The organism is Bacillus sp. JKS001846, assembly GCF_900176455.1.
Taxonomy (GTDB): Bacteria; Bacillota; Bacilli; order Bacillales; family Bacillaceae_G; genus Bacillus_A; species Bacillus_A cereus.
On record NZ_FWYG01000001.1, the window covers coordinates 887,501 to 945,171 of the forward strand.

Genomic DNA, 57,671 nt, shown 5'->3' on the forward strand with positions numbered 1-57,671 from the left:
CTGAAACCGTGTGCCTACAAATAGTCAGAGCCCGTTAACGGGTGATGGCGTGCCTTTTGTAGAATGAACCGGCGAGTTACGATCCCGTGCGAGGTTAAGCTGAAGAGGCGGAGCCGCAGCGAAAGCGAGTCTGAATAGGGCGTTTAGTACGTGGTCGTAGACCCGAAACCAGGTGATCTACCCATGTCCAGGGTGAAGTTCAGGTAACACTGAATGGAGGCCCGAACCCACGCACGTTGAAAAGTGCGGGGATGAGGTGTGGGTAGCGGAGAAATTCCAATCGAACCTGGAGATAGCTGGTTCTCCCCGAAATAGCTTTAGGGCTAGCCTTAAGTGTAAGAGTCTTGGAGGTAGAGCACTGATTGGACTAGGGGTCCTCATCGGATTACCGAATTCAGTCAAACTCCGAATGCCAATGACTTATCCTTAGGAGTCAGACTGCGAGTGATAAGATCCGTAGTCAAAAGGGAAACAGCCCAGACCGCCAGCTAAGGTCCCAAAGTGTGTATTAAGTGGAAAAGGATGTGGAGTTGCTTAGACAACTAGGATGTTGGCTTAGAAGCAGCCACCATTTAAAGAGTGCGTAATAGCTCACTAGTCGAGTGACTCTGCGCCGAAAATGTACCGGGGCTAAATACACCACCGAAGCTGCGGATTGATACCAATGGTATCAGTGGTAGGGGAGCGTTCTAAGGACAGTGAAGTCAGACCGTAAGGACTGGTGGAGTGCTTAGAAGTGAGAATGCCGGTATGAGTAGCGAAAGACGGGTGAGAATCCCGTCCACCGAATGCCTAAGGTTTCCTGAGGAAGGCTCGTCCGCTCAGGGTTAGTCAGGACCTAAGCCGAGGCCGACAGGCGTAGGCGATGGACAACAGGTTGATATTCCTGTACCACCTCTTTATCGTTTGAGCAATGGAGGGACGCAGAAGGATAGAAGAAGCGTGCGATTGGTTGTGCACGTCCAAGCAGTTAGGCTGATAAGTAGGCAAATCCGCTTATCATAAAGGCTGAGCTGTGATGGGGAAGCTCCTTATGGAGCGAAGTCTTTGATTCCCCGCTGCCAAGAAAAGCTTCTAGCGAGATAAAAGGTGCCTGTACCGCAAACCGACACAGGTAGGCGAGGAGAGAATCCTAAGGTGTGCGAGAGAACTCTGGTTAAGGAACTCGGCAAAATGACCCCGTAACTTCGGGAGAAGGGGTGCTTTCTTAACGGAAAGCCGCAGTGAATAGGCCCAAGCGACTGTTTAGCAAAAACACAGCTCTCTGCGAAGCCGTAAGGCGAAGTATAGGGGGTGACACCTGCCCGGTGCTGGAAGGTTAAGGAGAGGGGTTAGCGTAAGCGAAGCTCTGAACTGAAGCCCCAGTAAACGGCGGCCGTAACTATAACGGTCCTAAGGTAGCGAAATTCCTTGTCGGGTAAGTTCCGACCCGCACGAAAGGTGTAACGATTTGGGCACTGTCTCAACCAGAGACTCGGTGAAATTATAGTACCTGTGAAGATGCAGGTTACCCGCGACAGGACGGAAAGACCCCGTGGAGCTTTACTGTAGCCTGATATTGAATTTTGGTACAGTTTGTACAGGATAGGCGGGAGCCATTGAAACCGGAGCGCTAGCTTCGGTGGAGGCGCTGGTGGGATACCGCCCTGACTGTATTGAAATTCTAACCTACGGGTCTTATCGACCCGGGAGACAGTGTCAGGTGGGCAGTTTGACTGGGGCGGTCGCCTCCTAAAGTGTAACGGAGGCGCCCAAAGGTTCCCTCAGAATGGTTGGAAATCATTCGTAGAGTGCAAAGGCATAAGGGAGCTTGACTGCGAGACCTACAAGTCGAGCAGGGACGAAAGTCGGGCTTAGTGATCCGGTGGTTCCGCATGGAAGGGCCATCGCTCAACGGATAAAAGCTACCCCGGGGATAACAGGCTTATCTCCCCCAAGAGTCCACATCGACGGGGAGGTTTGGCACCTCGATGTCGGCTCATCGCATCCTGGGGCTGTAGTCGGTCCCAAGGGTTGGGCTGTTCGCCCATTAAAGCGGTACGCGAGCTGGGTTCAGAACGTCGTGAGACAGTTCGGTCCCTATCCGTCGTGGGCGTAGGAAATTTGAGAGGAGCTGTCCTTAGTACGAGAGGACCGGGATGGACGCACCGCTGGTGTACCAGTTGTTCTGCCAAGGGCATAGCTGGGTAGCTATGTGCGGAAGGGATAAGTGCTGAAAGCATCTAAGCATGAAGCCCCCCTCAAGATGAGATTTCCCATAGCGTAAGCTAGTAAGATCCCTGAAAGATGATCAGGTTGATAGGTTCGAGGTGGAAGCATGGTGACATGTGGAGCTGACGAATACTAATAGATCGAGGACTTAACCATATAATATGAAGCAATGTTATCTAGTTTTGAAAGAATATAAAAAACTTGTTGACTTTCAAAAGTGAATGAGTTACAATAATTCTTGTCTTAAATGAATACAGTCTGGTAATGATGGCAGAGAGGTCACACCCGTTCCCATACCGAACACGGAAGTTAAGCTCTCTAGCGCCGATGGTAGTTGGGACCTTGTCCCTGTGAGAGTAGGACGTTGCCAGGCAAATGGAGGATTAGCTCAGCTGGGAGAGCACCTGCCTTACAAGCAGGGGGTCGGCGGTTCGATCCCGTCATCCTCCACCATTTAGCCGACTTAGCTCAATTGGTAGAGCAACTGACTTGTAATCAGTAGGTTGGGGGTTCAAGTCCTCTAGTCGGCACCAGAAATCATGGCGGTTGTGGCGAAGTGGTTAACGCACCGGATTGTGGCTCCGGCATTCGTGGGTTCGATTCCCATCAGTCGCCCCATTTTTCTTAAATAAATTAATATGCGGGTGTGGCGGAATTGGCAGACGCACCAGACTTAGGATCTGGCGCCTTTGGCGTGGGGGTTCGACTCCCTTCACCCGCACTTTTAATTAAATAACTCATACATGTCTTGCGGAAGTAGTTCAGTGGTAGAATACAACCTTGCCAAGGTTGGGGTCGCGGGTTCGAATCCCGTCTTCCGCTCCAATTTTCAATATGACATGCCGGGGTGGCGGAACAGGCAGACGCACAGGACTTAAAATCCTGCGGTGGGTGACCACCGTGCGGGTTCGACCCCCGCCCTCGGCACCATATGCGCCCGTAGCTCAATTGGATAGAGCGTTTGACTACGGATCAAGAGGTTAGGGGTTCGACTCCTCTCGGGCGCGCTTTTATTAACGGGAAGTGGCTCAGCTTGGTAGAGCACCTGGTTTGGGACCAGGGGGTCGCAGGTTCAAATCCTGTCTTCCCGATATTCCTAAAAACATGGGGCCTTAGCTCAGCTGGGAGAGCGCCTGCCTTGCACGCAGGAGGTCAGCGGTTCGATCCCGCTAGGCTCCACTTATATTAATATCATTTATGGCGGTGTAGCTCAGCTGGCTAGAGCGTACGGTTCATACCCGTGAGGTCGGGGGTTCGATCCCCTCCGCCGCTACCATAAAGGACCTTTAGCTCAGCTGGTTAGAGCAGACGGCTCATAACCGTCCGGTCGTAGGTTCGAGTCCTACAAGGTCCACCATTAGACGTATATATCTCGGAGGTATACCCAAGTTCGGCTGAAGGGATCGGTCTTGAAAACCGACAGGCGGCGAGAGTCGCGCGGGGGTTCGAATCCCTCTACCTCCTCCATTTTTTCTAAAGTGAATATTTTATCATCGCGGGGTGGAGCAGCACGGTAGCTCGTCGGGCTCATAACCCGAAGGTCGCAGGTTCAAATCCTGTCCCCGCAACCAAATGGTCCCGTGGTGTAGTGGTTAACATGCCTGCCTGTCACGCAGGAGATCGCCGGTTCGACCCCGGTCGGGACCGCCATTTTTTACATAAAGGCTCGGTAGCTCAGTCGGTAGAGCAGAGGACTGAAAATCCTCGTGTCGGCGGTTCGATTCCGTCCCGAGCCACCATTTTGAAATCACGAGCCGACTTAGCTCAATTGGTAGAGCAACTGACTTGTAATCAGTAGGTTGGGGGTTCAAGTCCTCTAGTCGGCACCACTTTCAAAATGAGCCATTAGCTCAGTTGGTAGAGCATCTGACTTTTAATCAGAGGGTCGAAGGTTCGAGTCCTTCATGGCTCACCATTTACAATTTAATGCGGGTGTAGTTTAGTGGTAAAACAAGAGCCTTCCAAGCTCTGGTCGAGAGTTCGATTCTCTTCACCCGCTTTTCAATTATGGGCCTATAGCTCAGCTGGTTAGAGCGCACGCCTGATAAGCGTGAGGTCGATGGTTCGAGTCCATTTAGGCCCACCATAATTGTTCCGCAGTAGCTCAGTGGTAGAGCTATCGGCTGTTAACCGATCGGTCGTAGGTTCGAGTCCTACCTGCGGAGCCATATTTATAGAGAAGTACCCAAGTGGCTCAAGGGGCTCCCCTGCTAAGGGAGTAGATCGCGAACGCGGTGCGAGGGTTCGAATCCCTTCTTCTCTGCCAGAACTGGCCCGTTGGTCAAGTGGTTAAGACACCGCCCTTTCACGGCGGTAACACGGGTTCGAATCCCGTACGGGTCATACTAAAAGAGATAGCATAATCTGCTATCTCTTTTTTGTTGTATAAAAGTGAACTTTGGATAGTCTGCTTTTTTATGCAATAGAAGAAATATGAAGTATGGGCTGTTGCAGTTGGGTATATAGAGCGGTAAATACAATCATGTTGTTTATTTGGGCCTGTATGAATATGAAGGAACTATCTATCTAAAATGATACCTCAAGTTGAACTTTTACCCCAGCTGTATGGCTGTAGCCTCCTACACTTGGAGAAACCGATGAAAATAAATAATATATAGAAGAAGCTGCTTTCTCTCAACAGGTGTGATCTACTGAAGACAGCTTTTTTATGTTGTCATTATTGTCGAGTTTTGTCGGTAAATCGATATATTGCAAAAATCGCTGATATAATTTGAGTTACGATCGATAAATTTTAATAATCGCTGATATAATTTCACTTACCGATGAAAACCACAAGAAAAACCCTTTCACAATCTAAAGAAAACGCCTCCATTGAAATGGATTCCACACCTATTCCAATAACTTTACACTCTATGTGAAAAAGTTCACAAATAGGTCATAATTTGTGAAGTAATTCACAATAATACGTGCTACAATATGAATGTAAAGAAGTTAAACAACATTAAATTAGTATTTTAATTAATTACTTAAACAATCATAAAAAAATATATGTGAACAATAGAGAGGGGAAATTACCATGAAAAAAGGTATCAATCGTGTAGTATTAGTAGGAACAGGAGCTGTAGGTTGTAGTTACGCTTACTCAATGATCAACCAAGGTGTAGCTGAAGAATTCGTATTAGTAGATGTTAATGAAGCAAAAGCAGAAGGGGAAGCAATGGACTTAAGCCATGCGGTACCATTCTCTCCATCACCAACAAAAGTTTGGAGCGGTAGCTATGCAGATTGTAAAGATGCAGATTTAGTTGTTATCACTGCTGGGTTACCACAAAAGCCAGGTGAAACTCGTTTAGACTTAGTTGAGAAAAATACAAAGATCTTTAAACAAATCGTTCGCGGCATTATGGATAGCGGATTCGATGGAATCTTCTTAATCGCAACTAATCCAGTTGATATTTTAACTTACGTAACTTGGAAAGAATCTGGTTTACCGAAAGAGCGCGTAATCGGTTCTGGTACTACTTTAGACTCTGCTCGTTTCCGTTACATGTTAGGTGACTACTTAGATGTAGATCCACGTAACGTTCATGCTTACATCGTTGGTGAACACGGTGACACTGAACTTCCAGTATGGAGCCACGCTACTATCGGTGTACAAAAATTAGAAACAATCTTAGCTAACAACGAACAGTACAAACAAGAAGACTTAGACAAAATCTTCGAAAACGTACGTGATGCAGCTTACCATATCATCGAGCGTAAAGGTGCAACTTACTACGGAATCGGTATGTCACTACTTCGTGTAACTAAAGCAATCTTAAACAACGAGAACAGCGTATTAACTGTATCTGCATACCTTGAAGGTCAATACGGCGAGAAAGATGCTTACGTAGGTGTTCCAGCTGTAATTAACCGCGAAGGTGTACGTGAAATCGTAGAACTTGAGCTAAATGAAGAGGAAAAAGTGAAGTTCGCTCATTCTGTAAAAGTATTAAAAGAAACAATGGCACCAGTACTATAATAATTGCTAAATAATTCAGAGGTGGGAAACTGCTTCTTACCTCTGAACTTATATAATTTAATATAAATTCCTTTTCCGGTTTCCCTTGTATATCCCCAATATACCCCTTTTGCTGGATAAGGGTCGTTTATAGAAAAGAGCACTCTATTTTACGTAGAGTGCTCTTTATTATTCCGCTATTTGCCGGGCAGTAAAAAACCACTGATTAAAGTTTCATTTTATTATTTTTTAGGTGTTAATCCTAATTTCTTTAAAATATCTGCCAGTGTACCGCTTTTGGATTTTTCTACAGGTGTTTGTGATTTAGATGCATCTGGACCTTTTTTCAAGAAGTTCCTTTCAACGAAGCGAATATCTTTTTCGTCGACAATACCATCTTTATTAAGGTCTCCGTCTTTTACAGTTAGTCCTTTTTTACCATAGTTGCTAGCGATAATTTCAGCATCTTTAATATCGATTACTTTATCAGCATTTACATCGCCGGTAAGGTTTTCATCAGGTCTTGCATAATAATATTGGCCAAGCAGCTTACCGTCTTTTTCAGTACCAAGTTTCATTGTTAGGCGGCTTGTTAAATGTCCTGGCACCTCTACATATAAGTTATAGTCGTGTTTATTAACTGGAAGTCCATTTAGTTTGAAGTATCCGTATTTATCTAGTGAGCCTTCAAACTTATGACGGTAAGAATCAGTCGCATATACTTTTAGGCCAAGCTTTGTATAATCGAACTTTTCATCTAAATATTCGCGTTCATTTAAGAACGCACCAGGTTTAATATGTCCTTCTACTAGTGAGTTTAAGGACATAACTGAGAATGTTTGATCTTGAAGTACACGCATTCTATTTGGTTCTGATTCACCTTGTTTCCAGTAAACAAAAATTGGTGACTCTAATTGAGCGTTTGCTTCATAAAATTCATCATTTTCTACTTTGAAAGTTACATCAATGAACGGGAAATCACCATCTAATCCAGCAAAGTTTTTGTCATCGATAGCGCCGCCAACTGTAACAGAACCTGCCTCTAATTTCGGTTCATTTACTTTTGCAGTTACTCCTTTTTCGGAAAGTAGCTTTTCAAAAGCAGGATTAAATTTCGCATTTCAATAACATTGTGACAAAAAATATTGAGAAACATTTTTTTATGACAGATTATTTTGTTTTGATTTTGAGTGGAAAATAGCATGAAAAATAGGATAAACATAATAAAATAAAGGTTGAGAAAAAATAATTGGTAAAAATATAGAAGAATAATAAAGCGTTTTCAATGAATATTCGTCAAAATTCGATATTTTACACGGAAATGTGAAGAAAAACTAACATTTTTAAGAAAAAAACGAATGTTTTTTATAAATTAACAAGGATATTGCAGTTTTTCGCAGAAATAGTTAAAGTATAAAAAATTCTGTCATCTAAGTGAGGTGAGCATATTGAGTGTAATAAATTGTGAAGAAGTGAAACGAGATGAGTTTCATACAGAAAAGTACTATGAAAGTTATAACATCTTTGGCGCACATGTTGTGACGGAAGATGAGATTCAAGGGGTACGATTTACAGTCTGGGCTCCTCATGCGAAAGCAATGAGTGTTGTTGGAGATTTTAATGAGTGGGATTATGAGCAACATAAGATGCTACAAGTGACAGAAGAAGGGATTTGGTCCTTATTTATACCGCATATTGAAGAAGGAGAAATATATAAATATGCGATTGAAACGTTGGCTGGTGACGTCATTTTAAAGGCAGATCCGTATGCTATATATGCAGAAGTAAGACCGAATACGGCATCTGTAGTTTTTGATATAAAAGGATATGAATGGAATGATAAAAACTGGAATCGTAAGAAAAAGAAAAAACCGATTTATAAAGAAGCGATGACAGTTTATGAATTACATTTTGGTTCTTGGAAAAAGAAAGAAGATGGAACACTATATTCTTACAGGGAAATGGCAGAAGAACTCATTCCGTATGTGGTGGAACATCAATTTACACATATTGAAATTATGCCGCTTGTTGAGCATCCATATGATCGTTCTTGGGGATATCAAGGAACGGGATATTATGCAGCGACGAGTAGATTTGGTACACCGCATGATTTAATGTATTTTGTCGACGAATGTCATAAATATGGAATCGGTGTCATTTTAGATTGGGTACCGGGGCATTTTTGTAAAGATGCTCACGGTTTATATTTGTTTGATGGCACACCGACCTATGAATATAAAGATAAAGATGTACAAGAAAATCTAGTATGGGGAACTGTCAATTTTGATTTAGGAAAGAGAGAGGTACGTAATTTCTTAATTTCAAATGCGTTATTTTGGATGAGATATTTCCATATTGATGGTTTCAGAGTAGATGCAGTTGCGAACATGTTGTACTGGAATAAAGAAGGACAAGAGCAAAGTAATGAGTACGCTGTGTCATTTTTACGGGAGTTAAATGAAGCAGTGTTTGCAGAGGATGAAGATTTTCTTATGACGGCAGAGGATTCAACAGCTTGGCCACTTGTAACAGCACCAACGTATGAAGGTGGGCTTGGATTCAATTACAAATGGAATATGGGCTGGATGAATGACGTGCTGAAATATATGGAGTGTGCGCCAGAGTACAGAAAATATATTCATGAGAAAATGACGTTCTCTTTACTATATGCTTACTCTGAAAACTTCATATTACCCCTTTCTCATGATGAAGTCGTTCATGGGAAAAAGTCGTTATTAAATAAAATGCCAGGTGATTACTGGGATAAGTTTGCTCAGCTTCGTTTATTATATGGATATTTCTTTACTCACCCAGGAAAGAAATTACTTTTCATGGGAGGAGAATTCGGGCAGTTTGATGAGTGGAAAGACCTTGAAGATTTAGATTGGAATTTACATGATTTTGAAATGCATCGTTATATGCATGATTACTTTAAAGAGCTCATAGCATTGTATAAGCGCTCAAAACCACTTTGGCAGCTTGATCATTCGCCTGAAGGTTTTCAGTGGATTGATGCTAATAATAACGAGCAAAGTATTTTCTCGTTTATCCGCCAAGGGGATAAACAAGAAGATGCGTTAGTTATCGTATGTAATTTTACGAAAGCTACATATGAAAACTATAAAGTAGGTGTACCAGATTTCGAGTATTATAACGAGATTTTAAACAGTGATGCACAGCAATATGGCGGTTCGGGACAAGTGAATAAGAAACGTCTTAAGACGATTCTAGAACCGTACCATAATCAAGCAGCACATGTAGAGATTACAATTCCACCATTTGGCGTATCCATATTACGACCAGTGAAGACGAGAAAGGGGAGCAAAAAACAAGATGGCTCAAAAACAAAAGTGCGTAGCAATGTTACTAGCAGGGGGAAAAGGTAGTCGTTTAAGTGCATTAACAAAGAATTTAGCCAAGCCAGCTGTTCCATTTGGTGGTAAATATCGCATTATTGATTTTACGCTAAGTAACTGTGCGAATTCTGGTATTGAAACGGTTGGGATTTTAACGCAATATCAACCACTCGAACTTCATAATTATATCGGAATCGGAAATGCGTGGGATTTAGACCGAGTAAACGGTGGGGTCACAGTCTTACCTCCTTATGCGGAGTCTTCAGGGGTTAAGTGGTATACAGGTACGGCAAGTGCCATTTATCAAAACTTAAACTATTTAAGTCAGTATGAACCGGAGTATGTTCTCATTTTATCAGGCGACCATATTTATAAAATGGATTACAGTAAGATGCTAGATTACCATATTCAGAAAGAATCGGACGTATCCATTTCTGTTATTGAAGTACCTTGGGATGAAGCGAGTCGCTTTGGCATTATGAATACAAATGAAGAAATGGAGATTGTTGAGTTTGAAGAGAAACCACAATTTCCAAGAAGTAATCTTGCATCAATGGGAATCTATATTTTTAATTGGTCAATTTTGAAAGAGTATTTAGAGATGGATGCAAGAAACCCTGAATCTAGTAACGATTTTGGAAAAGACGTACTTCCCCTTTTATTGGATGAAGGGAAGAAGCTAATGGCGTATCCGTTTGAAGGATATTGGAAAGATGTTGGAACGGTGAAGAGCTTATGGGAAGCGAATATGGATTTGCTTCGCGATGAAACATCACTGAATTTAAACGATCGTAATTGGCGTATTTACTCTGTCAATCCAAACGAACCGCCTCAATATATTGCTGAAAAGGCGAAAGTAGAAGAATCGCTTATTAACGAAGGGTGCGTCATTGAAGGGGACGTGAAGCATTCTGTGTTATTCCAAGGAGTGACGGTGGAAGAAGGAAGTATGGTGATTGATTCTGTCGTTATGCCAGGGGCTAAGATTGGTAAAAATGTTGTGATTGAAAGAGCGATTGTTGGATCAGAAATGGTTATCGAGGATGGAACAATCATTCGTCCAGAAAAGAATGTTGACGATGTAGTATTAATTGCTGAAGGGAAATAGAAAAGGGGGATGAAATGAATGGGAGAAAAAATGTTAGGAATTATTAATGCAACGGGAAGTTTTCCTTCCTTAAAGAAAGTAACAGGACATCGTTCACTAGCGGCGTTACCGTTTGGGGGCCGTTATCGACTCATTGATTTCATGCTTTCAAATATGGTGAATTCTAGTATTCATAGTGTGGCAGTTTTTACAAGCCATAAAAATCGTTCGTTAATGGACCATGTTGGTTCAGGAAAACAGTGGGATTTAGATAGAAAACGAGACGGACTATTTTTATTCCCGCCAAACTGCCAATGTGACCAAGATGAATTTGGGTCTTTTGCACACTTTAGAAGACATATTGATTATTTTCTAAGAAGCAGAGAAGAGTACGTTGTTATTACGAATAGCCATCTCGTAACAGCATTAAATTTTCAAGCGGTGTTAGAGCGACATATACATACGGCAGCTGATATTACGGAAGTTTGCCATGAAGGGGTTTCACTTCAAACATATGTGTTAAAGAAACAATTATTGTTAGACTTATTTGAGTCATATAAAGATCTGGAACAATACAGTTTATTTGATGTAGTGAGAGAAAAGCGCGGGAAATCATTACACATTGCTACATATGAACATACTGGATATGTAGCAATTATTGACTCGATTGAAAGTTACTATAAACATAGCTTAGAAATTTTGCAACCTGCTATTTGGAAGCAATTATTTAAGAAAGAAGCACCGATCTTTACGAAAGTAAAAGATGAGCCACCAACTCGTTATTTAAAGGGTGCAGTCGTGAAAAATACAATGATTGCAAACGGTAGTATTATTGAAGGGGAAGTCGAAAACAGTGTTGTTTCTCGTTCAGTTAAAATTGGAAAAGGTTCAATTATTCGTAACAGTATTATTATGCAAAAGAGCCAAATTGGAGATAACTGTATAATAGATGGTGTTATTATTGATAAAGATGTGAAAATTGGTGACGGTGTCGTATTAAAAGGAAACGCCGATGGGCCGTATGTTGTAGAAAAAGGAAGCGTACAAAACAGTACGATTAATAGTTATTCTTAAAAGAATCAGTGGGGGCTTTTTCCTCCACTGATTAAAGTTTTAATTCAAATGAAAACTCGAAGGGAGGAAGCTGCAAGAGGAGTAATAAAAACTTTTCGCGCAGTGGGACAACAAGTGAATATTTTATTTGCAGTATCAGAATGTGTACCGTTTGTGAAATCGGGAGGATTAGCTGATGTAGCGGGTGCGCTCCCAAAAGAGCTGAAAAAATTAGGAGTGGACGTTCGTATTATACTTCCGAATTATAGCCTCATTCCGCAAAAGTTAAGAGATGGATGTACGTTACATAAAGTAATTAACGTCCCGCTTGGGTGGAGAAATCAATATTGTGGAATTTTAAAAGGTGAGCAAGACGGAATTACGTATTACTTAATAGATAATGAATATTATTTTAAGAGAGATTCTCTGTATGGTCATTATGATGACGGAGAGCGTTTTTCTTATTTCTCAAAAGCGGTGTTAGAGTGTATTCCGCACCTTGATTTTGAAGTGGATGTTCTTCATAGCCACGATTGGCATACGGCTATGGTTAATTTCTTACTTCGTGAAAAGTATCAAGATAACCCGTTATATGAGCGTATTAAAACGGTATATACAATTCATAACTTACAGTTCCAAGGTGTATTTCCTCCTGAAGTAATGTACGACTTGTTAGAACTTGGTGATGAATATTTCCACAGTGAGCAGTTAGAGTTTTATGGGAATGTGAACTTTATGAAGGGCGGTATTATCGCTTCGGATCAAATTACAGCGGTGAGCCCGACATATAAAGAAGAAATTCAATATGAATTTTTCGGTGAGAAGTTAGATGGATTACTGCGAAAATATAATGATAAGCTTAGCGGCATTGTAAATGGTATTGATACGAGCGTATATAATCCAGAAACGGATTCGTATATTAAGGCTCAGTATGATGCAGAGTCATTATATGAAAAGAGTGAAAATAAACGCGCCTTGCAGCGTTATTTTGGTTTGCCAGAAAAAGAGGATACACCAATTATTTCAATGGTAACGAGATTAACGAAGCAAAAAGGTCTTGATTTAGTACGTACTGTATTCCGCGAAATAATGGAAGAAGATGTACAATGTATTATTTTAGGATCAGGTGATTCGGAATATGAGCAATTCTTTGAATGGATGGCATATGAGTATCCGGAGAAGGTAAAAGTTTATATCGGATTTAATGAAGAATTAGCTCATCAAGTGTATGCAGGAAGTGATTTATTCTTAATGCCATCGCTGTTTGAACCGTGTGGACTTGGACAACTTATCGCATTAGCATACGGTACGATTCCAATTGTAAGAGAAACAGGTGGATTAAACGATACGGTACATTCTTATGATGAAGAAACTGGAGAAGGAAATGGTTTTAGTTTCACGAATTTTAATGCACATGACATGCTGCATACGATTCATCGTGCAATTGAATTCTATCACGATAAACCGGTATGGGAGCAGCTTGTAAAACAAGCGATGACTGAAGATTACAGCTGGGAGCAATCGGCTCTTGCTTATAAGGAATTATATAAAAGTCTCATGGAATAACATGTAGGTGGTGAAAAAATGTTTACTCATGTTGAAAGTTTTAAATCAACTTTTCTAGAAAAGTTAGAGACGATGTATGGTAAAAGTTTTAAAGATTCTACAACTCGTGATCAATATAATACACTCGGCCATATGGTACGTGAGTATATGAATAGTCAATGGATTGCAACGAATGAGAGTTATCGATCCGGAGAGCAAAAGCAAATGTATTACTTGTCTATTGAGTTTTTGCTTGGACGTTTGCTTGGAAGTAACATCTTGAATTTAGGTATTAGAGATGTATGCGAGCAAGGGTTATCTGAACTAGGGATTTCGTTACAAGAGTTAGAAGAAGTGGAAGCAGATGCAGGCCTTGGTAATGGTGGGCTTGGACGCTTAGCAGCCTGTTTTCTCGATTCACTTGCATCTTTAAACTTGCCAGGACACGGCTGTGGAATTCGTTATAAACATGGTTTGTTTGATCAGAAAATTGTTGATGGTTATCAAGTCGAATTTCCAGAACAGTGGCTTCTTCATGAAAACGTATGGGAAGTAAGAAGGCATGATCAAGCTGTAGAAGTAAGTTATTTCGGCAATGTTGAACCGCTAGAAATTGACGGGCGTTTAGAGTTTAGGCATACAAATGCAGAAGTCATTATGGCCGTGCCATATGATGTGCCGGTAGTTGGCTATGAGACGAGTACTGTAAATACACTTAGACTTTGGAATGCTGAACCAGTTCCTTTCCCGCAAAACTGCAAAGATATTTTGAAATATAAGCGTGAAACAGAGGCTGTATCGGAGTTTTTATATCCAGATGATACGCATGATGAGGGAAAAATACTTCGTTTAAAACAACAGTATTTCCTCGTATCAGCAAGTTTGCAAAATATCGTTCGAATGCATAGAGAAAGATATGGTGACCTTCGTCAACTACATGAAAAAATTGCGATCCACATTAACGATACACATCCGGTTTTAGCAATTCCGGAACTGATGCGTATTTTACTAGACGAAGAAAAGTTAGCATGGGAAGAAGCTTGGCACATAACGACGCAGACGATTTCTTATACGAATCATACGACGTTATCAGAAGCGCTCGAAAAGTGGCCAATTCACATTTTTAAACCGTTATTACCGAGAATTTATATGATTATTGAAGAGATTAATGAACGTTTCTGTCATGAACTGTGGGAACAGTATCCGTATGAGTGGGATCGTATTGAAGCAATGGCGATTATTGCACATGACCTTGTGAAAATGGCTCATTTAGCGATTGTCGGTAGCCATAGCGTAAACGGTGTAGCGAAAATTCATACGGAAATATTAAAGCAGCGGGAAATGCGATTGTTTTATGAATTTTATCCAGATAAGTTTAATAATAAGACGAATGGAATTGCTCATAGGCGCTGGCTTATGAAAGCAAATCCACAGTTAACAAATCTCATTTCAGAGGCGATTGGAACAGAGTGGAAGAAAGAACCGATTAAGCTTCAAGAGCTACAATTAGTTCAATATGATGCGAGTTTCCAAGAGAAATTTGCAGAGGTAAAACAAGAGCGTAAAGAGATTTTAGCGGAGCGTATTCATAATACAATGGGGATTACCATTGATCCAAATTCTATTTTTGATGTGCAAGTGAAAAGATTACATGCTTACAAACGACAATTATTAAATGTTCTTCATATTTTATATTTGTATAACCGTTTGAAAGAGGATGCTAGTTTTACATTTTATCCGCGTACTTTTATTTTTGGAGCGAAAGCATCACCTGGCTATTATTACGCGAAAAAAATTATTAAATTAATAAATGAACTCGCAAGAAAAGTAAATAATGACCCGTATGTCAGTCAATATATGAAAGTTATCTTTCTAGAAAACTATCGAGTTTCTTTAGCAGAAGATATATTCCCGGCAGCGGATGTAAGTGAACAAATTTCAACGGCGAGTAAAGAAGCATCGGGAACAGGTAATATGAAATTTATGATGAATGGTGCGATTACACTCGGAACGCTAGACGGTGCTAACGTTGAAATAAAAGACCGGGTCGGTGATGATAACTGTTTCATTTTCGGTTTAACAGCCGAAGAGGTTCTTCATTACTATCAAAATGGTGGATATCGTGCAAGTGATTATTATCACCACAATGGGCACATTAAAAAGGTAGTAGATCAGTTAACGAATGGTTTCTTTGCACAGTCGGGAGCCGAATTTGAAGCAATTTACGATTCTCTCGTTATTCAAAATGATGAATATTTCGTTCTGCGAGATTTTGGTCCATATGCTGAAAGACAAGAAGCTGTCGGTAGAGCTTATGAGAACCGAACGAAGTGGCTAGAAATGTCGATTTTAAATATTGCACAGTCTGGTCATTTTGCGAGCGATCGAACGATTTTGCAGTACAGTAATGAAATTTGGGGTATTGGTAATGCAGTTAAACAGTTTTAAAGAGGTTGCTATATTGGGAGATATATTATCGATTTACCAACAGAAATGGATATTAATAAATAAAACGTGCTTAATAAAATTAAGCTCGTTTTATTTATTTTGCTTAAGAAAGAAATGGAACAGTGGTATATATGATACCTGCCCCATCATACTCTCCTGTCGCAAAGTATGAAAATGTAAAGAAACCTGTAACCGTAAAAATTACAATAAGGAAAAATGCGAAGATAAATTTTAACATGTAAGGTCCCCTCATCCAAAAATAACTTCATAGATTATTATAGTATACGAATATTTTATTTCCAATTGTTTACTGGTTAAAAATGAGAAGTCAGACATGTTTTGTATGTTGTAATGGAATGATTATTTGTAATGGATTTTGTGTTTTTTGTAAATGTCATGTTGTGATGGACGTGTGCATACTCCCAATCATGATCATTAAAATTTATGTTTCGGGGAGGGAGAAGTGGGACGACATCGAATAAGTTGACGAAACGAAAGCTACTAGCTACTTGTAGTTTATAATAATTTCGAAAAGCGATATCTCCTACTTTTGGAGAAGCGAATGTATAAAGTCCATACTGTGCGAAGGCAGTATTTATACGTGCATCTAATATGTGTAATGTGGCAAGCGCGCCACCTAGACTATGCCCAGTAGCTAGCAGTTTTTTATGTGCTGGCAATGATACGAGCATATCCATAATAGAATCACGACAAGACTCATAAATAGAGAGAAAACCGTTATGGACATTTCCGCCATTTAAAGCATAAGGATAAGGTTTTTGATTGACGAGAGAATCAATAATCCAATCTGGATCTGTTTGAGTGCCTCTGAAGGCAACGATAATTGTATCCTCAGATTCTAATATAAATCCGAACCATTCTGTTGTTTGAATGGCCTTTCCTTGAAAACCTTGTACATATTGAAAACCATCTGGTATTTCGAAAATACCATTTTGTTTATATTGTTCATACGTTAACTCACAACAAGAAGCTAACAGTATGGCAGTTTCTTTATCAAAGGATAAAGGAGTACGCATTAAGGTAGCCCTCCTTAAGAAAAGGTATAGTTTAATATATGCGGTGAGGAACTTGATTCATTCTTTTGGAGGTGGGGAATAGCTTGTATCGCTTACCTAAATCAGTGGAGGAAATTATAATGGCAAAATAAAACAGTGCCTGATAAGGGCACTGTTTACTCTTTTTCATCTCAAGGAATCGACTTTTTTAGTTATTCTTAATGAACTGACGCATGCGTTAGTTGCATAAGTAAGAGGTTTGAAAAAATAGCCTGTATATATTTGAATGATGAATAACTTACCTATTTTCTTGTGTTTGTTTGCGTTACATACAGAAAAAATTCGGAAAATAAAACATATTATTTATCTGTTTGTTTTTGCTTCTTTTTCAAATACTCCGTACGCAATTTTTCAAGTTGCTGCTTTTTATCAAATTTGGCAGGCTTCTGTTTTTCATGGAACTTTGCCACAGCTACCTGACTTTTGGAATCCAATTGATATTTTCCCACTTTGTTCACCTACTTTTCTTGTCTCTAAAGAGAATCTACTCAACAAATATAATATACCTTATTTTCCTGAAGTAAACCTTATTACTTTATTTTAACTGCTTTTTCTCGTTTGTAGACGTAAATTAAAACACCCTTTCACTTTATTACTGCAAGCAAGGGTGTTTTAATTTTATTATTTTATTAGTTGATGGCCATTCCCACATAAGGGCACAGTTTACTCTTTCCCATCTAATAAACGACCAAGGCCACCTAATACACTACCTTCGCCAGTACTTTGCGCTGCTGGGCTTGTAAGGCGTGCTGCTAATCGGCTAAGTGTTAAGGACTGAATCCAAACTGTTCCAGGTCCTTCTAACGTTGCGAAGAATAAACCTTCGCCGCCAAATAGAGCTGTTTTTACTTTTCCAACGAACTCGACATCATAGTTAATGTCTTTTGTCATAGCAACGAGACAACCTGTATCAATGCGAAGTTTCTCACCAGGTTTTAATTCACGTTTATATACAGTTCCACCTGCGTGCATGAAAGCAAGACCGTCACCTTCAAGTTTCTGCATGATAAAACCTTCACCACCGAAGAAACCAGTTCCTATTTTTTTCGTAAATTCAATTCCGATAGAAACACCTTTTGCGGCACAAAGAAAGGCATCTTTTTGACAAACTACTTTTCCTTGATATTCTGTTAAATCTACAGGAATAATTTTACCAGGATAAGGAGCAGCAAATGAGACGTGGCGTTTGCCGTGACCTGTATTTGTAAATACAGTCATAAACATACTTTCGCCTGTAACGAGACGCTTACCAGCGCCCATTAATTTTCCGAATAAACCTCCAGATGGGCCAGAACCATCACCGAAGATTGTTTCCATTTCTATGTAATCTTCCATCATCATCATTGCGCCAGCTTCTGCGATCACGCTTTCTTCTGGATCTAACTCAATTTCAACAAACTGCATATCATCGCCGTATAATTTATACTCGATTTCATGTGCTTGCATTTTTCTCACCTCATAAATATGTAGTAATTATATTGTACAGAAATTATTAGAATTAGCACACTATAGTTTTGTTAATTTTCCAATAAAATATGAATATGGAAATTCAACATTATATTAAAATTATAAAAAAATGGTGGAATGAAAGTGTTCTCATTTGACGTTTTTGATATAGCGTGATATAGTGAAGTCACTATTGAGCTACATAATGTGGTACGGAAATAAAGCACGTTGAATTAAAGGCTGTAAGCTTGTTATACATTCATGTCCTTTATATCCACCTTTTCATGTGGATTCATAGTTTCATTTTTATTTAGGAGGTACATGACATGCAAACAGGTAAAGTTAAATGGTTCAACAGCGAAAAAGGTTTCGGTTTCATCGAAGTTGAAGGTGGAGACGATGTATTCGTTCACTTCTCAGCTATCCAAGGTGACGGATTCAAAACTTTAGAAGAAGGTCAAGAAGTTTCTTTCGAAATCGTTGAAGGTAACCGTGGACCACAAGCTGCTAACGTTACAAAAAACTAATTAGCTAGCGATAAAAAGCATTCCGATTTTCGGAATGCTTTTTTTTATTCTTTGGAACTAGATTCATTTGAAGATAATTCACCTTTGAAGGTACGCTCTTCAAAGTCATCAAGCATTTGTTCATATTCTTCATGTTCTTCCGTAGCGAAAACTTGCGGATTTTTTCCATACATATCTGTACCAATAAAGTTTTCGAAATCTTCTACGTATCCTACATTTTCCTCACTGTTTACGTACATGCCATTATAGTTTTTCGAATCTTGTCTTTCTAAATCAGACGGCGTTTCAGATGTTCCGTAATTTGCGACATCTTGCCACGCATCTTCCGCATCGTACTCAACAGAATGGTCCTCATCATGCTTGTGAAAAGAAGGAGATAACACTTCCTCTTCAACTGGACGCGCATCCATGTTTAATTTATTTATTGCGTACTGAACGCATGTTGTAGCAGTCGGCATTGCTTCCAATCTTTCAAATGGAATTTCTTCACCAGACACTTCGCAAATGCCGTACGTACCCGCTTCTATTTTTTGCAAGGCATGTTTCGTGTCCTCAAGCTGTTTATGCCAAAGCTCAATAAGCCCGAAGTCTTTTTCCCGTTCATATAGCTCTGTAGCCATATCAGCTGGATGGTTATCATAGCTAGATAATTCTCCAACGGAATCACGTTCAGAAGCACGATCTGTATTTTCATGAGTTTGTATCGTTTGCTCTAGTTCTTGTTTTTGTTTTTCTAAAATGGATTTAAATTGACCTACTTGTTGTGGAGTTAACATAGTCGTCCACCTTCCTACAATTCAGTTTCTTTACATAGTATGAGCGTTGAGAGTAGGAATTATGAGATGAATTTCAGATATGAAAAAGGAGCCGCATAAGCAGCTCCTTTTATAGAAAGTATCCAAGTAATAATCCAATTCCCATTAGGAAACCGAAGATTGTATTTGTTTTTGCTGTTGCAATCATCGCAGGTACCATTTCCATTGGAATGCTTTTGCCGATAAAGCCTTTCGTCGCTTTAAATGCTTTCGGTGCACTTAAAAATACGATAAGCATCCATGGTGATACGATGCCCACGATAATTAAAGCAATTGTCCAAATGTAGGAAACGATGAACATAGAAGCAAGTACACCAACCGCTCTTTCACGTCCAACGAGAATTGCTAACGTTTTACGACCGTTTTCTTTATCGCCATCTAAGTCACGAATATTATTAGCTAGTAAAATGGCACCAATTAAAATGGAGCTTGGAATAGATAGTAAAATGACTTCTGATGTTACAGTTCCAGTTTGAATAAAGAATGAAATTCCAATAATGATAACACCCATAAATAATCCGGCTGTTAACTCTCCAAATGGTGTATAGGCAATGGGAAGTGGGCCACCCGTGTAAAGGTAAGCAACGGCCATACAAACAAGACCGATTGCAGCAAGCCACCAGCTAGAATTCATACAAATATAAACACCTAATAGTATTGCGATGCCGAAAAATCCAAATGCTAAGTTAAGCACTGTTTTTGGCTGAATGCCATCGCGAACGATAGCGCCGCCGATACCAACTGAACCTTCGTGATCGAGTCCTCTTTTATAATCAAAGTATTCATTAAACATGTTTGTTGCTGCCTGAATGAGAAGACAAGCAAGAAGCATTATAAGGAAAAGAGGGAGATGGATTTGATTTATACCTCCGACCTGCATTGCATAGGCTGTTCCGATGAAAACAGGAACGAAAGCTGCTGTTAATGTATGGGGACGTAGTAAACTCCACCAAATGCGCCAGCCTGTTTGCTTGCTTGGTTTTGGCGCCGTAGGAGAGGAATTCGTTTCGACGTTCATTTCCATGTTGAATCCTCCTTTGGTCACATATTGTACACAACTAAGTGTAGAAAAAGCATCATTTAGTGTCAACGTTTATTTTCTAGGAAGAGAAGGTGAATTTCTCAGAAATGCTAAACGTTGACAGGCCTTTCGTTTGAGGTGTATCTTAAAATCAAGCGTAATTATGACTATTTTTCGCCCATAGGGGGGAGACAATTGTGATTCAAACGAAACAAAAAGGCTTGCAAGAAGTTCTTAGTGCAGCCATTAAGCATGCAACTGATGAAAAAATATTGGTTAGTTTTGTAAAACAAATAGACTGGATGGATCCGCTTCTGTTTTATGCAGCAGGAAAAAGGATTGCATTGGAAAATAGATGTTATTTTGCAGATCCAGCTCAGCATGTAATATTTGCTGGAATTGGCTCTGTTTTCACTATAGCAAATTCTTCTCACAAACGCTTTCAAGCGGCTCGTGACGAGTGGGATAAAGTAAAAGAGAAAGCATTTGTACAAAGAGAAAAATATGAATTTGGAACAGGTCCTCTTTTATTTGGTGGATTTTCATTTGACCAAGAAAAAGAGAAAACGGACTTATGGAAAGAATTCGATGATACGACATTTTCACTACCAGCATTTTTATTAACTGTAAAAAATGAAAAAGCATGGTTAACGATGAATACATTCGTTTCAGCAACAGATTGTGCAGAAACTCTTTATAACGAAATTGTTTCTTTAGAAGAGAAAATTTTTGGGGAGAGTAAATGTGCATTAGAAGGATTGAAATTAACAGTTACTTCTAAAGTGGAAGTGGATCCGAAAGGCTGGATGAAAGCCATTAAGAAAGTGCAAGATGAGATGAAGCAGGGTAACGTGCAGAAGGTTGTATTAGCGAGGGAGCTAAAAGTAGAAATGGATCATCATATTGATTCTGCTCTTGTTTTAGAAGCACTTCGCATTGGGCAACCGGATTGTTACGTATTTTCTTTTGATTATAAAGGAGCATGCTTCTTAGGAGCGACGCCAGAGAGGTTAATTCGTAAAGAAGATGAGAAGTTTACTTCGATGTGTCTTGCTGGTTCAACTGGTCATGGTCAATCTATAGAAGAAAGTAAGCGAAATAGTAATGCGCTTCTTCATGATGAAAAGAATTTAGCTGAACACGGTTATGTTGTGAACATGATCAGGTCGGTATTAAATGAGCACTGCGAATACGTTAATATTCCGGAGAGTCCAGGTCTATTAACAACGAAAAACTTAATTCATTTATATACGCCTGTAGAGGCAAAAGGCACTGCGAGTCTTTTAACGATGGTAGAAGAATTACATCCAACACCAGCTCTTGGCGGGACACCTCGTTTGGAAGCGATGAAACTGATTCGTGATGTTGAATTGTTAGACAGAGGATTATATGGTGCACCGATTGGCTGGATAGATGATGAAGGAAATGGTGAATTTGCGGTTGCACTTCGCTGCGGATTATTAAATGGCGAGAAAGCATCCTTATTTGCCGGTTGCGGGATTGTAATTGATTCAGTACCGCAACTTGAATATGAAGAGACAAGTTTGAAGTTTAGACCGATGCTTGGTGCTTTGGAGGAATTAATGAAATGAACAATCATATAGAAGCATTATCATATTATTTAGGCGCGTTCGTGGATGAACTGACGCGTCTAAATGTATGTGATGTTGTCATTAGTCCAGGCTCACGGTCAACGCCGATTGCTCTACTAATGGAACAACACGAAGGAATGAACACATATTTACATGTAGATGAAAGATCTGCAGGATTTTTTGCGCTCGGTATCGCAAAAGCGAAAAAACGTCCGGTTGCATTATTATGTACGTCAGGAACGGCAGCAGCGAACTACTATCCAGCTGTATGTGAAGCTTTCCATTCACGAGTGCCGCTTATCGTCTTAACAGCAGATAGACCGCATGAATTAAGAGATGTCGGTGCACCACAAGCGATGAATCAATTTAATTTATACGGTACGTTTGTGAAGCAATTTACAGAGATGGCACTTCCAGAAGCGAGTGAAGCGATGTACCACTACGCTCGCATGACAACGCAGCGCATGATAGCAAGTGCTTGTTTAGCGCCGCAAGGACCTGTTCATCTTAATTTTCCAGTTCGTGAACCGCTTATCCCGGACTTTTCATTAGAAAGTTTATGGGATAAAGGACGCGGGGAATATACAGGAGTAGTTCAGCAAGGGAACGTGGTGATGCCGAGTGAATATGTAGATTCTCTTGTAGGGCGCCTTTCACATATGGAAAAGGGGCTTATTATTTGTGGAGATGATAGTCATTCAGAAATCGCAACGTTTGCAACGCAACTAGCTGAAAAAACGGGATACCCAATATTAGCAGACCCACTTTCTAATATTCGTAGCGGACACCACGATAAAACGATGGTAATCGACTGTTATGATACATTTTTACGAAATGAATTGTTAAAAGAGACGTGGAAGCCGGACGTTTTAATTCGTTTTGGTGGTATGCCTGTTTCGAAAGCATTAACGCAGTTCATTAAAAAACAAACGAAAGCTGTTCATATCGTTGTTGACGAATCTGGACAATGGAGAGATCCAGCTCTTGTTGCGACAGAAGTTGTACAGGCAAGTGATATTGCATTTTGCAGTACATTAATAGAAAAAATGCCAGTTATGAAAAAGAATGATTGGTCCCAAATGTGGCAACATATAAACGAAAAAACGAAGGAAACGCTTCGTGAAATGGAAACATATGAAACTGCATTTGAAGGAAAAGTCATTACAGATATTGTACGCGTATTACCAGAAGGAGCAACGTTATTTGCGAGTAATAGTATGCCAATTCGTGATACAGATTCATTCTTCTTCACATCAGATAAAAATATTCAAGTGATGGCAAACCGCGGTGTAAATGGGATTGATGGCATCATTTCGACAGCTTTAGGAGCGAGCATGATTTGCGATCCGCTCGTATTAGTCATCGGTGACTTATCATTCTATCACGATTTAAATGGACTATTAGCTGCAAAATTACATGAATTAAATATAACGATTGTCGTTGTAAATAATGATGGTGGGGGTATTTTCTCATTCTTACCACAATATGAGAAAAAGGAACACTTCGAATCGTTATTTGGAACGCCGATTGGGCTTGACTATGAGCATGTTGTTAAAATGTACGGTGGTTCATTTAGCCGTGTAAATGGTTGGGAGCAATTCCGGGAGGAAGTACAAAAGGGAGCAACGACAGAAGGTTTACACGTTGTAGAAATTTGTACGAACCGTGATGAAAACTTAACGTTGCACCGTACGTTATGGGCAAAAACACAGGACGTAATTACTACATCATTGCAAGGTGAATCAAAATGAAAGTAACGCTGCAAGGTGTATCGTATGAATATGAAGTAGTCGGAAGCGGGGAACCACTTCTACTTCTTCATGGTTTTACGGGAAGCATGGAAACGTGGCGTTCTTTTATCTCTTCATGGAGTGGGCAGTTTCAAGTTATTGTAGTGGATCTTGTTGGACACGGAAAGACCGAGAGTCCTGAAGATGTTGCGCATTATGACATTCGAAATGTGGCATTGCAAATGAAAGAACTATTAGATTACCTTCATATTGAAAAAGCACATATACTTGGCTATTCAATGGGCGGTAGACTGGCGATTACGATGGCGTGTCTATATCCAGAATATGTACGTTCTCTTTTATTAGAAAATTGTACAGCTGGACTCAAAAGTGAAGATGAGCGAAAAGAACGCTGTGAAAAAGATGAGCGACTTGCCGATAAAATTGAGCGAGAAGGCATAGAAAGTTTTGTATCGATGTGGGAAAATATTCCGCTGTTTGAAACGCAAAAACGTTTAGCAAAAAACGTACAAGAAGCGGTGCGAAAAGAACGACTTGCTAACAATCCAAAAGGACTTGCAAATAGCTTGCGCGGCATGGGAACAGGGGCTCAGCCTTCATGGTGGGATGAGCTACACAACTTGAAAATGCCTGTTCTTTTAATGAACGGAGAGCATGATGAAAAGTTCTTTCGCATATTAAAAAACATCGAAAAATGCGTCTCTGACGCGAAATTTGTCAAAATTGATGGTGCTGGCCATGCAATTCATGTGGAACAACCGGAAAAGTTTGATACAATAGTAAAGGGATTTCTAAAAACTATGCAGTGATGCTTTTTTCAGTTAAGAATGAAGTTACACTTATAGATGAGATCAGAAATATACAAGGAGGTAGTTGTAATGGCTATTGAATGGGTAAAAGAAGGCAATTACGAAGATATTATTTATTCAACATACAATGGTATCGCAAAAATTTCGATTAACCGTCCTGAAGTACATAACGCATTCCGTCCAAAAACGGTAATGGAGTTAATCGACGCTTTTGCACAAGCTCGTGATGATGCAAATGTTGGCGTTATCATTTTAACAGGTGAAGGTGGACGTGCATTCTGTTCTGGCGGCGACCAAAAAGTTCGTGGTCATGGTGGATATGTAGGTGACGACCAAATCCCACGTCTAAACGTATTAGACTTACAACGTCTAATTCGTGCAATTCCTAAACCAGTTATCGCAATGGTAGCAGGTTATGCAATCGGTGGAGGACACGTACTTCATATCGTATGTGACTTAACAATCGCTGCAGACAACGCTGTATTCGGACAAACAGGTCCTAAAGTAGGAAGCTTTGACGGTGGATACGGAGCTGGTTACTTAGCTCGTATGGTAGGCCACAAGAAAGCTCGCGAAATTTGGTACCTATGCCGTCAATACAGTGCTGGGGAAGCGCTTGATATGGGCTTAGTAAATACAGTAGTACCATTAGAACAACTTGAAGCAGAAACAGTACAATGGGCACAAGAGATCTTAGCAAACAGCCCAATGGCACTTCGTTTCCTAAAAGCTGCATTCAACGCAGACACAGACGGTCTAGCTGGTATTCAACAACTAGCTGGAGATGCAACGTTATTGTACTACACAACTGACGAAGCAAAAGAAGGTCGCGACGCATTCAAAGAAAAACGCAGTCCGGACTTCGGTCAATTCCCTCGTTTCCCTTGATCAAATCAAAAGCGGAGCCGACTTTTTAGCCTCGTAGGCTAAGGTTCTTTCGCACAGAAAGTGTTTTTTTACTTTCTCGTGCGGAAGGTTCTTAGACGGAAGGGGCTAGGAGGCGCAGCTAGATGAAACCAAAAGCGGAAGCGGCTCGCTTAGAACAAGAGGGCGTTGGAACTCCTGACGTAGAGGCGTTTTTTGCCTCGTAGGAAGAAGTGAAGCCACCGAACATTCTAGCCGCTGTAGCTGGATGAAATTAAAAGCGGAAGCGGCTCGCTTAGAACAAGAGGGCGTTGGAACTCCTGACGTAGAGGCGCTTTTTGCCTCGTAGGAAGGCGTGAAACGACCGACTGTTCTAGCCGCTGTAGCTAGATGAGATCAAACCGGAAACAAAACAACTAAGAGACTTGATGTCACATCAAGTCTCTTTCTTTCATGAAAGGAGAATGTATGATGGAGACGATGCCAAATTGGTTAAAGCAACGTGCATTTTTAACACCAGATCGTACTGCAATTGAAATAGAGGAAGAGAAAGTTACTTTTATGCAGCTGCATGAAAAGGTAGTATCTGTTTGTGAACACCTCACGCATGTAGGAGTGAAGCGAGGACAAAAGGTGGCTGTTCTGATGAAAAATGGTATGGAGATGATTACAGTTATTCATGCCCTATCGTACGTAGGGGCAGTAGCTGTGCTTTTAAATACGCGTCTTTCAAGAGAAGAGCTACTTTGGCAAATGGATGATGCTGAAGTTATTTGTTTAGTGACCGATCAAGAATTTGATGCTAAAGATGTTCCTGTCTATTCATTCGCCGAAGTGATGAATGGACCAAAAGAGGAAGCCTCTATACAAGAAGAATTCTCTTTAGAAGAAGCGATGACGATTATTTATACGTCAGGGACGACAGGGAAACCGAAAGGCGTTATTTTAACATATGGAAATCACTGGGCCAGCGCGGTTGGCTCTTCGCTTAATTTAGGACTTCGTGATGATGATTGCTGGTTAGCGTGTATGCCGATGTTCCATGTTGGCGGGTTATCTCTTCTAATGAAAAATATTATGTACGGCATGCGCATTTTACTCGTTCCGAAATATGATGCTGATTTTATTCATACAGCACTTCAAACGAGAGGCGTAACGATTATTTCAGTCGTATCAAAAATGTTAACTGATTTATTAGAGAGACTTGGAGAAGAAACATATCCTTCTTCTTTACGATGTATGTTACTTGGTGGAGGACCAGCGCCAAAACCGTTACTCGAAACATGTGTAGATAAAGGAATTCCTGTGTATCAAACGTACGGTATGACAGAAACGTCTTCGCAAATTTGTACGTTGTCCGCAGATTACATGTTAACGAAAGTAGGATCAGCTGGAAAGCCACTATTTCAGTGCCAACTTCGTATTGAAAAAGACGGCGTAGTAGTGCCGCCACATGCGGAAGGCGAGATCGTAGTAAAAGGACCAAATGTAACAGGCGGCTACTTTAACCGTGAAGATGCGACGCGTGAGACTATTCAAAACGGATGGCTTCATACTGGCGACCTCGGTTATTTAGATGAAGAAGGATTTTTATACGTATTAGATCGCCGCAGTGATTTAATTATTTCTGGCGGAGAGAATATATATCCGGCTCAAATTGAAGAAGTGTTGCTGTCCCATCCAGCGATAGCGGAAGCTGGTGTTGTAGGTATGACTGATGATAAATGGGGACAAGTACCCGCTGCTTTTGTTGTGAAAAGCGGGGCGGTAACAGAAGAAGAAATTCTTCACTTTTGCGAGGAGAAATTAGCGAAATATAAAGTGCCGAAGAAAGCATGTTTCTTAGAGGAATTACCACGTAACGCTTCGAAAAAATTGTTAAGACGAGAGTTAAGAGAATTAGTGGAGGAGAGGTAAGTGGAAATAAAAAAAGCGACACTTCATATAACGGAAATGCCACTTGTCATTCCGTTTGCTGCAAGCTACGGAACGTATGAGAAGCGTGAGAGCATCGTCATTGAATTAGAAGATACGGACGGATACATTGGATTTGGAGAAGTCGTTGCGTTCTCTGAACCTTGGTATACGGAAGAAACAGTGAAGACAGCATTGCATGTACTACAAGATTTTTTATTACCTGATTTATTAAAGGCGGAGATTTCTCATCCGAATGAAGTGCCAGGTTTGTTTCAGCATATAAAAAGAAACCGAATGGCAAAGGCCGGAATTGAAGGCGCTGTTTGGGATTTATATGCGAAGCGAGAACAGGAATCGCTAGCGACGTTACTTGGCGGAACTAGGACTGAAATTGAAGTTGGTGTTGTGATTGGTATCAATACAATACCGGTTATGCTAAAACAAATCGAGAAGTATGCAGAAGAAGGATACGAGCGTTTTAAAGTGAAAATAAAACCAGAGCATGACTACGAGTTATTGAAAGAAATTCGTAAAGAGTTTCCGCATATCCCGTTAATGGCTGATGCAAATTCAGCCTATACATTAGCGGATACAGAGAAATTGAAACGATTAGATGAATTTCAATTAATGATGATTGAACAACCACTAGCGGACTACGATTTTCTCGATCATGCACAGTTGCAAAAGGAAATTGCAACGCCCATTTGTTTAGACGAAAGCATCCATAGTTTAGAAGACGCACGCGTTGCGATTACGCTTGGCAGCTGCCGCATCGTTAACATTAAACCAGGGCGAGTGGGCGGATTAACAGAATCGATTCAAATCCATAATTATTGCATGGAGCATAACATACCCGTTTGGTGCGGTGGTATGGTAGAGATGGGGATTTCACGAGCACAAAATGTTGCGCTTGCTTCATTGCCGAACTTTACGATTCCAGGAGATATATCTGCCTCTAGTCGACATTGGGAGAAAGATATTATTTCGCCGGAAGTGATGCTTGAAGGCGGAAAGGTTATTGTACCGCAAAGCGTTGCCGCTGAGTATGAAGTAGACCGCGGAAGGTTGGCGGAGATTACGAAACAGCGGATTGTTTTGGAGCGGTAGGTTGAGTCTTTCAAATAGCGGGCGAATTTCGTCGTTAATTGTCGATAAGTCGATATTCCTTGTCGAAACGTCGATATATTAAAAAAATCGCTGATATAATTCAAGTTGTGGTCGATATATTTCGAAAATCGCCGATATAAATTTCATTTACTAAGGTTACTCCCGCGAGTAACCTTTTCTTATTGTACAAATTGGATAGACTAGTTTACAATCGAGCGTATATAAGGGGGAGTAATATGAAGCGCATTTCAATTTTAATAGCGGATGATGAGGCAGAAATTGCTGATTTAATTGAGATACATTTAGAAAAAGAAGGCTACTACGTCGTGAAAGCAGCGGATGGAGAAGAGGCAATTCATATTATTGAAACGCAGCCAATCGACTTAGTGGTTTTAGATATTATGATGCCGAAAATGGATGGATATGAAGTGACGCGCCAAATTCGCGCGAAGCACCATATGCCAATCATTTTCTTAAGTGCGAAAACGTCTGATTTTGATAAGGTGACAGGTTTAGTATTGGGTGCAGATGATTATATGACGAAACCTTTTACACCGATTGAATTAGTTGCACGTGTAAATGCACAATTACGCCGATTTCTTACGTTAAATCAGCCGAAAGTAGCGGACAATAAATCAGCTTTAGAGGTAGGCGGAGTTATTATTGATCCTGAGCGAAGAACAGTGAACGTCTATGGAGAGCAAATTGAATTAACACCGAAAGAGTTTGATATTTTATATTTATTAGCGAGCCATCCGAAGAAAGTGTACAATGTAGAAAATATTTTTCAGCAAGTATGGGCAGATGATTATTTTGAAGGTGGAAATACAGTTATGGTACATATTCGTACATTGCGGAAAAAACTTGGGGAAGATAAAAGAAAGAACAAGTTAATCAAAACAGTGTGGGGAGTAGGTTATACTTTCAATGGCTAAAAAGATGAGAAGCTTTCGCTCGAAGATGGTTATGCTATTTGCGTTAAGTATGATATTTGCTGGTGGCGTAACGTATATCATTTATGAAGGATTACGAATTTATTATAAATTGGTCGTTCGTTTTGAGGACCCGTTAGCTCAATTTCGTTCCATGGTAAGACAAATTGGGGATGTTAATTTCTTTTTAATTATTTTCATTCCTCTATCCATTATGTTTTTCTTCTTCCTTACTAGACCGTATGTAAAATATTTTGATGAGATTTCAAATGGGATTCACCATTTGGCAAACGGAGAATTTACAAATGAAGTTCGCGTGTCATCAAATGATGAGTTTGGATATATTGCACGTGAAATTAATGTAGCGAGTGAAAAATTAAAGGAAGCAGTGGAACGAGGCGACTTTGCAGAAAGTAGTAAAGACCAGCTTATTGTTAACTTAGCTCACGATTTAAGAACGCCGTTAACGTCTGTTTTAGGTTACTTAGATTTAATTCTTAAAGATGAGAATTTGACGAAAGAACAAATTAAACATTTTTCCACAATTGCTTTTACGAAATCCGAAAGGCTGGAAAGTTTAATTGATGAATTATTTGAAATCACAAGAATGAATTATGGGATGCTGAAGCTGGAAAAAAGACCAATTGATATAGGTGAATTGCTTATTCAGTTAGATGAAGAATTATATCCGTTATTAGAAAAGAAGGAATTAGAAGCGAGATTGAATATCACGCCGCAATTACCTATTAACGGTGACGGGAAATTATTAGCGAGAGTATTTGAAAATCTGTTAACGAATGCGATTCGCTACGGGTATGATGGAAAGTTTGTTGATGTGAACGGGTACATTGAAGGTGAAGAGGTAGTCGTACAAATTATTAATTACGGAGATAGCATTCCGGAAGAAGATTTACCGTATCTTTTTGATATGTTTTATACAGGTGATAAGGCAAGATCAGAGCAGCAAGGTGGTACAGGCCTTGGGCTATTTATTGCGAAAAATATTGTTGAGCAGCATGATGGAAAGATTTCTGCTGAAAGTAATGTAATTAGAACGATATTTGAAGTGAGATTGCCAAAAGAAGAGAGCGAAGTAATTTAATAAAAATTTAAACTTTACCCCACTTTTTATTTTAATAGTTTTTTCTATTCTATACGTAAGTTACGTGAAGGAGGGACTAGAAATGAAAAAGTGGGTATTTATTTCTTTTTTTATAGCATGCACAATCTGTGTAGGCGTTTATATATCACCATTATTTCAAAAAGAGATCGATGTTAAAGTTGCAGACAAAGATAATACGGTAAGAGCTGCGAATACGGAAAATATAGAGGTTACAAAAGAAGACATTTATAAAGGGGATCTATTATTAGTTAATAAAGATTACCCAGTTAAAAAAGATAGTATTAGGTCTGACATTATAAATGTAAATCATAATAGTGAATTAGTAAGAGGCTACGTCATATTTGATAGAAATCTTCGCTTATCAAAGGATGTTGTGGAAAATTTTTTGAACGTTGTCGATGCAGCTGGAAAAGATGGAGTACAGCATTTCTTAATGAGTAGCGGATATCGAGATTTTAAAGAACAAAGTAAGTTATATAAAGAAATGGGATCTGACTATGCACTTCCAGCAGGATACAGTGAACATAATTTAGGATTATCACTCGACGTTGGATCTACGCAAAAGAAGATGGAGAAAGCGCCTGAAGGAAAATGGATTGCGAATAATGTATGGAAACACGGATTTGTTTTACGTTATCCGAAAAATAAAAGTCATATTACAGGCATTCAATATGAGCCGTGGCATATACGTTATGTAGGATTACCGCATAGTGCTATTATGCAAAAGGAGAAAATTACACTAGAGGAATATTTGGACTTCTTAAAAGAGAAAAAAGAAATCACAACCGATGTGGAAGGTAAGAAATATACGGTTTCTTATTATAAAGTTTCCGGGAACAGGAAAGTGAATGTTCCAGCGAATAAGCAGTATGAAATTTCTGGGAATAATATGGATGGGGTTATTGTGACGGTTCAGGAATAGATAATCTTGATTCTCCCATAAAAGTCCGATTGGTGAGGGCTAATAATCAGTGGGGGATGAAGAAAACCCCCACTGATTAAAGTTTCACTTTATATGACGAGGGTTGTAATGAACACATCTTCAATGACGTTCATTCCTAGTAAAAAAGATTGGAGCCTCATCAACATTCTTCAGCCACATATACTCCTGACTATGTAAGCTATCCTTCACCCAGACATCGCCTTTATATATATTTGCTTTCTTGCGAAGCCAAGTAAGATAAGGTCCAATAACTTGAGGGTCTTCATCACGTTCATTCTGTTTTGGGAACGAGATTTGTTTCTGTTCTTCTGTTTTTATATTAATCGTATAAAGTGTTGTAAACATCTTCGGAACAGGGCCTTCTTTCCATACCTTATTGTCTTTTGCACGAGCTACAACCACTTTGTTTGGTGAAAGCCATTCTAAATCAAGGTCTACATAACCGATAGGTGTGTAGACCTTTTGTTGTTTTGCTGTTACCATGTCTGCAACTGTAAATTTTTTATTTTCTACAAAAAACCTTCCTTCGCCTGAAATATAGGCCAGTTGATTAGTTGATGGAGCCCACTTCATCCAATCTTTGAACCATAGCATGTTACCAATCGTTCGAAAGTGTTTCCCTTTTGATGAGATAACACATAATGTATTGCTATCCATTGCCAAAGAAGCAGTAGGATTTGCCAAAAGGCTAATCCACTTTCCATCAGAACTCCACTTGAAATAGTTAGCGTTAATCGCAAATAAATCAGTTTCATTTGTTTGAATCGTATAAAAAGGCTTTATTTTATCTTTAGCAAGATTTGCATCAACTGGTATTTTATAAAGTGGAATTGTGCCCCACCCGGTCGGACGCAAGCAGGATTGTGAGGAGACGATAAATTCCTTTCCGTTCGGGAACCATTCGAAATCACTAACCCCAAGTGATACATTTTCAAAACCTTGTGGGCGACCATTTTTAATTTTTGTAACGTTTAATAAACCTTGATCAGTGTAAGCCAATTGATTTTTATTTGGTGACCACTTAAAGTCAGATGTTACGACTCTTACATAAGGCTGGTAGTTTATTTTCTCTTCCGTATCATAAATGAATAAGTTAGATTTTTTACCCGTTTCATCACTATCAATATAACCAATAAACCTACCGTCATAAGACCATTTCGGAGAATACACATATCGGTTTTTTGTGATTTGGATTTCTTGATTTCCTGTCTTTATCCATAGCTGATGGTCTCGGATAAATGCAGCCGTGAGTGATGGAGGGGCTGCGCTAACCGTTGTTGGTACATATAAAATGATTAAAATTATAAATAATAAAATTCGAAGTCTCAAGAATATCCCTCCTGCTTATAGGTTGTCCGAATATGTAATGGAAACTCACATTTTAATATAAAATTAAACATTATAACGTTATATTTACTTCTCCCTTTTTTTATGTTACGCTAAACGTGTGAAAGACATATAAAATGAAACTTTAATGTAAGCGTATTCTCATGGCTTCTTATAGAAAAGGGTGGAAGTACAATGACAGAACGATTCGTACTACGTAATGTGAAACGTGTGAACGGGGAAGAGATTGACATTGTAATTGAAAATAACAAAATCGCACAGGTGACGAAAGCTGGTGCTGGCGAAGGTGGAAAGGTTCTTGATTACTCTGGTACTTACGTATCGAGTGGTTGGATTGATTTGCACGTTCATGCTTTTCCAGAGTTTGATCCGTATGGCGATGAGGTGGACGAAATTGGCGTTAAGCAAGGGGTAACGACAATTGTTGATGCGGGTAGCTGCGGAGCTGATCGTATTGCAGATTTAGTAAAAAGTAGAAAACAGGCGAAAACGAATTTATTTGCCTTTTTAAATATTTCTCGCATCGGTTTGAAACGAATTGATGAATTGTCCAATATGGAATGGATAGATAAAGAGAAAGTGATAGAAGTAGTAGAAAAGTATAAAGATGTAATCGTTGGGTTAAAGGCAAGAATGAGTAAAAGTGTCGTTTGTGACAGCGGAATTGAACCGCTTCATGTTGCACGCTCTTTATCTCGTGAAACATCATTGCCAATTATGGTACATATCGGTTCAGCACCTCCTCGCATTGAGGAAGTTGTACCTCTTTTAGAAAAAGATGATGTGATTACACATTACTTAAACGGGAAAGAAAATAATTTATTTGATGAAGAAGGCAAACCGCTACCTGTATTACTAGATGCAGTGAAGCGCGGTGTTCATTTAGATGTTGGTCACGGTAATGCTAGTTTTTCTTTTAAAGTAGCAGAGGCGGCGAAGCGTCACGATATTGCTTTTAATACAATTAGTACAGATATTTACCGGAAGAATCGTATACATGGTCCCGTGTATAGTATGGCTCACGTTCTTTCGAAATTCCTTTACTTAGGTTATCCGCTAGAAGAAGTAATTGATGCGGTGACGAAAAATGCGGCAGAGTGGCTGAAAAAACCAGAGCTTGGCCGTATTCAAGAAGGCGATATTGCAAACTTAACTTTATTTACGGTGAAAGATGAGAAGGTTACGTTAATTGATTCAGAAGGGGATCAGCGCGTTGCTGAAAGAAGAATTGATACGAAAGGGGTTGTAATCAATGGGTCATTCATTGAATGCTAAGTACGGATTAAAAAGAGTAATTAATGCGAGCGGTAGAATGAGTATTTTAGGTGTATCCGCTCCGACAGATACAGTTATGGATGCGATGAAACATGGTGGACAAAATTATGTGGAAATTGCTGATTTAGTAGATAAAGCGGGAGACCATATTGCGAGAATTCTAGATTCAGAGGCAGCGGTCGTTGTGAATTCAGCATCGAGCGGAATTGCACTTTCTATCGCTGGCATCGTTACAGAAGGAAATCGCCGTAAAAGTGAAAGACTTCATCAAGAGGTTATTTTGAAAAACGAAGTGATTATGTTAAAAGGTCATAACGTTCAATACGGTGCTCCAGTCGAAACGATGATTTATTTAGGCGGCGGTAAACTTGTAGAAGTTGGCTACGCAAATGAAGGAAAAGCGGAGCATATTGAAGATGCGATTGGTGAAAATACAGCAGCGATTCTGTATGTGAAATCACATCATGCAGTGCAAAAAAATATGATTTCTGTTGAAGAAGCATGGGAAGTTGCGCAGCGAAATAACGTACCACTTATCGTTGATGCGGCAGCTGAAGAAGACATTCAAAAATATGTGAAGTATTCAGATCTTGCTATTTATAGCGGTTCAAAGGCAATTGAAGGACCTACTTCTGGTATTGTTGGTGGGAAACGAAAATATATTGAGTGGTTGAAAGTGCAATTACATTGCATCGGAAGAAGTATGAAAGTTGGGAAAGAAACAACTTTTGGTTTACTTCAAGCGCTTGATGAGTACGGAGTAAAAGAAGATAAAAGTGAACAAGAAAAGGAGTTATTACAAGTACTTATGCCGCTAAAAGAATTAAACGGTGTAAATGTAACGATCGTTCAAGATGAAGCAGGAAGAGCAATCTTTAGAGCACGTATTCACATTAACGAGAATGAGTTAAATAAATCAGCAAAAGACGTTGTAACAGCATTACGCGAAGGGGAAATCGCAATCTATACACGTGATTACGGAGTAAGACAGGGGTTCTTTGATATTGATCCACGTCCACTTCAAGGTGATGACATACATGTAATTGAAGAAAAATTGAGAGGAATTGTAGGGGGAAACTAAAATGACAAACATTCAAAAACGTTTTTATAAAGGCCGTGTAGCATTAAATGTATTAGCGAACAATATCGAAAATGCACAAGACATCTTTGAAGCAGCAGAAGGTTATGTAGTAGTCGGAGTGCTATCAAAAGACTACCCAACAGTAGAAGAAGCAGTTACAGCGATGAAAGCATACGGAAAAGAAATTGATGACGCAGTATCAATCGGACTAGGAGCAGGAGATAATCGCCAAGCGGCAGTTGTAGCTGAAATTGCGAAGCATTATCCTGGCAGCCATATTAACCAAGTGTTCCCTTCAGTTGGAGCGACACGTGCAAATCTTGGTGGAAAAGATAGCTGGATTAATAGTTTAGTATCTCCAACAGGAAAAGTAGGGTACGTAAATATTTCTACTGGTCCAATTAGTGCAGCTGGGGAAGAAAAAGCAATCGTTCCAATTAAAACAGCGATCGCACTTGTACGTGATATGGGCGGAAATTCATTGAAATACTTCCCGATGAAAGGGCTAGCTCACGAAGAAGAATATCGCGCAGTTGCGAAAGCTTGTGCAGAAGAAGGATTCGCATTAGAGCCAACAGGTGGAATTGATAAAGAAAACTTTGAAACAATTGTACGTATTGCGCTTGAGGCAAATGTAGAGCAAGTTATCCCGCACGTATACTCTTCTATTATTGATAAAGAAACTGGTAATACGAAAGTAGAAGATGTTCGTGAATTATTAGCAGTCGTGAAAAAGCTAGTTGATCAATATGCGTAAGAAAATTGCAGCGTTCGGCGAAGTAATGATGCGCCTGCAAGTACCTGGATATGAGTTATTGTCGCAAGCTAACACATTAAATTACTCTTTTTCTGGTACAGGTGTGAACGTGGCAGCGGCACTTTCTCATCTCGGGCATGAAGGCTTTCTTATTTCAACTTTACCAGAAAATTCGGTTGGAGATGCTGCATTATCTTACATTCAAAAGTTAGGTGTGCAAACCTCACTTGTTTCAAGAGGTGGCAAATATGTCGGCATGTACTTTTTAGAAAATGGATTTGGTGCACGTGCAAGCCGCGTTACGTATTCGAATCGACTAGAAAGTAGCTTCAATATGGCATGTGAAGAAATGTATCAATTTGAAGAAATCGCAAAGGAAATTGATATCGTTCATTTTTGTGGTATTACACTTGCGATGAATGATACTGTGCGCCATCATATGAAATCTTTAGCGAAAGCAGTGAAAGAAAACGGAGGAACCGTCGTTTTTGATTGCAATTATCGTCCATCACTTTGGGGAGAAGACGGATATGAACAGGCAAAGCCGCATTATGAAGAAATGCTAGGACTTGCTAATATTGTTATGATGAATGAAAAAGATGCGATGTTTGTTTTAGGAATGAAAACCGAAGAAACGGAGCGAGAGGCGCAGCTTGTTGATCTTATTCCAAAGGTGGCTGAAACGTATCATATCGCTACAATCGCTGGTACTCATCGCTCTATTAACAGTGATAATACACACTCGCTTCGCGGATTTATATGTAAAGATGGCGCGTTCACTTTTGCAAAAACACTTACGTTTTCTGTATATGATAGAATAGGTGCTGGAGATGCTTATACGAGCGGGATTATTCATGGCGAGATAGAAGAGTTTGCACCAGAGAAAGCTGTTTCATTTGCGTCAGCAGCTGGAATGCTTGCACATACAATCGTCGGTGATACGCCAATGTCATCAGAGAAGGATATACTTCGGGCAATGACGGCATCAGTAGGTGATGTAGAAAGGTAGTGGGTGTAACGGTGAACGTAACGAGAAAAAAAGGACCATTATATTTACAAATAAAAAATATTATTCGTGATCGAATATTGCATGGTGTATATGCGATTCATACGAATATTCCTTCCGAACCGCAGTTAGAAGAAGAGTTCAAAGTGAGTAAAATTACAGTGCGAAATGCGATTAAAGAACTCGCTCAAGAAGGATATTTGGAAAAGAAAAGCGGTAAAGGAACGAAAGTTATCCGTAATACTTCTGCGACAAAGTTGTCAAAAGGTAAGAAATTTACAGAAGTGTTAGTGGAAGAAGGATATAAAGTACAAAAGAAATTGCTAAAAGCAGAAATCGTTCATAATGAAGAAGGAACGGTGCCATTTCGATTATTCGGCAAGGAGAGTTTTCGTATTGAACGTTTATATACGTTAAATGATGCACCTTACATTCATTATACGCACTATTTCTCAGCAGGAATGGCAAGTACAGATTTATCGGACTTTGACTTGCAATCGCTTTATGATTTAGTTGAAGACCGAGGCATTCACTTAGAAAACTTCAGAGATGAATTCGCTGTTGGACTCGCGCCTAGTTTCGTTGCAGAAGCGCTAGGTGAAAAAGAGGGGACAGCGCTATTAAAACGTATGCGTTATTCTTACGATGAAGTTGGCGAAGTAATTGAATATAGCGAAGGCTACTACAATACAGAGATGCAGCATTATGTAGTGAATTATGACGTATAAAAAAGAGGGGATGTGGTATTATCCCCTATAGGTAGACAGTAAAAAAAGAGTCCATCTGATATGATGGACTCAATACTGTTTTATCTGGAGGGGATTTTTTTATGGCAAGAAAAGGACAATCATTTCAAAAATATACAGAAGAACTAAAGCGAGAAGCAGTTCGTCTTCGATTAGAAGAGAGAAAATCATTGCGAGAAATTCGTGAACAACTCGGTGTGAAGAGCGATGCCCAGATTATTGAGTGGGTAAAACGTGCGCAACAAGGGGAGTCCTTTGATGATCAACGTGGTGTCTGGAATCGAAAGAATTTTAATAGTCTAGAAGAAGAAAATGCTTATTTGAAGGCACAGGTTGAGTATTTAAAAAAGCGCAATCCAAATCTACACGGGAAGGAATGGTCCTAAAGAAAGAACGATTTTCTCTTATCGATTCATTACGCCAAGCCTATCCACTCCGATGGTTGCTTCAAATCGCGGAAGTTTCTAAGGCTGGCTACTATAAATGGCGGAAATATCATAACGTGCAGCGTTTACGTCAGAAAAGGGATATGTGGCATAAAGAACATATTTTATCTATTCATCGTCAGCACCCTTACTATGGGTATAAACGTATGACTCGTGCTTTGGCTCGAGAAGGAATGGTAATGAATCATAAACGTGTTCGTCGTCTTATGAGAGAGCTGGGTATTCAATCTATCATTCGAAAAAAACGTCCGTTTTATGGAAGAAAAACATCTGTGGTATTTAAAAATCATTTGAATCGAGAGTTTCAAGCTGAAAAGCAAAATCAAAAATTCGTAACAGATATTACTTATGTACGAATCGGAGAACAATTTGCCTATTTGTCGGCTGTGTTAGATTTATACAACAATGAAATTGTTGCCTGGAAGCTATCTTCAAGAAATGATTTAGATTTGGTTTTAACTACATTACGTCAATTAGAAGGGAAGTCATTAACTACTAAGCCCCTTTTCCATTCAGATCAAGGGTTTCAATATACATCTAAATCCTACGCAAAACAGTTAGAGAAATTAGGATTTGTCGGTAGTCATTCTAGACGTGGAAACTGTTTTGATAATGCGTGTATCGAATCATTCTTCTCACATTTAAAAACAGAGAAGTTGTATTTAGTGTGCCCAAAAACATATGAAATGGCCTACCGAGCAATTCAAGAATATATTCAATTTTATAATACAGAAAGATTCCAAGAAAAACTTCACGGCCTTTCCCCGATAGAATATCGGGAAAAGGCCGTGGCATAATACTCTTTTTATTTCTGTCTACTTGACAGGGAGATGACCAATGTTCCCTCTTTTTTTATAAAGTAAAACTTTAATTAGTGGAGGAGGGCATCATCCACTAATTATTAGCTCACACCAATCGGGATAAAAGTAAGGGGAATGAGAGATGGATATATACTTATTAATCGTCACGTTACTTGCGATCACAATTGTTATTTTAGGGGTATCATGGTGGAAATGGCATGCATTTATTAGTTTAACAGTTGCGAGTTTATTTTTAGCTATTATGTCTGGACTGAACTTAACGAAAATAGTGGCTGCCTATGAAACTGGTGTTGGTAGTGTACTAGGGCATTTAGTTGGTATTTTAGCACTTGGAACAATTTTAGGAAAAATGATGTCCGATTCAGGGGCAGGCATGCAAGTTGCAGATTTCTTTATTCGATTTTTCGGCGTAAAAAAATTACCTTGGGCTATGTTATTTGCAGGGTTTGTTATAGGGATTCCCGTATTTTTTGAAGTGGGGATTGTCATTTTATTACCACTCGTTATTTCAATTCGAAAAACGACGAAGCAAAATATATTATTAATTGCGTTACCTGTCATTGCAGGATTATCTATTGTTCACGGGCTCGTACCACCACATCCAGGGGCGATGACAGCAATCGGTATTTATAACGCGAACTTAGGAAAGGTACTTTTATATTCATTAATTATCGCGTTACCAACAGCCATTATCGCAGGCCCAATATTTGCAAAGTGGGTACATAAGAGGGTTATACCTGAAAATGAACCGGAGCTTGTTCGAGTTACGACAGTATCAACTGATTTGCCAAGTCGTAAAGTTTCATTCTTTATTATTTTATTACCAGTTGTATTGATGATTTTATCAGTAGTTGCACCATATATTTCATTACCGAAAAAATTGACTGAATTTTTTGTGTTTATAGGGAGTCCAGTAATCGCCTTACTTATTTCATGTTTCGCAGCATTTTATTTACTTGGTATCAAACAAGGTATTAATAAAAAGATGATTAAAAAATTAACAGATGAAAGTTTATTGCCTGTCGGTTCTATTATTTTAATAATTGGTGCAGGCGGTGGATTTAAACAAATATTAATTGAAAGTGGCGTTGGAACGGCGATTGCGCAAATGGCAGAACATATTTCGTTATCACCAATTGTATTAGCTTTCATGGTAGCTGGATTAATTCGAATTGCAACAGGTTCAGCTACAGTAGCATTAACGACAGCAGCAGGGATTGTTTCACCAGTTATTCAGCACATGTCTGGTGTGAATTTAGAGTTGCTAGTTATTGCAACCGGTGCAGGATCATTAATGTTTTCTCACGTAAATGATGCAGGGTTCTGGCTTGTAAAAGAGTATTTAGGTTTGACGGTGAAGGAAACATTTAAAACGTGGACGGTACTCGAGACATTGTTATCATTTATTGCATTTGGTTTTGCTCTTTTGTTGAATATGTTTCTTTAGGGAGAAAAGCCCATTTTAATTAATAAAACCCACAGGAGAAATTCAATTTCTCTGTGGGTTTTGCTATTTTTTAATCGTAGTTACTTACAAATATACAGGGCAAGGTGCTTTTTATATCTTTTTTCTATTGTCCTATTATTTAATAGAACGGACATACTGATTTTCTCCATCGTCTTTGACAAAGACTCCTAGCTCATTCAAATCTTTGCGTAAATGCTTCTTTTTTTTCGAGTTTCCTTCTCGAAGGGCATTTCGTCTTTCATACAAAATAGTATTTATGCTTTTATTAAATCGCGCATCCTCTAATTTCCATAAGCTATACTCATGTTTATAAGGATCTTGTTCCACCCAGGGGAAGTCGTGCATTAAGAAAGTATCTTTAATTTTGCTTGGGGTAATGTCAGATGTTTCACGTAACCATTCTCGGTCTTCTTGATCAATGATAACCACTTGACGCTTATCTACAAAAACGGCTTTTACATTTGATCTGGTGATTTGTTTCTTTTGATCGTCCTTATTCACGTGAATGCTTTCCGAAGTAATGTTCATTTTTAAAGCTTCACTATAAATAATTAAAGAAAATAAAATTCCTGCAATAACACCAATTAGCATGAGGATAATAGGAAGCCAGAAGGGATTAATAAAATTTAAAAGTTCTATAATTTTTGAATCAGAAAAGAGAGGAATCTTTTTTATAATCTCTATTAATTTAGGTGAAAAATATCCAATAACGCCTAAAAGGATTGGACTTACTATAGCAAGTAACTTTTCTAAAAAACCTAATCCAATGACAGATGCCTTTTTCATGTGTAGTTCATCCTTTCTTATATATATTTTTTAACCAGGGCATGTTTTAAATAGTGAGTTTTTTCACCATTTTTATGAGCTCATCTGAGTAATTTTCTATGGATATAGATGAATTTGCCTTCAACATTCTTTCTTCGATTGCTCCTAAAATAAATGAAGCTAATGTGTCGGTTTGAAAAGAGTTAGAAAACACGCCATTTTGTTGTCCAGTCTTCAAAATATCTAATAACATCGTTCTAAGAGCATCCTCTTCGTCGTCTTCGATTCTGTAATAAGGAATGTTCTCTTCATTTCTTGCATTAAAGACAATCTCAATTAAGGCAATATTATTTTTGTAATGAGTTTCTTGATAAGCCAAGTGTGCTTCAATAAAAGCCTCTAGTTTATTTATTTCAGATTGAGCTAATAGTACTCGATTACTAATAAATTCATGTTGTTTGGCAACTAAAAATTGTAATGTACGGTTCATAAGGTAAAGCTTATCATTAAAATGATAAGAAATAAGTCCGGTACTAATCTTAGCCTTTTTTGCCACCTTCGTTAAGCTCAAGTTGTTATATCCAACCTCTTCTAATGTATCAATACATGCAAGAATAATTTGTTCACGCCTAGCCTCTGCAATAAAAGAATCAGTCACGCTATTCAACTCCTGATTTATATAATTTGAATGTATAATCAAAAAATTGATTGATCGTTCAATTAAATATTAGTAAGAAATTATTAGTATGTCAAATGTTTTATACCTACATCTTGATAAGGCTCATTTTCTGAAACAAGCCCGTTTTTAAGAAAGCCAAGCTTCCTATTCGCCCTGAAAACATACTATAAATGGAATCCCCTCATTTAGAACAAGAGGAACTTGTTATGAATGATACTAAAGGAGGAATAGGGTAATGAGCGAAAAGTGTGAACACAGACATGATGATTGTAACCGCAGACATGGTTGCGGAGGCGGTTTTGCGCTTCTAATCGTATTGTTTATTTTATTAATTATCATCGGTGCTAGCTGCTTCGGCGGAGGCGGCGGTTGTGGTTATGGCGGTTACGGCGGCTACGGATATGGTGGCTACGGCGGATATTGCTGCTAATTATTAAAAACTATTGAAAATGGCCTTGTGCAATACGCACAAGGCCATTTTATTCATATTTTTATATGCTGTGATAATTTATTAATGTACAGAGAACGGATTAAGAAGAAGAAAATGATCTCGATAATCCCGAAAAAGGTGAGTACGATACATGTCTCTTTTAGTAAGGAGAAAGAAAACATGCTTTGTAAAAACTTAACCGCAAATAATGTGTGAACACCAGCAACGATGTAAGGAACGAAAAATAAAATTCCTAATTGAATCGTTGCAGAGCGAAACATTTCTGATTCAGTTAAGCCAAGCTTTGTAATCGTAATATATTTTTGTCTTTCAGTTGTTAAGTCATTATACATACGGAAGTATAGAACACTAGCCGCACCGATAAAGAAAATAAAGCCGAGAAATGCCCAAATAAAGAATTGAGCAACTGCATTTCCTTTACCGTAAATGAGTTCATCCGTAGCCGTATGTATGAAGAAAGGAACTTGAGCGTTCTCTTCTGTATGCTTTTCGTAGAACTCACGCGCATCGCCACTAATAACACGTAACATATTTTTGGTTGGAACGATTGCATTTTCCCAGTTTTCTACGAAGTAGTTATAGATTACAGTTGTTTCAATATGAGGAATCATATTATCAAATACATAATCTTGTACGACAGCTAAATGTGGGAATGCAAAGGATGGTTCGATTCCCTTATTAATAAACCCTTTAATATGAAATTCTTTTTTATTAGACCCGAGTGTAATCGTATTTTGCTTTGCAAATGGATTAGATACGAGATCGAGAAGTTCTGGTGAGTGCCGAGAAATAATATAAACTTCTGTAGAATCGATTGTTATTTCCGGTCTTTTCAATTGTTTAGCAATTGCGTTATAATCACTCATCTTCATAAGCATAATATCTTCTTTGGAAGCTGTATCTTTTAATACTGTAAACTTATATTTTTTGTAAAGAAAATTATTAGTTGTAAGCTCCGTTTCAATTGTAGAAATATGCTTTTGTTCAAGGGAATTGTCACCTTCTGATGTATACGTGAAGGGAACGGGATATCGCTCTAATACTGATGCCTTCGTATTGTTATTAGCGGCGAATAATCCAATAATAATCGTAAATGCAAGTGCAGATAGCATAGAAACAATAAAGAGTACATTAATATTACTGCGTGTACGAGAAACTAAATCTGAAATCCATAACATATTTATTTGTTTCAAATAAAACTTTCTGCGCTTCTTTAAAATATAGATGAAAAGAAGGAATGTTTGTGAAAAGAATAAATATGTCCCGACTATTACGAGCGGTAAAATAGATAACATAATAAAAAAGACAGATCCATTTTGCACATTTTTTTCCGTTACGTAGCCTCGCGGATAACCAGCGATATAATAGCATAGCCCTAAACAAATTAAAGCGAATAAAGAGATGAGTATAGATGGTCTTTTTTCAGCTGGCATTTTCTTGTTCCCTTTAATGAGGTGGGCTGTCTTTCGAGTACGAATAAACATTGGTGTAAATGTAGAAACGATTAAAAATAAAATGATAAACGTTACGGTTGTAACGATAATCGCTTCTGTTGGCCAATATAAATAGAGACCTTTCGCACTTGTTAATTTCGAAGTGACTAATAAGAAAAAGTTAGAAAATACAAGTCCACCTTGAATGCCGATAAAGATAGATAATATCCCAATTATCATGTTTTCGGTAAATAACAATCTTTTTAATTGTCTCTGTGAGATACCAAGAATAGTGAGTATCCCGAATTGCTGCTTCCGAACATTTAAAAATGTTCCAATTGAATATAAGAGAAAGAAGAACGAGAACATAACGATCACAAGTTGTGCTGTACTAGCTAAGTTCATTAGAGGATCACGTTCTTGAAAGCTTTGTACATGTTGCAAGCGCGGATGATACGCGTATACGGTAAATGAAAAGAAAACCATGATAGAAAAAGCACTACTTACAAAATAAGCGAAATATGCTTTAGAATTACGCGAGACATTTTTAAATGCAAATTGCCAAAATGTCATCCACGTCTTCCTCCTAATAATGCTAAAACATCTAATATTTCTTGATAAAACTTCTCGCGATATAGCCCGCGGTGTAGTTCGTTGTAAAGCTCACCATCTTTAATGAAAATGACGCGGTTACAATAACTTGCCGCGAATGGATCGTGAGTAACCATTAAAATCGTTGCATCTTCTTCTTTATTTAATTTCGTAAATAACTCCATTACGTCAATTGCCGCTTTTGAATCTAAGTTTCCTGTCGGTTCATCGGCTAGTAAGAGAGAAGGGTGATGAATAACAGCACGTGCTACTGCGGTACGCTGTGCTTGTCCCCCAGAAACTTCAAAAATACGCTTGTCCAAAATATGATCAATTCCAAGCTTTTTTGAAATGTTATCAAGCTTTTCATCCATTTCTTTTAATGGAACATTATCTAATGTTAAAGGTAGTACGATATTTTCACCGATTGTTAGTGTATCTAGTAGGTTAAAGTTTTGGAAAACAAATCCTAACTCTTGTCTTCGGAAAATAGCTAACTTCTCTCTACGAAATGTGTGCGGTTTTTTTCCGTTAATTACGACATCACCAGAAGTCGGAGAATCGATTGTAGAGATAACGTTTAAAAATGTAGATTTTCCGCTACCAGATGGTCCCATAATGGCAACGAATTCCCCTTTATCCACGTGTAAATTTATATTTTTTAAAGCAGTATGAGGGACTTTCCCCTCATATACTTTTGAGACGTTTTTTATGTGTAATACTTCTTCCATAGTAATCACCTTTCTACTTTTTAAAACTTAATGTGTTGTGATAATTTTTGCATATAAAAGGAACGAATTAAAAGGAAAAATAAAATTTCAACTGTTCCAAAAATCAACAGTACGACTGTAATTTCAGCGAAGAACGAGAGATGTAATATTTCTTGTAGCATCTTTGTCGCAAACATCGTATGGATTGATGCCATAATGTAAGGTACGAAGAAAAGAATCGCAAGCTGAATTGTCGCTGAACGTTTCATTTCAGTCTCAGTTAAGCCGATTTTCGTAATCGTTATATATTTTTCTTGTTCATTTGTTAAATCTGTATACATCCGGAAGTAAAGAACACTGCCAGCACCGATAAAGAAAATAACTCCTAGGAAAGTACCAATTAAGAAGAACGAAGCGACATTTAGTTTTGTCTTATATAGAGAATCGCTCGCTTCACTTGCATGGAAAGGTGGATGCTCTGCTTGAATTGCTGCATTATCGTTATGGATTTTTGTTATAAACGATGAACCGATATTATGTGCTTTTTCCCAATCTGTAACTTTGAAGTTATATACACTCATTTGTTTGGAAACGGTGGATAAGGCTTCTACATTTTCATCAGATAGTATGAGTAATTGGTATATTAAGCTGTTTGGGAATGGGCTATAACTTTTATATTCTTTCACTTGTAGTTGTAAATTGTTTTGAGTAAGTGTAAGAGTATTTTTCTGTTCTTTATTGTGAAGTGTTCCAATAACTTGATCATCTAAGTCTTTCATAAGAATATAAGATTCATTCTTATTTACCGTGAGTTTTTCCCAATTTAACGCTTTAGCAAGTACATTATAGTCACTTTGTTTAATGGCATAATAGAGCTGCGTGTTATCTTCAGCTGAAGATACTTCATATATATCTGTTTTAAATTTTGTATAAGTAAAGTGCTCTTCATTAAATTTCTGCTCTAACCAGTTTAAATGTTCATCAGCTAACGTATTTTCAGTATGCGATAAATAAGTAAACGGGAAAGGATTTTGTCTAATCGCATCAAACTTTGTAAATTTCCCGAAGCCATATAAGAATGTAATCATTGTAAAAGCGAGCGTCGATAACATCGCTACAATAAAGAGCATGTTAATGTTTGTCCGAATACGTGATGCTAGATCGGAAATCCAAAGCATATTAATTCGTTTCATATAAAACGTTCTTCGCATTTTTAAAATACGAATAAGTAAAAAACTAATTTGTGAAAAGAAAAAGTATGTTCCAGCTGCAATAAGCGATGGAATGACAAATATACTAGAGACGGCATATAAAAGTCCAATTATGTCACCTAGCGACATAAAATACAGCGGATTTGCGGCTAACGCATATCCACATATTAAACAGATCGCACCAAATAGAGAGATGAGCACGGATGCTTTTCTTTCTTTTTGTTGTTTTCCTTCTTTTAAAAGACGTACGGCTTTTCTCGTGCGAATGAGCATCGGTGTAAAAGATGATACGAGAATGAAGAGCCCGAGAAAGATGATGATAGTTAAAACGATAGCACTTGTAGGTGGATATAAATATAAACCAGGTACGTGTGTAATTTTAGCGGTAACTAACAAAAAGAACTGTGAAAAGACAAGTCCAAGTTGAATGCCAAAAAATATAGAAAGAGCACCAATTAACATATTTTCTATAAATATGAGTCGCTTTAATTGTTTTTGAGATATGCCAAGCACTGTTAAAATCCCGAACTGTTTTTTTCGTACTTTTAAAAACGTCCCGATTGAATACAGTAAAAAGAAAAATGAAAAGAACACAATGACAACTTCTGAAATTGTCATTAATATGTTCAGAGAAAAATTCACGTCTGTCATATGCAATTTAGGATGAAATAAATAAACTGCAAATGAGAAAAAGATTGCGATGGAGAACGCACTGCTTACAAAATAGGCGAAATAAGCTCTGGCGTTTCTTGTGACGTTTTTAAATGCAAACTGCCAAAATGTCATTCACCTAAACCTCCTAATAGGGTGAAGATGAAAAGAGTATGAGAGATACTCTTTTCATCAAGTTTGTTTTAAATATTTTGTCCACTCGTGTAATGTGATAATTTTTGCATATAAAGTGAACGAATGAATAAGAAAAATACGATTTCAACGAATCCAAAAATAATAAGAACGGCTGAAACTTCTTTGAATAGAGATAAACCAATTACATCTTGTAGCATTTTTGTTGCGAACATTGTATGAATGGATGCCATAATGTACGGAATGAAAAATAAAATACTAAGTTGAATGGTTGCAGATCGTTTCATCTCTGTATCTGTTACACCGATTTTAGAAATCGTTATATATTTCTCTTGTTCGTTCGTCAAATCCGTATACATTCTAAAGTAAAGAACGCTACCAGCTCCAATGAAGAAAATAACTCCTAAAAATGTCCCGATTAGGAAGTACGCGGCACTACCTGATGTTATTTTGTATAACGATCCTGCTGATTCAAAGGATCGAATAAGAGGCCCTTCATACTGGTATTTATTTCGATCTTTTTGTACCTTTTCTATAAAATTATCAGCAATTTCATATGTCTGTTCCCAGTTTTGAATTTTGTAATTGTATGCTGATATATGTTTTACGGTGTTAGGTAAGTTATTTACGATAACATCAGGCAACACTATCGTTTGATATGAAAAGTCAGATGGGATTGCGTTTACATGCTCATAGCCTTTAACTCTTAATTTCGTATTTGTACTAGAGAGTGTAATGTAATCTCTATTGTAGCTTTGCTCAAATTCGTTGAATATGGTGATATAAGATGTCCCTGTTAGCACATATGCTTCGTTATCATCCATAAATAGTTGTTTCATTCGTAAAGAATTCGCAAGTTTGTTATAGTCACTTTGCTTAATTGCGTATACGTCATTATAAATAGCTATATCTTTATCTTCTTTTAGTGGTGTTTCATATATATCAGCTTTTATTTTTTGATAAGGGAAATGCTCTTTTTGTAATTGTTGCTCAAGCCAATTTAAATGCTCTGTAACAAAAGGGTTCGCATCATAAGAGAAATAAGAAATTGGGAAAGGGGAAGTTCTATTCACCTCTAGCTTAATAAATTTCCCGAATCCATATAGGAACGTGATCATTGTGAAAGCAATTGTAGAGAGCATCGCTACAATAAAAAGCATATTAATATTCGTCCGAATACGGTTTGCTAAATCTGAAATCCAAAGCATATTAATCCGTTTCATATAAAATCTTCTTCTTTTCTTTAAAATATAAATCAGTAAGAAACTAATTTGAGAAAAGAAAAAATATGTTCCTATTGTAACAAGCATTGGGATAACGAAAATACTCGAAACCATATATATAACACCGATTTGCGGGCTTACTGATACGAAATATTTAGGATTTCCAGCTAACGCATAACCACCAAATAAACAAATCGCACCAAATAATGAAACAAGTATGGATGGTTTTCTTTCTTTTTGTTTTCCACCATTTGTTTTTAAAAGGTGTACCGCTTTTTTTGTACGAATAAGCATTGGTGTGAATGCAGATACAATGATAAAAAGACTAAGGAAAACAATGGTTGTTAAAATAAACGCGTTAGTAGGACCGTATAAATATATTCCTGGAACATGCGTAAGTTTGGCTGTTACTAATAAAAAAAATTGAGAAAAAACAACTCCAAACTGCATGCCGAAAAAGATAGATAAAATCCCGATTAACATATTCTCCATAAAAACAAGACGATGTAATTGTTTTCTTGATATTCCTAAAATGGTCAAAACACCAAATTGTTTTTTTCTAACTTTTAAAAAAGTACCAATGGAATATAGTAAAAAGAAGAAAGAGAAAAATACAATTACTACTTCTGAAAATATCATTAATCCTGAAATTTCAGAGGTCATGTCAAAGTTTTGTAATTTCGGATGGAATAAGTAAACAGCAAACGAAAAGAACACAGCAATGGAAAAGGAACTACTTACAAAGTAAGCAAAATAAGCTCTCGAGTTGCGCGTGACGTTTTTAAATGCAAATTGCCAAAATGTCATAGATTATACCTCCGGCTAGAAGATATAGAAGTAGTTGTATTGCAAAAAATGTATGAGAGTGTGTTCTCATACATTTTGCTTGCATATGTTACGATCATGCTTCGGTCACCTTCTCCGTATGTTCTGCTTGATTATTTGCAGCGTTGTGGAAGATGATTTTAATCGTCGTTCCTTTACCAACTTCAGAATCTAGTTTGACAGAGTGACCTAAATAATCACAAATTTTACTTACAATATAAAGCCCCATACCAGTAGATTCTCCGAATGCGCGACCGTTTTTCCCAGTGTAAAATGGTTCAAATACTCTTCGAATATCTTCTTGCGGAATACCAACACCTTCATCACGAACTTCTAAAATAATATCCTTTCCGTTTCGGTAAGCAGATAAGAAAACTTTCTTTCCGCGCTCACCAGAGTAACGAACAGCATTTGTCATTAACTGATAGATGATAAATTTTAGCCATTTCGCATCAGAAGCAACTTTTAAATCAGAATGGACTTCTAAAACAGGGAAGACACCATTACGAATGAATAGTTCTTTTAATCCGTTAATATTTTTTGTTACCGTATCTTTTAATGAAATCGTCTCAACATGGAAATCTTCATGGAAGTTATTTAACCTAGCCATGTATAAAGCCATATCAAGCCCTTGGTTTAGACGCTCTAATTCTTTTTTAAACTTTGGAATTAAATGCTCGTCTTCCATTTCTAGCACCATAAGCTGCATAACAGAAACAGGTGTCTTCATTTGATGTACCCAGTGGTTAATGAATAATTGATGTTCTTGTTGTTTTACTTCATACGATTGTAGTTCTTTTTGGAAGAGGCGGTACTGCGTACGCACGAGTTCATTGACACCGTGAGGCATCGGAGCAGTTGCTCTTTCAATAAACGCATCTTCCATTTTTTCTGGTTGCTCGCTTAATCTATGGTACATTCTACGATTGCGAACGTAACGGTAAGCGAGGAAACAAATAAATAAATATAAACTTAAAACGACGAAGTAAAATTTATTGTTTTGAAATCCATCTACTGCATCATAAAGAACGAAAATGATACCGAAGTTTAAAACGTACAGTAGGAAAAATGCAAAATGATCACGTAAAAATAGCTTCATGCTTATTCACTCCAAGTTGCGTTAAAGCGATATCCAAGTCCACGTACTGTTTCAATAGAGTTCTCAATACCAAGCTCATTAAACTTTTTACGAAGACGCGTAATGTTTACGTTTAATGTATTTTCTTCAACGAAGCTTTCGTCATCCCAAAGCGCAGCTAATAAATCTTCACGGCTTGCTGTACGAGGGAATTTAGATAATAACATTTCAGCTAAAATAGCTTCTTTTTTCGTTAAAAGAACTTGTTCAGATCCGAAGTGAATTTCAGGACGTTCTGGGAATAGTTTTAAACCTTCTACTTCAACGATACGTTCAGAAATATTTGGTGCATAATCACCGTAAATACGGCGTAATTGTCCTTTAATTTTTGCCATTACAACGTCGTAGTGGAATGGTTTTGTAATGTAATCATCCGCACCGCTTTCAATTGCCATAATTTGTTCCATCTCACCAGCACGCGCTGAAATGAAAATAATTGGACAAGTAGATTCATGACGAATTTGACGGCACCAGTAGAAACCATCGAATTTCGGTAAGTTTACATCAAGTAAAACAAGATGTGGTTTCACAGCGTTAAACGATTCCATAATATCATCGAAATTCTCTGCAACAACAGCTTCATAACCGTACTTCTGAATGTGAGATTGCAGTAATGATGAAATATTTGGATCGTCTTCAACGATTAAAATTTTATACATATGTATATTCCTCCTCAGAAAAACAATTGTAGCTATAGTGTATCATGTGTTTCAAGTCTTTTCATTATGTTGAAAGATAAGCTAGTAAACAGTATAGGTTAAAAGTGAGAAAAGTAAAAAGGGCCTCGTATATAATTGACAATCAACTGAAATCATTTTAACATTTAGATAAGTATCTAAATGTCTAATTATCGAAAGGAAGAAAGACATTGAATCAAGCATTCAAAGCATTAGCAGATCCAACAAGGCGAAAAATTTTAGACTTATTAAAAGAAGGTGATCTAACCGCTGGTGAGATCGCTGAACATTTCAATATGACAAAACCAAGTATTTCACACCACTTAAACGCACTTAAAAATGCTGAACTTATTCAAGATGAAAAGAAAGGGCAATTCGTTGTGTACTCTTTAAACACAACGGTCTTTCAAGATTTGTTGACTTGGGTGTTTACATTTACGAATAAGGGGGAAGAGGGGAAATGAGAAAGCATATATTTCCGTTACTATTAATAGCTTTAACGATTATTGCATGGTGCATCGCGTGGCCGCATTTACCGGGAGAGGTTCCGAGTCATTGGAATGTGTCTGGTGAGGTAGATGGGCGTATGTCAAAAATGGGCATGATGATTTTGGATGTTGCAGTTATGGTTTTTATATATGCTTTATTGACTTTATTGCCTAAGATAGATCCTAAGCATGAGAATTATGAGAAATTTTCTAAAGGGTATAATGTAATAAATTATAGCGTATTATTCCTATTATTTTTAGTAAGTATCATTGGAATTGGAGCTGGATTAGGTTATGACATTCCAATGAATAGTACACCATATATTCTTGTTGGTCTTTTATTTATAATCATCGGAAACTATTTACCACAATGTAAACCAAATTACTTTGTAGGTATAAAAACACCGTGGACATTAAGTAACGAGGAAGTATGGAGAAAGACACACCGTTTTAGCGGAAAGGTGTTTGTTATATTAGGAATTATTATGATTCTAAGTGTTTTTGTACCAGTAACGTGGAAATCTTTCGTAATGGTTGGAATTATTATTGGTGCAGTAGGATTAACAATGGGATATTCTTATGTTGCTTATAAAAAAGAACTAAAAATGTAAATAAAGCTGCTTTTCCTTTTAGGGAAGAGCAGCTTTATTTTTAGGTTATTCGAATTACTATATTTAATAAGTTATATTCAAATTTTTAATTAACCAAGGCTTTATCAATGACAGAACTGTTATAGGTTGCATAGCTTTAGTGTGATCCATATCATTTCCTCTTAAGATTTCTATATCCCATCCAAGATGTTCTAACTTTTGTTTGTTTTTTTGAAGTATACCAATAATATCAACTACTACATTGCCAAAATTTTCACCGTAAACAATAGTGTCTTTTTCCCCAGAAAACGCTAATCTCGGAATGATTAGTTTATGTTGGATGTCTTGATCATCAAACTCCATCAAATTCTCGTACATTGTAACAAACTGTTTAGTTTGACTCATGTCGATCTTTATCTGTATGTTATCCCAATCAATTTTTTCAGGATTAATATGTGCTTGATCAATAACAGGAGAATTGTGATTATTCACAGCTTGCTCATATGTTTTATTTGTTACTACCATCATTTCTTTATATGGACCATCTATTGGTGGAAACCCGCCCATGATTATACTGTCTAATCTATCCGTTCGAATGGCTAATTGTAACCCAGCTAAAGCTAACCAAGAGTAACCATAATAACTAAACTTATTAATATTTATTTCGTCAGCAATTGTTAATAGGTCTTTTACTATATTTTCAGGTGTGAGATTCTCTGGATTTGGATGTTGCAAACGATGGCCTTCGTAGTCAAAATATAAAATCTGAAACTTATCTATGAGTCCATCAATAAAATGTTTTCCAAATTCAGGATCTACTCCCCACAACTTCAAAGTTTCAGCATCTTGCCCATATACAGATTCTTTAGCAACTGGGAGCATGATTGTTCTAAATTTTGGATTTCCAACCAAACCAACCTTTAATACTGATTCGTCCGTAAGTTTTATGATTTTCTCCATTTCTATCACTCCTAAATTGTTTATACTAAAATCATATAACATTCATGCAATCTTCCGGATTTATGACTTTTTTCTCGTATATATAAGGATTTTATTTGAAATATGTTAATGTAGCACTTTAAGGTTTTACTTTAAAAAGGAGTTAATAAATGGAGACATATAGCCCTAAACAAATTGCAAATGTCTTAAATGTTAGTACAACAACTTTGAGAAGATATGAAGAACAAAATCTCATTCCTGTTGTGCCAAGAACGGAAAGTAATCACCGGTTTTATACATCGATACACTTTCAAGCATTTATTACCATTAGAGCATTATTAAAAGGATATGATATACCTATTGTTTATAAAGTTATGAGGATGATTAAAAACGTAAAGTTTGAAGAAGCACTTTGGTTAATTAATGAACAGCAATTCAATGTTCAGGTGGAGAAAAAACGAGTAGAAGAAATACTAAACATGATTCAAAATGCTGATTTTACTAAATATAAAAATGTAGAGTTAAATGAACGCATGAGCATTGGAGAGGCTGCAAACATAGCAGGCGTAAATACTTCGGCTATCCGTCATTGGGAACATGAAGGGTTAGTCCACTCAGAAAGAAATAAAGAAAACGGTTATAGAATGTTTCCAATATCTGAACTGCGTAAAATACTGGTTATAAGCAGTTTGAGAAAAACCGTGTATTATATAGAAAATATGAAAAGCTTGCTAGATGATTTAGAAACATTAGACTATGGAAAAATTGAACGTTCCTTTCAGTTGGCTTTAGAAAACTTGAACAATCAACTATTACTCCAATTTAAAGGAATCGAAGAACTGATGAAATATATACACTTTTACGAGTAAGCAAATATGTAAAAAGAGCTAGGCACAATGCTTAGCTCTTTTCCTTTTGTTATCACTTCTTCAAAACCGGTATCCAAATTTCACTTTTAAAGTTTGGAGAAGATATATCTTTCTGTTTATTCCACAATATCTCCGGTCCTTCCGCTAGTTCATAGTTCGAAGAAGGGAACCATTCAGAGTAAATACGTCCCCATACATTTTGTAATGCATCAGGAAATGGACCGACAGCTTCGAATATAGCCCATGTTGAAGCAGTAACTTCAAGCTGTTTAAACTGCTCTGGACAATCCTTTGTTGTGGCTACTCCAATGTAGTGATCGAGTTCTCCCTTTTCCTCCATTCTTCCTTCAGAAAAGTTAGTAGAAGCACTAATGATTCCAGTAGGTTCAATGTTTGAAAGGGACTTTAATGTTTGAATAGAATCTGGGTTTAAACTTTTCCACATAGAAGCAATTTCTTCATTTACACCGTTAAAAACGATTGGTACTCGTTTTGTAATACCTATAATTCGAAATGGCTCTTTTTCTTCAATTCGATAGTTCATTTCATTTCCTCCTTGAATGGATAATTGGAAGGTCATTGGTGAATAAGCCTTCAAAGAATGGCTACTATTTCGGGCTTCAGAAGGTGTTATACCGTGCAAGTTTTGAAATGCACGAGCGAATGAATCTGGTGAGTTGTACCCATATTTTATAGCGACATCAATGACTTTTGCATCGCTATTTTTTAGTTCAAAGGCAGCGAGAGTAAGACGTCTACAGCGAATATAATCAGACAGTGATATACCTGCTAAAAACGAAAACATTCTTTTAAAGTGATACTCAGAACAGAGAGCTAGCCTCGCAACTTCTTTAAAATCAATTTCATTCGTAAGGTTATCTTCAATATAGCGCATTGCAGTATTCATATTTTTAAGTGAATCCATATTATGACCTCCTCTGTACATAGAATAGCAGGAACGAAATAGCTCCATCCGACATTTCGTGCACAACTTTGTAGGGGACATTTTTAACCTTACAAAATTGTAATGTTCCTGTAAGGAGAATGAATGGATGGTATGATATCCCAATGTTATAGTAACAAAGTACTTTTGTTCAGTAGGTTAAATTTTTATATCTTTACTTATGCGTCTTACATAACTGTCATGTTTGTGTAAGAAACATCGATAGTGGCAAGAGTAGAGAGTGTATATAGTTGAAAATAGAGAATAGAAGAAATGAGGGATGTCGAGATGAAAACAGTGTTAGAAGCAAAAAATATTGAAAAAGTGTACGACACGGGTGGGAATAAATTTGCAGCGTTAAAAGGTATTAACTTACAAGTAAAAGAAGGTGAGTTCGTTGGAATTATGGGACCTTCTGGTTCTGGTAAGACGACTTTACTAAATGTTCTTTCTACAATTGATAATGCGACGAACGGTGAAATTTTAATTGATGGAAAAGATATTGTAAAGATGAATGATGATAAGTTAGCGTTATTCCGCCGTGATCATTTAGGTTTCATTTTCCAAGATTATAACTTATTAGATACGTTAACGGTGAAAGAGAATATCGCTTTACCACTTGCGTTATCAAAGGTGAAAGCGAGTGAGATTGATCGCCGCGTTCTTGAAATCTCAAAGAAATTCGGTATTGATCATATTTTAAGTCAGTTCCCATATCAAGTATCTGGTGGACAGAAGCAGCGCTGTGCAGCATCGCGTGCAATTGTTACGAATCCAAGTATGATTTTCGGAGACGAGCCAACTGGAGCACTTGATTCTAAATCTGCAACAGATTTACTTGAAAGTATGAAGTCGTTAAATGAATATGATAACTCAACAATTTTAATGGTAACGCACGATGCGTTTGCAGCAAGTTATTGTAAACGAGTTATTTTCATTAAAGATGGTGAACTATATAAAGAATTACATCGCGGTGAATCGACGCGTAAACAGTTCTTCCAAAAAATTGTTGACGTAATGTCTTCTATTTCTGGAGGTATGGCTGATGACCTTATCTAGCATTGCCCTCCGCAACATACAGCGGAACTTTAAAGACTACTTTGTATATTTTGCATCTATGATTTTTAGTATCGTTATTTATTTTACATTTAAAGCACTGCAATATAATTCACAAATGGAAAAAGCAGCAGAAGCTTCAAAAAAATTAGCGGAGCGTTCCAAGTTTCAAGTGTGATGCTTATCATTTTCGTAGCAGTGTTCATTATATATTCGAACGGATTCTTTACACGTAAACGTAAAAAAGAAGTTGGCTTATATTCGTTATTAGGTATCCGTAAAAGACAAATTGGTAAAATGCTCTTTTATGAAAATATGTTAATGGGATTAATGTCATTAGTAATTGGGATTGCGATCGGTAGTGTCCTTTCAAAATTATTCCTTGAGTTATTAGTAAATATGATGGGATTAAATTTAAACGTTCATTTTGAAGTACCGATGGCTGCCATTATTGATACAGCAATTATTTTCTTTGTGATTATTTTATATACATCACTTCAAGGATATCGTTTAATTTATCGCTTTAAGTTAATTGAACTTTTCCGTGCAGAACGTGAAGGAGAAGCAATGCCAAAAGGATCTGTCATTATGGCATTAATTTCAGTTTTCTTAATCGGTTCAGGTTATTTTTTAGCATTAATGTACATGAAAGCAGTTATGTATGCAGACTTTATGGTCGTTGCATTATATATTTTATTAGCGACAGTAGCAGGGACTTATTTACTGTTCATGTTCTTCACAGTATTTGTATTGAAACGTGCAAGAAATAATAAGTCAGCATTTTATAATGGTATGAATATGGTAACGACATCACAGTTACTATATCGTATTAAAGGAAATGCGAAATCACTGGCGACAATCGCTATTTTAAGTGCGGTAACATTAACAGCGGTTGGTACGTCAGTTACGATGTATTACAATACATTTACGCAATCAAAAGTTGCTGCGCCGTATAGTTATTCCTATGAGAAAAAAGATGCAGCATTAGATAAAAAAGTAAATGAAATACTTGCTGGAGAGAAGAATAATCACCCAGTCACATATGAATCAGAAGTTGAAATGATTCCTGTGAAGGGAACATTTAAAGGTGAAAGAGCTGATCAAGTTCTGAACACACACTATAATGTTACGAATCAGTACCAGCTTATTTCTCAATCAAGCTTTAATACACTTGTGAAACATTTAGATGTAGAACCTGTAAATTTAAGTGCGAATGAAGCTTTCGTATATGATAGCTTATATATTGAGAAACTTGATTTTGGTCCTCTTTATACAGGAAATACAGCTGTATTCCCTGTTGGAAACGAGTCAAAAGAATTAAAAATTAAAGGTGTAAATAATAGAAGCCTTACAAATTTAAATGAACTATTTGTAATCGTTCCTGATAAAACATATGAGCAAGTGAAACAAGTAAACGAAACGCGTACTGTAAAAAATATTGATGTAAAAGGTGAGCGAAATAGTAAAGAGTTAACAGCAAAATTAGCAAGCATTATGCCGGCTGGAGAATCAGAAGTTTTAAAACCATTTAACGATTTCTATACAGGATTCCAAATGGGGCTTGAAACAACAGGCTTAATGATGTTTATTGGGTTATTCTTAGGATTAGTATTCCTATTAGCAACAGGCTCAATCATTTACTTTAAACAATTAACAGAAGCAAGTGCTGACCGTGATCGCTACGTTGTTCTTCATAAAATTGGTGTAACGAAGCAAGAGATGAAGAGAGCTATCGCAAAACAAGTGAG

General features: G+C 37.8%; 45 protein-coding genes, 22 tRNA genes, 2 rRNA genes and 3 pseudogenes (2 of these 72 running past the window's edge). 53 read left to right on the forward strand and 19 right to left on the reverse strand.

Annotation, left to right across the window (positions count from 1 at the left end; all coding sequences use genetic code 11):
• The 24 genes from B9A45_RS04740 to B9A45_RS04855 form a co-directional block, all read left to right on the forward strand.
• Positions 1 to 2,367: ribosomal RNA gene (locus B9A45_RS04740) — 23S ribosomal RNA — on the forward strand (it extends 555 nt beyond the left edge of the window).
• Positions 2,368 to 2,468: 101 nt separating this feature from the next.
• Positions 2,469 to 2,584, forward strand: a 5S ribosomal RNA gene (gene rrf / locus B9A45_RS04745).
• A gap of 4 nt (positions 2,585 to 2,588) precedes the next feature.
• Positions 2,589 to 2,664 (forward strand) — tRNA-Val (locus tag B9A45_RS04750).
• Positions 2,665 to 2,668: 4 nt separating this feature from the next.
• A tRNA-Thr gene (locus B9A45_RS04755) sits at positions 2,669 to 2,744 on the forward strand.
• Positions 2,745 to 2,753: 9 nt separating this feature from the next.
• Positions 2,754 to 2,829 (forward strand) — tRNA-His (locus B9A45_RS04760).
• Between the two features lie 22 nt (positions 2,830 to 2,851).
• Positions 2,852 to 2,932 (forward strand) — tRNA-Leu (locus B9A45_RS04765).
• Between the two features lie 29 nt (positions 2,933 to 2,961).
• Positions 2,962 to 3,036: transfer RNA gene (locus B9A45_RS04770), tRNA-Gly, on the forward strand.
• Positions 3,037 to 3,052: 16 nt separating this feature from the next.
• Positions 3,053 to 3,141, forward strand: a tRNA-Leu gene (locus tag B9A45_RS04775).
• Between the two features lie 3 nt (positions 3,142 to 3,144).
• Positions 3,145 to 3,218: transfer RNA gene (locus B9A45_RS04780), tRNA-Arg, on the forward strand.
• A 10-nt stretch (positions 3,219 to 3,228) separates the two neighbouring features.
• Positions 3,229 to 3,302: transfer RNA gene (locus B9A45_RS04785), tRNA-Pro, on the forward strand.
• A 15-nt stretch (positions 3,303 to 3,317) separates the two neighbouring features.
• Positions 3,318 to 3,390 (forward strand) — tRNA-Ala (locus tag B9A45_RS04790).
• 20 nt (positions 3,391 to 3,410) lie between these two features.
• Positions 3,411 to 3,487 (forward strand) — tRNA-Met (locus B9A45_RS04795).
• A gap of 4 nt (positions 3,488 to 3,491) precedes the next feature.
• A tRNA-Ile gene (locus B9A45_RS04800) sits at positions 3,492 to 3,568 on the forward strand.
• 17 nt (positions 3,569 to 3,585) lie between these two features.
• A tRNA-Ser gene (locus B9A45_RS04805) sits at positions 3,586 to 3,678 on the forward strand.
• A 27-nt stretch (positions 3,679 to 3,705) separates the two neighbouring features.
• Positions 3,706 to 3,782 (forward strand) — tRNA-Met (locus B9A45_RS04810).
• 3 nt (positions 3,783 to 3,785) lie between these two features.
• Positions 3,786 to 3,861 (forward strand) — tRNA-Asp (locus B9A45_RS04815).
• A 13-nt stretch (positions 3,862 to 3,874) separates the two neighbouring features.
• A tRNA-Phe gene (locus B9A45_RS04820) sits at positions 3,875 to 3,950 on the forward strand.
• 14 nt (positions 3,951 to 3,964) lie between these two features.
• Positions 3,965 to 4,040: transfer RNA gene (locus B9A45_RS04825), tRNA-Thr, on the forward strand.
• Between the two features lie 10 nt (positions 4,041 to 4,050).
• Positions 4,051 to 4,126 (forward strand) — tRNA-Lys (locus B9A45_RS04830).
• Positions 4,127 to 4,139: 13 nt separating this feature from the next.
• Positions 4,140 to 4,210 (forward strand) — tRNA-Gly (locus tag B9A45_RS04835).
• A 10-nt stretch (positions 4,211 to 4,220) separates the two neighbouring features.
• A tRNA-Ile gene (locus tag B9A45_RS04840) sits at positions 4,221 to 4,297 on the forward strand.
• A 7-nt stretch (positions 4,298 to 4,304) separates the two neighbouring features.
• Positions 4,305 to 4,379 (forward strand) — tRNA-Asn (locus B9A45_RS04845).
• 7 nt (positions 4,380 to 4,386) lie between these two features.
• Positions 4,387 to 4,477, forward strand: a tRNA-Ser gene (locus B9A45_RS04850).
• 5 nt (positions 4,478 to 4,482) lie between these two features.
• Positions 4,483 to 4,554 (forward strand) — tRNA-Glu (locus tag B9A45_RS04855).
• A 97-nt stretch (positions 4,555 to 4,651) separates the two neighbouring features.
• Here B9A45_RS04855 and B9A45_RS32560 read toward each other — a convergent pair.
• Positions 4,652 to 4,815: pseudogene (locus tag B9A45_RS32560) on the reverse strand (IS4 family transposase); the annotation flags it as partial.
• 433 nt (positions 4,816 to 5,248) lie between these two features.
• Here B9A45_RS32560 and B9A45_RS04860 point away from each other — a divergent pair.
• Positions 5,249 to 6,193: an L-lactate dehydrogenase gene (locus B9A45_RS04860; RefSeq protein ID WP_000715340.1), complete on the forward strand. Its 945-nt coding sequence runs from the start codon at positions 5,249 to 5,251 to the stop codon at positions 6,191 to 6,193.
• A gap of 221 nt (positions 6,194 to 6,414) precedes the next feature.
• Here the strand turns inward: B9A45_RS04860 and B9A45_RS31555 are convergent.
• Positions 6,415 to 7,293: pseudogene (locus tag B9A45_RS31555) on the reverse strand (peptidase S8); the annotation flags it as partial.
• A gap of 327 nt (positions 7,294 to 7,620) precedes the next feature.
• Between B9A45_RS31555 and glgB the strand changes: the two are divergent.
• The 5 genes from glgB (at position 7,621) to glgP (ending at position 15,661) form a co-directional block, all read left to right on the forward strand.
• Entirely contained in the window at positions 7,621 to 9,558 is a 1,938-nt protein-coding gene (glgB, locus tag B9A45_RS04880; RefSeq protein WP_000111398.1) for a 1,4-alpha-glucan branching protein GlgB, read from the forward strand.
• Positions 9,506 to 10,636: a glucose-1-phosphate adenylyltransferase gene (glgC, locus tag B9A45_RS04885; protein WP_000057606.1), complete on the forward strand. Its 1,131-nt coding sequence runs from the start codon at positions 9,506 to 9,508 to the stop codon at positions 10,634 to 10,636. Before glgB ends, glgC begins: the two co-directional genes overlap by 53 nt.
• A gap of 18 nt (positions 10,637 to 10,654) precedes the next feature.
• Positions 10,655 to 11,689, forward strand: coding sequence for a glucose-1-phosphate adenylyltransferase subunit GlgD (glgD, locus tag B9A45_RS04890; protein ID WP_000504161.1), 1,035 nt, complete (start codon positions 10,655 to 10,657; stop codon positions 11,687 to 11,689).
• Positions 11,690 to 11,803: 114 nt separating this feature from the next.
• Positions 11,804 to 13,234 carry a glycogen synthase GlgA gene (glgA, locus tag B9A45_RS04895; protein ID WP_023901191.1) on the forward strand — a complete coding sequence of 477 codons (1,431 nt, stop codon included), beginning with the start codon at positions 11,804 to 11,806 and terminating at the stop codon, positions 13,232 to 13,234.
• Positions 13,235 to 13,252: 18 nt separating this feature from the next.
• On the forward strand, positions 13,253 to 15,661 hold the full coding sequence (gene glgP / locus B9A45_RS04900) for a glycogen phosphorylase (protein ID WP_000494096.1): 2,409 nt from the start codon (positions 13,253 to 13,255) through the stop codon (positions 15,659 to 15,661).
• A 103-nt stretch (positions 15,662 to 15,764) separates the two neighbouring features.
• Here the strand turns inward: glgP and B9A45_RS32565 are convergent, their stop codons facing one another.
• The 4 genes from B9A45_RS32565 to B9A45_RS04920 form a co-directional block, all read right to left on the reverse strand.
• Complete coding sequence (locus B9A45_RS32565) at positions 15,765 to 15,899, reverse strand: hypothetical protein (protein WP_000911065.1); 135 nt, start codon at positions 15,897 to 15,899, stop codon at positions 15,765 to 15,767.
• A gap of 76 nt (positions 15,900 to 15,975) precedes the next feature.
• Positions 15,976 to 16,698 carry a lipase family protein gene (locus B9A45_RS04910; protein ID WP_001260134.1) on the reverse strand — a complete coding sequence of 241 codons (723 nt, stop codon included), beginning with the start codon at positions 16,696 to 16,698 and terminating at the stop codon, positions 15,976 to 15,978.
• Between the two features lie 338 nt (positions 16,699 to 17,036).
• On the reverse strand, positions 17,037 to 17,186 hold the full coding sequence (locus B9A45_RS32085) for a hypothetical protein (RefSeq protein ID WP_000521639.1): 150 nt from the start codon (positions 17,184 to 17,186) through the stop codon (positions 17,037 to 17,039).
• A 214-nt stretch (positions 17,187 to 17,400) separates the two neighbouring features.
• A complete protein-coding gene (locus tag B9A45_RS04920) occupies positions 17,401 to 18,183 on the reverse strand; it encodes a TIGR00266 family protein (protein ID WP_001147834.1) in 783 nt (260 codons plus the stop codon).
• Positions 18,184 to 18,509: 326 nt separating this feature from the next.
• Here B9A45_RS04920 and cspD point away from each other — a divergent pair, with 326 nt between their 5' ends.
• Positions 18,510 to 18,710, forward strand: coding sequence for a cold-shock protein CspD (gene cspD / locus B9A45_RS04925; RefSeq protein WP_001193054.1), 201 nt, complete (start codon positions 18,510 to 18,512; stop codon positions 18,708 to 18,710).
• Between the two features lie 44 nt (positions 18,711 to 18,754).
• Here the strand turns inward: cspD and B9A45_RS04930 are convergent, their stop codons facing one another.
• Positions 18,755 to 19,486, reverse strand: coding sequence for a yteA family sporulation protein (locus B9A45_RS04930; RefSeq protein WP_084063898.1), 732 nt, complete (start codon positions 19,484 to 19,486; stop codon positions 18,755 to 18,757).
• A 109-nt stretch (positions 19,487 to 19,595) separates the two neighbouring features.
• Complete coding sequence (locus B9A45_RS04935) at positions 19,596 to 20,549, reverse strand: 1,4-dihydroxy-2-naphthoate polyprenyltransferase (RefSeq protein ID WP_044796381.1); 954 nt, start codon at positions 20,547 to 20,549, stop codon at positions 19,596 to 19,598.
• A 194-nt stretch (positions 20,550 to 20,743) separates the two neighbouring features.
• Between B9A45_RS04935 and B9A45_RS04940 the strand changes: the two genes are divergently transcribed.
• The 9 genes from B9A45_RS04940 (at position 20,744) to B9A45_RS04985 (ending at position 31,563) form a co-directional block, all read left to right on the forward strand.
• The gene (locus B9A45_RS04940; RefSeq protein ID WP_000616748.1) at positions 20,744 to 22,138 is read left to right on the forward strand and encodes an isochorismate synthase; all 1,395 of its coding nucleotides are present in this window, start codon (positions 20,744 to 20,746) and stop codon (positions 22,136 to 22,138) included.
• Positions 22,135 to 23,889, forward strand: coding sequence for a 2-succinyl-5-enolpyruvyl-6-hydroxy-3-cyclohexene-1-carboxylic-acid synthase (menD, locus tag B9A45_RS04945; protein WP_001059220.1), 1,755 nt, complete (start codon positions 22,135 to 22,137; stop codon positions 23,887 to 23,889). Before B9A45_RS04940 ends, menD begins: the two co-directional genes overlap by 4 nt.
• On the forward strand, positions 23,886 to 24,698 hold the full coding sequence (menH, locus tag B9A45_RS04950) for a 2-succinyl-6-hydroxy-2,4-cyclohexadiene-1-carboxylate synthase (protein ID WP_000869215.1): 813 nt from the start codon (positions 23,886 to 23,888) through the stop codon (positions 24,696 to 24,698). Before menD ends, menH begins: the two co-directional genes overlap by 4 nt.
• A gap of 69 nt (positions 24,699 to 24,767) precedes the next feature.
• Positions 24,768 to 25,586 carry a 1,4-dihydroxy-2-naphthoyl-CoA synthase gene (gene menB / locus B9A45_RS04955; RefSeq protein ID WP_000963884.1) on the forward strand — a complete coding sequence of 273 codons (819 nt, stop codon included), beginning with the start codon at positions 24,768 to 24,770 and terminating at the stop codon, positions 25,584 to 25,586.
• 447 nt (positions 25,587 to 26,033) lie between these two features.
• Positions 26,034 to 27,479 (forward strand): o-succinylbenzoate--CoA ligase, encoded by a 1,446-nt coding sequence (locus B9A45_RS04965; RefSeq protein ID WP_016110862.1) that lies wholly within the window; start codon positions 26,034 to 26,036, stop codon positions 27,477 to 27,479.
• Positions 27,480 to 28,586, forward strand: a complete 1,107-nt coding sequence (gene menC / locus B9A45_RS04970) for an o-succinylbenzoate synthase (protein WP_016110861.1) — start codon at positions 27,480 to 27,482, stop codon at positions 28,584 to 28,586.
• Between the two features lie 236 nt (positions 28,587 to 28,822).
• Positions 28,823 to 29,521 (forward strand): response regulator transcription factor, encoded by a 699-nt coding sequence (locus B9A45_RS04975; RefSeq protein WP_016110860.1) that lies wholly within the window; start codon positions 28,823 to 28,825, stop codon positions 29,519 to 29,521.
• A complete protein-coding gene (locus B9A45_RS04980; RefSeq protein ID WP_016110859.1) occupies positions 29,514 to 30,620 on the forward strand; it encodes a HAMP domain-containing sensor histidine kinase in 1,107 nt (368 codons plus the stop codon). Before B9A45_RS04975 ends, B9A45_RS04980 begins: the two co-directional genes overlap by 8 nt.
• A gap of 82 nt (positions 30,621 to 30,702) precedes the next feature.
• On the forward strand, positions 30,703 to 31,563 hold the full coding sequence (locus B9A45_RS04985) for a M15 family metallopeptidase (protein ID WP_016110858.1): 861 nt from the start codon (positions 30,703 to 30,705) through the stop codon (positions 31,561 to 31,563).
• A 120-nt stretch (positions 31,564 to 31,683) separates the two neighbouring features.
• Here B9A45_RS04985 and B9A45_RS04990 read toward each other — a convergent pair whose 3' ends face one another.
• Positions 31,684 to 32,913 (reverse strand): hypothetical protein, encoded by a 1,230-nt coding sequence (locus B9A45_RS04990; protein ID WP_053514577.1) that lies wholly within the window; start codon positions 32,911 to 32,913, stop codon positions 31,684 to 31,686.
• Between the two features lie 192 nt (positions 32,914 to 33,105).
• On the opposite strand from B9A45_RS04990, the gene B9A45_RS04995 reads away from it, so the two are divergent.
• From B9A45_RS04995 to gntP, 7 genes are all read left to right on the forward strand, one after another.
• Complete coding sequence (locus B9A45_RS04995; RefSeq protein WP_016110855.1) at positions 33,106 to 34,206, forward strand: amidohydrolase/deacetylase family metallohydrolase; 1,101 nt, start codon at positions 33,106 to 33,108, stop codon at positions 34,204 to 34,206.
• Positions 34,184 to 35,287 carry a DgaE family pyridoxal phosphate-dependent ammonia lyase gene (locus B9A45_RS05000; RefSeq protein ID WP_084063899.1) on the forward strand — a complete coding sequence of 368 codons (1,104 nt, stop codon included), beginning with the start codon at positions 34,184 to 34,186 and terminating at the stop codon, positions 35,285 to 35,287. The genes B9A45_RS04995 and B9A45_RS05000 overlap by 23 nt, the downstream gene beginning before the upstream one ends.
• A 1-nt stretch (position 35,288) precedes the next feature.
• Entirely contained in the window at positions 35,289 to 36,044 is a 756-nt protein-coding gene (locus B9A45_RS05005; RefSeq protein ID WP_084063900.1) for a 2-dehydro-3-deoxy-phosphogluconate aldolase, read from the forward strand.
• Entirely contained in the window at positions 36,037 to 37,053 is a 1,017-nt protein-coding gene (locus B9A45_RS05010; RefSeq protein ID WP_016110852.1) for a sugar kinase, read from the forward strand. Before B9A45_RS05005 ends, B9A45_RS05010 begins: the two co-directional genes overlap by 8 nt.
• Complete coding sequence (locus B9A45_RS05015; RefSeq protein WP_000539261.1) at positions 37,053 to 37,778, forward strand: GntR family transcriptional regulator; 726 nt, start codon at positions 37,053 to 37,055, stop codon at positions 37,776 to 37,778. The genes B9A45_RS05010 and B9A45_RS05015 overlap by 1 nt, the downstream gene beginning before the upstream one ends.
• 101 nt (positions 37,779 to 37,879) lie before the next feature.
• Positions 37,880 to 39,039, forward strand: a protein-coding gene (locus tag B9A45_RS05020; protein ID WP_087874946.1) for an IS3-like element ISBth8 family transposase whose coding sequence is annotated in 2 segments (ribosomal slippage) — positions 37,880 to 38,138 and positions 38,138 to 39,039 — 1,161 coding nt in all. Because the reading frame shifts where the segments join, the coding sequence is not laid out codon by codon here.
• A 145-nt stretch (positions 39,040 to 39,184) separates the two neighbouring features.
• The gene (gntP, locus tag B9A45_RS05025) at positions 39,185 to 40,510 is read left to right on the forward strand and encodes a gluconate permease GntP (protein ID WP_000356187.1); all 1,326 of its coding nucleotides are present in this window, start codon (positions 39,185 to 39,187) and stop codon (positions 40,508 to 40,510) included.
• A gap of 135 nt (positions 40,511 to 40,645) precedes the next feature.
• On the opposite strand, the gene B9A45_RS05030 is transcribed toward gntP, so the two are convergent.
• Together B9A45_RS05030 and B9A45_RS05035 are read right to left on the reverse strand one after the other, a co-directional pair.
• Positions 40,646 to 41,317: a YqeB family protein gene (locus B9A45_RS05030; protein ID WP_000710356.1), complete on the reverse strand. Its 672-nt coding sequence runs from the start codon at positions 41,315 to 41,317 to the stop codon at positions 40,646 to 40,648.
• Positions 41,318 to 41,363: 46 nt separating this feature from the next.
• Positions 41,364 to 41,954, reverse strand: coding sequence for a TetR/AcrR family transcriptional regulator (locus B9A45_RS05035; RefSeq protein ID WP_000132246.1), 591 nt, complete (start codon positions 41,952 to 41,954; stop codon positions 41,364 to 41,366).
• Positions 41,955 to 42,210: 256 nt separating this feature from the next.
• Here B9A45_RS05035 and B9A45_RS05040 point away from each other — a divergent pair, with 256 nt between their 5' ends.
• On the forward strand, positions 42,211 to 42,405 hold the full coding sequence (locus B9A45_RS05040) for a YjcZ family sporulation protein (protein WP_001290395.1): 195 nt from the start codon (positions 42,211 to 42,213) through the stop codon (positions 42,403 to 42,405).
• Positions 42,406 to 42,458: 53 nt separating this feature from the next.
• Here B9A45_RS05040 and B9A45_RS05045 read toward each other — a convergent pair whose 3' ends face one another.
• The 6 genes from B9A45_RS05045 to B9A45_RS05070 all read right to left on the reverse strand — a co-directional run bounded on the left by B9A45_RS05045 (position 42,459) and on the right by B9A45_RS05070 (position 51,020).
• Positions 42,459 to 44,432 (reverse strand): FtsX-like permease family protein, encoded by a 1,974-nt coding sequence (locus B9A45_RS05045; RefSeq protein ID WP_016110851.1) that lies wholly within the window; start codon positions 44,430 to 44,432, stop codon positions 42,459 to 42,461.
• Positions 44,429 to 45,181 (reverse strand): ABC transporter ATP-binding protein, encoded by a 753-nt coding sequence (locus B9A45_RS05050; protein WP_000393250.1) that lies wholly within the window; start codon positions 45,179 to 45,181, stop codon positions 44,429 to 44,431. Before B9A45_RS05050 ends, B9A45_RS05045 begins: the two co-directional genes overlap by 4 nt.
• Before the next feature lie 20 nt (positions 45,182 to 45,201).
• Positions 45,202 to 47,157, reverse strand: coding sequence for an FtsX-like permease family protein (locus B9A45_RS05055; RefSeq protein WP_061654859.1), 1,956 nt, complete (start codon positions 47,155 to 47,157; stop codon positions 45,202 to 45,204).
• 68 nt (positions 47,158 to 47,225) lie between these two features.
• Positions 47,226 to 49,205 (reverse strand): FtsX-like permease family protein, encoded by a 1,980-nt coding sequence (locus B9A45_RS05060; RefSeq protein WP_000145054.1) that lies wholly within the window; start codon positions 49,203 to 49,205, stop codon positions 47,226 to 47,228.
• Between the two features lie 94 nt (positions 49,206 to 49,299).
• The gene (locus B9A45_RS05065; RefSeq protein WP_000765341.1) at positions 49,300 to 50,322 is read right to left on the reverse strand and encodes a sensor histidine kinase; all 1,023 of its coding nucleotides are present in this window, start codon (positions 50,320 to 50,322) and stop codon (positions 49,300 to 49,302) included.
• Positions 50,323 to 50,324: 2 nt separating this feature from the next.
• Positions 50,325 to 51,020, reverse strand: a complete 696-nt coding sequence (locus B9A45_RS05070) for a response regulator transcription factor (protein WP_000276738.1) — start codon at positions 51,018 to 51,020, stop codon at positions 50,325 to 50,327.
• A gap of 209 nt (positions 51,021 to 51,229) precedes the next feature.
• Here B9A45_RS05070 and B9A45_RS05075 point away from each other — a divergent pair, with 209 nt between their 5' ends.
• Positions 51,230 to 51,502 (forward strand): autorepressor SdpR family transcription factor, encoded by a 273-nt coding sequence (locus tag B9A45_RS05075; RefSeq protein ID WP_001070526.1) that lies wholly within the window; start codon positions 51,230 to 51,232, stop codon positions 51,500 to 51,502.
• On the forward strand, positions 51,499 to 52,137 hold the full coding sequence (locus B9A45_RS05080) for an SdpI family protein (protein WP_084063901.1): 639 nt from the start codon (positions 51,499 to 51,501) through the stop codon (positions 52,135 to 52,137). Before B9A45_RS05075 ends, B9A45_RS05080 begins: the two co-directional genes overlap by 4 nt.
• Before the next feature lie 63 nt (positions 52,138 to 52,200).
• On the opposite strand, the gene B9A45_RS05085 is transcribed toward B9A45_RS05080, so the two are convergent.
• Complete coding sequence (locus B9A45_RS05085) at positions 52,201 to 53,076, reverse strand: alpha/beta fold hydrolase (protein ID WP_084063902.1); 876 nt, start codon at positions 53,074 to 53,076, stop codon at positions 52,201 to 52,203.
• A gap of 149 nt (positions 53,077 to 53,225) precedes the next feature.
• Between B9A45_RS05085 and B9A45_RS05090 the strand changes: the two genes are divergently transcribed.
• On the forward strand, positions 53,226 to 53,924 hold the full coding sequence (locus tag B9A45_RS05090; protein WP_084063903.1) for a MerR family DNA-binding transcriptional regulator: 699 nt from the start codon (positions 53,226 to 53,228) through the stop codon (positions 53,922 to 53,924).
• Between the two features lie 52 nt (positions 53,925 to 53,976).
• On the opposite strand, the gene B9A45_RS05095 is transcribed toward B9A45_RS05090, so the two are convergent.
• Positions 53,977 to 54,849: an AraC family transcriptional regulator gene (locus B9A45_RS05095; RefSeq protein ID WP_000377728.1), complete on the reverse strand. Its 873-nt coding sequence runs from the start codon at positions 54,847 to 54,849 to the stop codon at positions 53,977 to 53,979.
• 306 nt (positions 54,850 to 55,155) lie between these two features.
• Between B9A45_RS05095 and B9A45_RS05100 the strand changes: the two genes are divergently transcribed.
• Together B9A45_RS05100 and B9A45_RS05105 are read left to right on the forward strand one after the other, a co-directional pair.
• Positions 55,156 to 55,926 (forward strand): ABC transporter ATP-binding protein, encoded by a 771-nt coding sequence (locus tag B9A45_RS05100; protein WP_000859655.1) that lies wholly within the window; start codon positions 55,156 to 55,158, stop codon positions 55,924 to 55,926.
• Positions 55,913 to 57,671: pseudogene (locus tag B9A45_RS05105) on the forward strand (ABC transporter permease) (it continues 190 nt past the right edge of the window). The gene B9A45_RS05100 and the pseudogene B9A45_RS05105 overlap by 14 nt, the downstream one beginning before the upstream one ends.

What these genes read in the sequence shown, in the direction of transcription:
- B9A45_RS04860 (WP_000715340.1), top strand. Translation starts at nt 5,249, where the DNA reads ATGAAAAAAGGTATCAATCGTGTAGTATTAGTAGGAACAGGAGCTGTA.
- glgC (WP_000057606.1), top strand. Translation starts at nt 9,506, where the DNA reads ATGGCTCAAAAACAAAAGTGCGTAGCAATGTTACTAGCAGGGGGAAAA.
- glgD (WP_000504161.1), top strand. Translation starts at nt 10,655, where the DNA reads ATGGGAGAAAAAATGTTAGGAATTATTAATGCAACGGGAAGTTTTCCT.
- glgP (WP_000494096.1), top strand. Translation starts at nt 13,253, where the DNA reads ATGTTTACTCATGTTGAAAGTTTTAAATCAACTTTTCTAGAAAAGTTA.
- B9A45_RS32565 (WP_000911065.1), bottom strand. Translation starts at nt 15,899, where the DNA reads ATGTTAAAATTTATCTTCGCATTTTTCCTTATTGTAATTTTTACGGTT.
- B9A45_RS04910 (WP_001260134.1), bottom strand. Translation starts at nt 16,698, where the DNA reads ATGCGTACTCCTTTATCCTTTGATAAAGAAACTGCCATACTGTTAGCT.
- B9A45_RS04920 (WP_001147834.1), bottom strand. Translation starts at nt 18,183, where the DNA reads ATGCAAGCACATGAAATCGAGTATAAATTATACGGCGATGATATGCAG.
- cspD (WP_001193054.1), top strand. Translation starts at nt 18,510, where the DNA reads ATGCAAACAGGTAAAGTTAAATGGTTCAACAGCGAAAAAGGTTTCGGT.
- B9A45_RS04930 (WP_084063898.1), bottom strand. Translation starts at nt 19,486, where the DNA reads ATGTTAACTCCACAACAAGTAGGTCAATTTAAATCCATTTTAGAAAAA.
- B9A45_RS04935 (WP_044796381.1), bottom strand. Translation starts at nt 20,549, where the DNA reads ATGGAAATGAACGTCGAAACGAATTCCTCTCCTACGGCGCCAAAACCA.
- menD (WP_001059220.1), top strand. Translation starts at nt 22,135, where the DNA reads ATGAACAATCATATAGAAGCATTATCATATTATTTAGGCGCGTTCGTG.
- menH (WP_000869215.1), top strand. Translation starts at nt 23,886, where the DNA reads ATGAAAGTAACGCTGCAAGGTGTATCGTATGAATATGAAGTAGTCGGA.
- menB (WP_000963884.1), top strand. Translation starts at nt 24,768, where the DNA reads ATGGCTATTGAATGGGTAAAAGAAGGCAATTACGAAGATATTATTTAT.
- B9A45_RS04965 (WP_016110862.1), top strand. Translation starts at nt 26,034, where the DNA reads ATGGAGACGATGCCAAATTGGTTAAAGCAACGTGCATTTTTAACACCA.
- B9A45_RS04975 (WP_016110860.1), top strand. Translation starts at nt 28,823, where the DNA reads ATGAAGCGCATTTCAATTTTAATAGCGGATGATGAGGCAGAAATTGCT.
- B9A45_RS04980 (WP_016110859.1), top strand. Translation starts at nt 29,514, where the DNA reads ATGGCTAAAAAGATGAGAAGCTTTCGCTCGAAGATGGTTATGCTATTT.
- B9A45_RS04985 (WP_016110858.1), top strand. Translation starts at nt 30,703, where the DNA reads ATGAAAAAGTGGGTATTTATTTCTTTTTTTATAGCATGCACAATCTGT.
- B9A45_RS04995 (WP_016110855.1), top strand. Translation starts at nt 33,106, where the DNA reads ATGACAGAACGATTCGTACTACGTAATGTGAAACGTGTGAACGGGGAA.
- B9A45_RS05000 (WP_084063899.1), top strand. Translation starts at nt 34,184, where the DNA reads ATGGGTCATTCATTGAATGCTAAGTACGGATTAAAAAGAGTAATTAAT.
- B9A45_RS05005 (WP_084063900.1), top strand. Translation starts at nt 35,289, where the DNA reads ATGACAAACATTCAAAAACGTTTTTATAAAGGCCGTGTAGCATTAAAT.
- B9A45_RS05010 (WP_016110852.1), top strand. Translation starts at nt 36,037, where the DNA reads ATGCGTAAGAAAATTGCAGCGTTCGGCGAAGTAATGATGCGCCTGCAA.
- gntP (WP_000356187.1), top strand. Translation starts at nt 39,185, where the DNA reads ATGGATATATACTTATTAATCGTCACGTTACTTGCGATCACAATTGTT.
- B9A45_RS05030 (WP_000710356.1), bottom strand. Translation starts at nt 41,317, where the DNA reads ATGAAAAAGGCATCTGTCATTGGATTAGGTTTTTTAGAAAAGTTACTT.
- B9A45_RS05040 (WP_001290395.1), top strand. Translation starts at nt 42,211, where the DNA reads ATGAGCGAAAAGTGTGAACACAGACATGATGATTGTAACCGCAGACAT.
- B9A45_RS05045 (WP_016110851.1), bottom strand. Translation starts at nt 44,432, where the DNA reads ATGACATTTTGGCAATTTGCATTTAAAAATGTCTCGCGTAATTCTAAA.
- B9A45_RS05050 (WP_000393250.1), bottom strand. Translation starts at nt 45,181, where the DNA reads ATGGAAGAAGTATTACACATAAAAAACGTCTCAAAAGTATATGAGGGG.
- B9A45_RS05055 (WP_061654859.1), bottom strand. Translation starts at nt 47,157, where the DNA reads ATGACATTTTGGCAGTTTGCATTTAAAAACGTCACAAGAAACGCCAGA.
- B9A45_RS05060 (WP_000145054.1), bottom strand. Translation starts at nt 49,205, where the DNA reads ATGACATTTTGGCAATTTGCATTTAAAAACGTCACGCGCAACTCGAGA.
- B9A45_RS05065 (WP_000765341.1), bottom strand. Translation starts at nt 50,322, where the DNA reads ATGAAGCTATTTTTACGTGATCATTTTGCATTTTTCCTACTGTACGTT.
- B9A45_RS05070 (WP_000276738.1), bottom strand. Translation starts at nt 51,020, where the DNA reads ATGTATAAAATTTTAATCGTTGAAGACGATCCAAATATTTCATCATTA.
- B9A45_RS05080 (WP_084063901.1), top strand. Translation starts at nt 51,499, where the DNA reads ATGAGAAAGCATATATTTCCGTTACTATTAATAGCTTTAACGATTATT.
- B9A45_RS05085 (WP_084063902.1), bottom strand. Translation starts at nt 53,076, where the DNA reads ATGGAGAAAATCATAAAACTTACGGACGAATCAGTATTAAAGGTTGGT.
- B9A45_RS05090 (WP_084063903.1), top strand. Translation starts at nt 53,226, where the DNA reads ATGGAGACATATAGCCCTAAACAAATTGCAAATGTCTTAAATGTTAGT.
- B9A45_RS05095 (WP_000377728.1), bottom strand. Translation starts at nt 54,849, where the DNA reads ATGGATTCACTTAAAAATATGAATACTGCAATGCGCTATATTGAAGAT.
- B9A45_RS05100 (WP_000859655.1), top strand. Translation starts at nt 55,156, where the DNA reads ATGAAAACAGTGTTAGAAGCAAAAAATATTGAAAAAGTGTACGACACG.